Genomic DNA, 55548 nt, shown 5'->3' with positions numbered 1-55548 from the left:
ACCGCTCATGCTCGTTGTCGCCGTCATCGGTCTGATCGCAAACGCGATTGCGATGTGGCTGCTGAGCTCGGCGCAGAAGACCAACATCAATGTGCGTGGCGCCTACCTTGAGGTTCTGGGCGACCTGATCGGCTCTGCCGCAGTGATCGTCGCCGCCATCATTATCGTCACGACCGGATGGATGCCGGCGGATGCCATCGCCTCGTTGTTGATCGCGGTGATGATCATCCCGCGGGCGATCGTGTTGCTGCGCGAAGTGTTCTCGGTACTCGCCGAGTCCGCACCGAAGGACACGCACGTCAGCGAGATCCGCGATCACCTGCTCGCCTTCGACGGCGTCACCAGCGTGCATGATGTGCACGTGTGGCAGCTGACCAGGGGCGCACCCGTCTTCACCGCACACGTCGAGGTTGAACCCGACTTCCTGGAGTCAGGGCGCTCCGTTGAACTGCTGGAGCACCTGCAGGGCTGCCTCACGGAGCACTTCGATGTCGCGCACTCCACATTCCAGATCGAATCCGCCGGTGCGGCAGATTGCGAAGACGCTCACGCCTGAGCATCCATCATTCGATGGTGATCTCGCTCGCCGACTTGTCGGGTCTGAGCCCGCGCCAACTCGCATGTCGTAGCGAGCCATCCGGTGTCCAGTTCGCGAACTCCACCTCGCCGATGAGCAACGGCTGCACCCACAGGGCATCGCGCGCGTCGGCATCAGGGACGCCCTGAAGCGGATTCGTATCCGTGCGCAACGGTTCCAGGCGTGCGGTGAGATCACGGAGCGTGCGGTCATCGAAGCCCGTGCCCACGCGCCCGACATAACGCAGCTGGCCGGTCGCTGGGTCAGCCGACGCATCCGGAACCCCCAAAAACAGGGAGCCGATACTGCCCGCGCGATTTCCTTTGCCAGGGCGGATACCGGCGATCACGACCTCCTGCGTGCGGGTGTGTTTGATCTTCAGCCACGAGCCGGAGCGCACCCCTGGCCGATATTGCGAGCCAGATTCCTTGACAACGATGCCTTCCAGCCCGTGCTCGCGACTCATCGTCAGCGCGGCATCCAGATCATCGAATACCGGCGGTGCAGCGACGGGCTCATCGGCACTCTCCACGAGCGTCTCCAGCAGCGCGCGCCGCTCGCGCAGCGGAAGTCTGGTCAGATCGTGTCCGTCGAGGTGAAGCAGATCGAACAGATAGTAGGCAACCGGCGTGCGGACGACCTCGCGTTCGATCTCGCGTCCGCGGGTGAGGTGCATTCGGTGCTGCAGCAGGCTGAAGCTGGGCCGCCCCGACGCATCCAGCGCGACAATCTCGCCGTCGACGATTGCCTCCGCTGCGGCGAAGTGCGGTGCGCCATCGGCGGTGAGTTCTGGGTAGCGCGCAGTGATGTCTATTCCGCTGCGGGCATGCAGCTGCATCCGTCCGTCACGCCACGTACCGATCGCGCGGATGCCGTCCCATTTGATCTCGCTCCACGGCTCGCGCAGCGCCCGCGCAAGGCCAGGCGTGCCCGGCTCCGCGAGCATGGCGGTGACCCGTCCGGATGCCGCCGTCGCGCGCGCCGCTGGTGCTGCAGTGACAACCGGTCTCGCTTTCGCCGCTGAAGCACGTCGAAAGGAGCGGCCCTGCACCGACGCCGACGCCGACACCGACACCGAGAACGGGTCGACGCCCGCCTCGACGCGCGACGCAACCTCCTCGAACGTCAACTGGCGAAGCTGCGGGTCGTCAAGCTCATCCCAGGTTCGCGGTGCGGCCGCGGTCGGATGCGCACGCCCGCGCAGCGAGTACGGCGAGATCGTCGTCTTCGAACCGCTGTTCTGGCTCCAGTCGAGAAAGACCTTTCCACCGCGTGCGGCTTTTGCCATGGTGCTCGTCGCGATGTCCGCATGATCGGCTTCGATCGCCCTGGCGAGTTCCTTCGCGAGTGCCGAGGCCTGGTCGCTGGTGTACGTGCCGTCCAGTTGCGCATACAGGTGCAGGCCCTTGCTGCCGCTCGTCACGGGCACAGGAGCCAGACCGATGTCACTGAGGATCACTCTGGCGAGACCCGCGATGTGGGCACAGAGGGCCAGATCAGCGCCCGGCCCAGGGTCAAGATCCAGCACGAGCCGGTCCGGGTTGCTCTGAGATCCATCAGCCGCGAAGCGCCACTGCGGCACGTGCAGCTCAATGCTCGCCACCTGCGCGAGCCACACCAGCGTCGGCAGATCATGCACCAGGGGATAATCCTTCGCACCGCCGGAGTGTTCGATCGGCAGGCGTCGCACCCACTCCGGGGTACCGGGCTCCACCTGTTTCGTGAAGAACGGCTCTGCCGGAGCATCCGCTGTGCCGACCCCATGCACCCAGCGCTTGCGTGTGACCGGTCGGTCGGCAAGCAGCGGCAGCATCCGCGGTGCCACCCGTGTGTAATAGGCGATCACCTCGCCCTTGGTCGTGCCGGTAGCCGGAAACATCACCTTGTCGAGGTTCGTCAGGCGTAGGCGCCTGCCGTCGACTTCGACTACCTGCGCGTCGCCTGGCATGTCGAAAGAGTAACCGCAAGAGGTGGCATTCGGGGGAGTAGACGGTGTCTACTGGTGTCTATGAGGACGATCTGGAAAGGCGCCTTGACCTTCGGGCTGGTGAACGTGCCGGTGAAGGTGTACTCCGCCACCGAAGACCATGACGTGTCGCTGCATCAGGTGCACGATGAGGATGGCGGTCGCATCCGTTACAAGCGAACCTGCGAGGTCTGCGGCGAGGTGGTGGCGTACTCGAACATCGACCGTGCCTACGAGGACGACGGTCAGATGGTCGTGCTCACCAAAGAAGATCTCGATGCGCTCCCCGCCGAGCGCAGCCGTGAGATCGATGTTGTCGAGTTCGTGCCGAGTGATCAGGTTGATCTGCTGACCCTCGACAAGGCGTACTACCTGGAGCCGGACTCGACGTCCCCGAAAGCGTATGTGCTGCTGCGCAAGACCCTGCAGCAGACCGACCGCACCGCGATTGTGCGTTTCACACTGCGGCAGAAGACGCGGCTTGCCGCACTTCGTGTGCGTGGCGATGTGCTCGTGCTGCAGACGCTTTTGTGGGCGGATGAGGTGCGCGAAGCAGCGTTCGAGTCGCTCGGGGAAGAGGTCAAGATCTCCGAGAAGGAGATGGAACTGTCGGCGAGCCTGGTCGAGAGTTACTCCAGCGACTTCGATCCCGAATCGTTCGTTGACGAATACCAGAAAGAACTCAAGACGCTGATCGACGCGAAGATCGAGGCCGGCGAGAGTTTCGATGTCACCGAGACCTTCAAGGACGATCAGGTCGAGGGCAAGGGCGGCGAGGTCATTGATCTGATGGAGGCGCTGCGCGCCAGTGTGGAGCGCTCCAGGGGGAAGAAGCGCGATGCCGGGTGACCGGCAGGCTCAGTCTTGGGCCTCGACAGCGTCCGCATCGCCGGTACCAGCGGCGGCAATCGTTTTCGCGACTTTGCGACGCTCTGCAAGATAGTGCCAGACCGTGATGATCACGGTGCCTAGGACGACCGCCAGCAGAATCAGGTCGATGTACTCGGTAACGAGACGGGCGATCCAATCGATATAGGCGATGAGATAGCCGAGCATGGTGAGCCCGAAGCCCCACAGCACCGCGCCGATGAGGTTGTACAGCGAGTATCGCTTCCACGGCATGTGGCCGACGCCGGCCGCGACCGGAGTGAAGGTGCGCACGATCGGAACGAAGCGCGCCAGTACGACTGTCATGCCGCCGAAGCGCTCGAAGTAGGCGTTGGTGCGTTCGACGTTCGTTCGCGAGAAGATACCGGAGTCTTTGCGTTCAAAGATCGCCGGTCCCGCTTTATGGCCGATCAGATACCCCACCTCGCCACCGACGAAAGCGGCGAATGCGATGCAGAGCCCGACGATCCAGATGTTCACATGGAAGACGTCGTTGGTGTGAGTGAGCAGCCCCGCGATCACCAGGAGGGTGTCACCAGGCAACAGGAATCCCACCAGCAGGCCGGTCTCCGCGAACACGATCAGGCAAACGACGAGCAACGCCCAGCCGCCCGCCGAGTCGATAATGCTCTCGGGGCTCAGCCAATCCGGAAGGAAGGCGATCTGATGCATGATGTCCCGTCATAGGGGGATGGAATTCTGTTGTCGTGCGGAAGGTGGGACTTGAACCCACACGCCCTAAGGCACAGGAACCTAAATCCTGCGTGTATACCAATTTCACCACTCCCGCGTGGTGATTCCAGTCTAGGGGGACGGCGGAAGTGCTGTCAGCGGGCAGCCCGGTCAAATGGTTCGGGATAACCCGAAACATCGCCCTGTGGATAACTTCCGAGGCTGATCGCGAATTCTTGCGAGGATGCCGGAGTGAGTCAGCCTTCCCTCCTCGTCGCCGAACGTGTGCGCAGGCGCCTGCGCGCGGAGCGCACGGATCCCTCGCTCGCACCGGAGGAAGCCAGGCGCATCGCGCAGTCGGAAGTCCGGCGGCACAACGACCTCGCATTGTCGCGTGGGGACGCGACGATCGATGACGAATCCGCCTGCGTGCAGGACGTGCTGGCCTCGGTCAGCGGATTCGGAGCCCTGCAGCCTCTCCTCGACGATGACAGCATCGAGGAGATCTGGCTGAATGGTGCCGACCGCGTTTTCATCGCGCGTGGTGGGGTCTCGGAGAGGGTCCGGCTGCGTCTCACCGATGCGATGGTGCGCGATCTCGTCGAACGGATGCTGCAATCCACCGGTCGTCGCGTCGATATCAGCCAGCCTTTTGTTGATGCTTCGTTGCCGGACGGGTCACGCTTGCACGTTGCGATTGCGGATGTTGTTCGAGGTTCGTGGGCTGTTAACATTCGCAAGTTCCTCCCGCATTACCGCACTCTGGATGCTCTGGTTGAGCTCGGATCGATCCCGGAGGACATCGCAGCGATGCTCCGCCGGGCGATGAACGATGGGGCCAGCGTCATCGTCACTGGGGCGACGCACGCGGGAAAGACCACGCTGTTGGGGGCTTTGCTGTCTTCGTGCGCCGACACGCAGCGGATCATCACCGTGGAGGAGACGTTCGAACTCGCCGTCGACGGGCCAGACCTGGTTTCACTCCAGGGCCGGCAGGCGAGTCTGGAGGGCACCGGTGAGATCACGCTGCGCCGGCTCGTAAAAGAGGCGCTGCGCATGCGTCCTGACCGGCTCGTGGTGGGCGAAGTACGCGACGCCGAGGCACTGGATCTCGTTCTGGCATTGAATACCGGAGTTCCCGGTGCGGGAACCATCCACGCGAACTCGGCGGTCGAAGCCCTCGATAAGCTCACGATCCTGCCGTTGCTCGCAGGGCGCAACATCGATCGCTCGTTCATCGCTCCGGCGCTCGCCGCATCCGTCTCACTCATCGTGCACTGCGCGCGTGATGGCGCAGGCGCGCGTTTCGTGGCAGAGGTGATCGCGCCGACGGGCGAGGTCGTCGAGGGGCGCATCATCACTCGCTCGCTGTACCGTGCGGAGCCGCGTTCATGACGCTGCTCGTCGGTGCGATGCTCGCCGCGGGGATGCTGCTGTGCGTGTCGCCGTGGCTGTGGCCGCGCCGTGAGCGCGAGACACGTGCGACGGCGCAGTCCGGGTGGCTTGCCCGCCTCATCGACGAGGCCGGGTTCGCCTCGGTCGAGCAACGCACGGTGCTCGTCGTGATCGTCGCCCTGGCACTTCTCGCCGCCTCGGTAGTGTGGCTGATCACGGGCATCCCGGTGTTGGCGGTGCTTGGTGCTGCCGCCGCGGCGAGCGCACCCATCGCCTTCCTGCGCTCGCGCAAGCTACGCCTGCTGAAGGCCCGCAGACAGTTATGGCCCGATGTCTGCGACTTGCTCATCGCGTCGATCAGAGTGGGGCTCTCGCTGCCGGATGCCGTGGCGAGCCTGGCGGATTCCGCTCCGTCGATGGTGCGGCCCGCATTCGCTGTCTTCGCGAGAGACCTGCGCGGCACCGGACGATTCGAAAGCAGTATCGACCGGCTCAAGACCACGCTCGCCGATCCCATCGCCGACCGCATCATCGAGTCGCTGAAGATGGCTCGACAGGTAGGCGGCACGGAGCTCACCGGCGTACTGCGGGCCCTGTCCTCGTCCGTGCGCGCGGATGCCACCCTCCGCGGCGAAGTCGAGGCGAGACAATCGTGGATTCGCGGCGCAGCCGTGTTGGGTGTCGTTGCACCCTGGGTGATCCTCGTGCTGCTCGCGATACGTCCAGAGGGTGCGGAGGCTTTTGCCAGCCCTGAGGGAGTTCTCGTGATCTGCGGTGGTGCTGCGGTGTCGGTGATCGCGTTCCGCATCATGGTGCGCATCGGCCGCCTGCCCGAGCCCCGGCGGTGGTTTGCGTGAGCGGGGTCACGGATGCGGCGATGGCGGTTCTGCTGGGTGGCTTGATGGCCGCCGGCATCCTCTGCATCCTTGCGGCGGCACCGCGATGGCGCGCGGCGTCACTGAGTACACGAATTGCCCCCTACGTGCGCGACGCCGTCGACGACGCGGTGCTTCCGCTCGGAGCGCTGCCCAGGGTGGGCATCCTTCCCGCGCACGCAGCCGGTGGTGCAGCGAGGGTGAAGGCACTGCTGTTGCGGGGGTTCGGGGACAGCGAAGCATTGGCGCAGCGCCTCGGCCAAGCAGGCAGCAGCGAGGGCCCCGCGGCATTTCGCGGGCGGCAGCTGGGCTGGGCGCTGGCAGGATTCGGTGGCGGGAGCGTGCTGATCATTATCCTCGCGTTGACCGGGCGGATGACGCCACCGGCCGCCGCATTACCGGTGCTGCTCGGTGCCGGCTCGGCGATGGGGCTCGACATACTGCTCTCGACGCGAGTGAAGGCTCGGCTCAGCCGGCTCAACGATGAGCTGCCGACCACGCTGGAGTTTCTGGCGCTGTGCCTGTCCGCCGGTGAGGGTTTTTTGGATGCGCTGCGCAGAGTTGCGTCGATCGGTTCTGGGGAGCTCACCGCGGAGCTGCGCCAAGTCGTTCTGGCTGTGGGAACCGGATCGTCGTTGGCCGACGCGCTCGCTGAGATGGCGGCGCGCTTGCGCCTGCCAGGAGTCTCGCGTGCGACCGATCAGGTCATCGCCGCTTTGGAACACGGTGCGCCGCTGGCCGGAGTGCTGCACGCACAGGCATCTGATGCACGTGAAGACGCGAAGCGGATGCTGATCGAGCAGGCGGGGCGGCGTGAAATTTTGATGATGGTGCCCTTGGTGTTCCTGATTTTGCCGCTGTCTGTGCTGTTTGCCGTTTTCCCAGGAATGTTCATTCTGCGTCTCGGCATCGGCTGAGGCGCGCGACCTACTGATGAAAGGACCGATGATGAATCGAATTCGAAACTGGTGGACGGCGGTAACGGCCGAGGCACGAGCGCTCGGCGAAGATGAGACCGGCGACGTTCCTGGATGGGTGCTTGTCACGCTCATGACGGCTGGTCTTGTCGTCGTGATTTGGGCTGTTGCGGGGCCGGCGCTCATCGGATTGTTCGAGCAGGCGATCTCGAACGTGTCCGGAATCTGAGATGCACTGGCGAGCAGAGGCGGCAGATGATCGCGGGTCCAGTCCCGTCGATTTCGTGCTCGTCGGCTCGCTGCTCACAGTGTTGACGCTCGCCGTACTGCAACTGGGGCTCGCGGTCTACGTGCGCAACGTCGTGCATGATGCAGCCGTCGAGGGTGCGCACTATGCGGCGCTCGCTGACACCTCTCTCGAGGAGGGCGCCGAGCACACGCGGTTATCCATCACTCGTGCCGTGGGTGAATCCTTTGCCGCGGACATCAGTGTCGCCGAGAGCGACCGGCTGGGGCATCCCACAGCGGTCGTCACTGTCCGAACGACTCTTCCGCTTGTCGGGCTACTGGGCGTTCCCTTCGCGCTGGAGGTGGATGCCGATGCGCCGATGGAATCGCTGGGTCCGTGATGACGACGGCTCAGCCGCACTGGAGTTCCTCACCGCCGGCGTCATCTTTCTCGTGCCGCTGGCCTACCTGATCATCACGCTGGGGGTGATCCAGGAGAGCACGCTGGGCGCGGAGGCCGCGGCCCGTCACACCGCCCGTGTGATCGGTCAGTCACACGACCCCGAATCCGCGGCACGCAGCAGTGCGGCTGTGCTGGCCAATGTCATCGACGAGTACGGCTTGGATGTCGAGAACACCGGCGTCTCGATCTCCTGTATTCCGACAGGCGTGCCCTGTCCGTCTTCCGGAGTAACCGTGCTCGTCACCGTGGACACCTGGGTGTCGTTGCCGTTCGTCCCGCCGATCTTCGGACTCGACAGTGCGGCGCGCATCCCGCTGCAGGCAGAGGCAGCGCAAAAACTCTCGCGGCTGTGGAGCACAGGATGACGCGGCCCCGGCGCGCGAATGACGACGCTGGCAGCATCCTGCCGCTTCTGCTCGGCTATGTCGTGCTCGCGATCGCCGTGATCTCTGTGTGCGTCTGCGCCACCGACCTGCACATCACGCAGAAGCGTCTCGATTCCCTCGCGGATTCTGCCGCGCTCGCCGGAGCCGACGGGTTCACGCTCGTCATCGACGGCGACACGGTGCGTGCGGTGCTCACCGATGGCGGCGTGCGCGAGCAGGCAGAGAGCATCGTGGCGGCGATCTCGACGGAGGCGACTCTGGTGTCGGCATCCGCGCCTGACGGTGTGACAGCGCACGTCATCGTCGCCTCAGCCTGGCATCCGCCGCTGTTCTCGCCGTTCGTCCCCGACGGCATCCTGCTCGAATCGACCGCGACCAGCCGCACCGCACTTCAATGAGGAACGGAGAACGCTACTCGGGTCGTCGCGGACTGAACCGGGGAATCCAGCGGATGAATCCGGCTGCCCCGAGCAGTCCGACGACGCCCATCACGCCGCTCGCGGCCGACAGCGAGGCAACGGCCGTCACGCCAGCGACGATGAGCGGGGCGATTGCTCCACCCGCGTCTGTCAATGTCCGCCACGATCCGAGGAACGTGGCCGGTTCCTGCTGCGGTGCGATATCAGCACCGAGCGTCAGCAGGAGGCCGCTGGAGAGGCCATTTCCCACACCCAGCACGGCGGCGAGCATCCCGAACCACAGCACTGCAGCATCCCCTTCATGAGTGAAGGAGAGCGCGAGGAAGCCGGCACCCATCAAGACCATCGCGGGCATCGCGGCCCAGAGTCTGCCGAAACGGTCCATCACCTGCCCGCTCGCATAGAACAGTGCGAAATCGATCGCGCCGGAGACGCCGACGACGAGGGCGATCGTCTGTGTGTCGAGTCCGAGCGACAGGCCCCACAGCGGCAACACCACTTGGCGGGCGGAGCGCACCGCCGACAGCGATGCAGCGGCCAACCCGAGACGGCCGAGCACCCCACGGTGATGCCACATGGTGCGGAAGATCCCGGCCCGCGCCAATGTAGGGATAGAACCGGTCACGGCCTCTCCGGTGTCCTCCACGATGGTGGGGGACGATGCAGCGCGCACCGGGGCGATCAGCTTCTCCGGGTCGGGCCCGAAAGTCACGAGCACGACCATCACCAGCAGGCACGCGAGGAAGAACCAGATCGACGCGTCTTCGCCGTCGAAGATCTGCAGCAGCGCTGCGGTGACGAAGGGGCCGATGAAGATGCCAAGGCGGAAGCTGCCGCCGAGCAATGACAGTGCACGGGCGCGGAAGGGGATCGGCACGCGTGTCGTCATGAACGCATGCCGGGCGAGGCCGAACGCAGCGGCGCAGAATCCGAGCATGAACACGGAGGCCGCGAACACCCCGAGCGTCGGGGCGAGAAGCATCCCGAGTACGGCGACCATCGAAACCAGGCCGGCGATCACCATCGTGTAGCGCTCGCCGATGCGAGCAACAGCCCACCCCGCCGGCAGATTTCCGCACAGTTGACCGACGACGAGCGCCGAGGCGACAAGAGCGGCGAAGGCCACATCCGCGCCCATCTTCGCGGCGATGATCGGGATCAGCGGGAGCACAGCGCCCTCGCCGAGCGCGAACAGAATGGTGGGCAGGTACACCATCGGCCCGAACTGCTTCAGGACCGACGACGCGTTGCTCACGGTGCCACGCTACCCCGATCGCTGGTCAGCAACTCTCGCGCAGAATCGTCGTGTGCGGCGTTGCCGGATCGGCTCACAGGAATCTGCACATCTCAGGGTAACCACGCACGATAGGCTGAGGTGCCATGCTCGAACTCGATATCTCCGCCGAAATTCAGGCGCTCAAGAATACCTTCAGCGACATCAGCGAGGTCGTCGATGTCCAGCGGATCCGCGAGGATATCGTCCGACTCAGTGAAGAAGCGGGTGCACCCGATCTCTGGGAGGACACCGAGCACGCTCAGAAGGTCACCAGCGCACTCAGCCACCGGCAGTCCGAGCTCGCTCGCGTCACCGGTATCGGAAGCCGCATCGACGATCTCGAAGTCCTGGTGGAGCTTGCCAACGAGATGGAAGACGAAGATTCCGCGCAGGAGGCACAGCGCGAGCTCGAGGCACTGAGCGCGGTCATCAGCCAGCTCGAGGTGCAGACGCTCCTCGACGGTGAATACGACGAGCGCAACGCGATCATCACGATCCGCTCTGGCGCCGGCGGTGACGACGCCACAGACTTCGCCGAGATGCTCATGCGCATGTATCTGCGCTGGGCCGAGCACCACAAGTATCCCGCCAAGGTCATGGACACGTCCTACGCGGAGGGTGCCGGCATCAAATCCGCCACCTTCGAGATCACGGCTCCTTACGCCTTCGGCACGCTGTCGGTTGAGGCCGGCACACACCGACTCGCACGCATCAGCCCGTTCGGATCCGCAGACAAGCGCCAGACCAGCTTCGCGGCGGTCGAGGTGATCCCTCTTATGGAAGAGGCCACCGCGGTCGAGATCCCCGAGAACGACATCCGGGTGGATGTGTTCCGCTCCTCCGGCCCTGGTGGGCAGTCCGTCAACACGACCGACTCGGCTGTGCGCCTGACGCACCTTCCCACCGGCATCGTCGTGTCGATGCAGAACGAGAAGTCGCAGATCCAGAACCGTGCTGCTGCCATGCGCGTGCTGCAGACCCGACTTCTGCTGCTGCAGAAGGCACAGGAAGCAGCGAAGAAGAAGGAACTCGCCGGCAACATCACGGCGAGCTGGGGCGATCAGATGCGCTCGTACTTCCTCTACGGTCAGCAGCTCGTGAAAGATCTGCGCACCGGACACGAATCGGGTAACCCTGCAGCTGTGTTCGACGGCGATCTCGACGGGTTCATCTCGGCCGGTATCCGGTGGCGCAAGCGCAAGGATGACGACGACTGATCCGCACCGGGTGTCGCTCGCTGCCAGGCTGGAACGCGCGCTTAGGCTCATAACGCCATGATTCGGTTTGAGAACGTCACCAAGCGCTACCGCGGGACGAAGCGACCGGCCCTTTCCGGGGTCGACTTCGAAGTCCAGCGGGGCGAGTTCGTCTTCCTCGTCGGAGCGTCAGGGTCAGGGAAATCCTCCTGTCTCAGGCTCATCCTGCGCGAGGATGTCCCCACCTCCGGGCGCGTCGCCGTTCTGGGCCGCGACCTGCGTTCGCTCGCGAACCGCAAGGTGCCCTACTTTCGTCGTCACATCGGCTCGGTCTTCCAAGACTTCCGCCTGCTGTCGTCCAAGACGGTGTTCCAAAACGTTGCCTTCACTCTGCAGGTCACCGGCTCGTCGCGTGGATTCATCCACCAGGCGGTACCGGAGGCCCTCGCCCTGGTCGGACTCGACGGCAAAGAGAAGCGGATGCCGCATGAGCTCTCCGGCGGCGAGCAGCAGCGTGTCGCGATCGCGCGTGCGCTGGTCAACCGTCCGCAGGTTCTGCTCGCGGATGAGCCGACCGGAAACCTTGACCCCGCGACCTCGGTCGACATCATGCAGTTGCTTGCTCGGATCAACGCCGGCGGCACCACGGTCGTGATGGCCACGCACGAGGCGACGTTCGTCGACCAGATGCAGCGTCGCGTCATCGAACTCCGTGACGGCGAGATGATCCGCGATGAGGTGCAGGGTGGCTACGGTGATCGCTCGATGATCCCGCTGCTGGGCCCGCAGGTGCAGCGTGGCGCGGCGACGACTGCCGCACGCACCGCGATGCAGGAGGTGCAGCGCGAGACCGAGTCTCTGGAGCCGCTCACCGACGAGCTGATCGCGTCGATGAGGGCAGCCGGCGCCGCTGAGGCAGTCGAGGCTGCTGAGAGCCAGCCCCAGGTCGGCCCGCGAACGCATCCCATCCTGCTCCCGGAGGTCGATGTCGCTGAGCTGGGTGTCGCCGATCGGCTGGGCTTGTCGGATACCGACGATGACGAGGAAGTGGGGCCGACCTCGTGAGAGTTGGACTTATCCTCATGGAGGCCCTCGGGGGCCTGAGGCGCAACATCTCGATGGTGATCTCCGTCGTTCTCGTGACCTTCGTCTCGCTGACTTTCGTCGGCGCAGCGATCCTCATGCAGGGCCAGATCAGCACCATGCGCGGGTACTGGACGGAGCGTGCGCAGGTTTCGGTCTCGATGTGCTCGCCCGTCTCGAGTGATCAGACGACATGCCTGGATGGTGCCGCTTCCGAAGAGCAGGTCGACCAGGTACGCGCGGAGCTGGAAGGCGATGCGCTCGGGGCGCTCGTCAGCAATGTGCGCTTCGAGGACAAGGCCGAGGCGTACGCCAACCTCACCGAACTGCTCGGTGAAGAGCAGGCGAGTGTGCTGACCGAGGAGCAGATGTCGGAAAGCTTCTACATCACGCTCAAGGATCCCAGCCAGTCGCAGGTGATCGTCGAGGCGTTCGCAGGAGTGAACGGTGTGGAAGAGGTGCGCGATCAGCTGCAATACCTCGATCCGCTCTTCTCAGCACTCACGGTCGCGACCTATATCGCGGTGGGTATTGCGGTGCTCATGCTGATCGCCGCCATCCTGCTCATCGCGACCACGATCCGCCTTTCCGCCTACGCGCGCCGCAAGGAGATCGGGATCATGCGCCTCGTGGGCGCATCCAACAGATTCATCCAGACGCCGTTCGTGTTGGAGGGCGTGTTCGCTGCCTTCCTCGGCTCGGCTCTTGCCAGTGCCGCCGTGATCGCCGGAATGCATTTCGGTGTGAACGGCTATCTGAAGGGGCGCGTGCCGTTCATTACGACGTGGGTGTCGATGCAGGATGCCGTGCTCGTGGTGCCAGTGCTCATCGGCGTCGGCGTGCTCCTGGCCGCCCTTTCCGCTGGCTTCGCGATCCGTCGCTGGCTGCGCACCTGATATAGCTAGCCGCGCACCTGATATAGGCTGAGGGGCTGGCCGCCGAAGGAAGAGGAATCATCATGCCCAGGGAACGCGGGGAGAAGGTCATCGCGACCAATCGTCGCGCACGTCACGACTACAACATCGAAAAGTCGTACGAGGCGGGGATGGTGCTTACCGGCACCGAAGTGAAGTCACTTCGACAAGGTCGCGCGAACCTGTCCGACGGCTACGCTTTCATCAAGGGCCATGAGATTTTCCTCGACTCCGTGCACATCCCGGAGTACTCGCAGGGTCACTGGACGAACCACTCCGCCAAGCGCGTCCGCAAACTGCTGATGCACCGCGAGGAGATCCAGAAGCTGGATCACGCGGTCTCCGCGGGTGGCTACACGCTCGTCCCGATGAAGCTGTACTTTTTGGACGGCCGCGCGAAGATCGAGATCGCGCTGGCGAAGGGTAAGCGTGAGTTCGACAAGCGCCAGACCCTGCGCGAGCGCCAGGACACCCGCGAGGCCCAGCGCGCGATGCGCCTGCGCAACCGCGTGGGGGAGTAGCCCTACAGCTCCGGGGCGAACCCGAACACCCTGCCGAGGAACGTCAGTTCCCGCTCCAGGGCATCGATGATGGTCTCCGCGCGCCGGAAGCCGTGCCCTTCTCCTGGATACAGCACGTACTCGTGATCAACGCCGCGAGTGGCGAGCCCATCCCGGATCGCTTCCGATTGCGACGGCGGCACGACCCGATCATCCTCGCCCTGCAGCAGGAGTACCGGCACGTCGATCCGCTCGACGTGGGTGAGCGGGGAGCGGTCGATATACACCTGCTCCGCCTCGGGCAGTGGGCCCACCAGGCCGTCGAGGTAGTACTTCTCGAAGTCGTGGGTATCCTCTGCCAGCATCCGCAGGTCGGTGACGCCGTAGCGGCTGATGCCGGCGGCGAACACGCCTCCGCGCACGAGCGCTGACAGCACTGTCCAGCCGCCCGCCGAGCCGCCGCGGATCGCGATGCGCTCAGGGTCTGCCTTGCCGGCCGCGGCGAGCCCTCGCGCGGCTGCGAGCACATCGTCGACCTCGGCGATGCCCCACTGCCCATCGAGGCGCTCGCGGTAGGCCCGGCCGTATCCTGTGGAGCCGCCGTAGTTCACATCGAGAACGCCAATTCCGCGGCTCGTGTAGTACGCGATCGCCGCGGATGCTCCGCCGGACACATGCGCGGTGGGTCCGCCGTGCACGAACACGATGTACGGCGGCAGTTCCTCAGCGGGGGCGGTGGCATGGGGGTTCGCGGGTGCGTAATCGAAGGCGTGCACGGGGCCGTTCGGCCCGTCGAAGGTGACCCGCGTCGCCGGCGGCATCCATGCCTCATCGACCGCGGCACCTCCGCGCACGCGTTCGACTGCGCCGGAGTTGACGTCCACGCACCAGAGTCCGGCATTGACGCCTGCCCCTCCACCGGACAGCAGCACGCGGGTGCCTGAGACATCATCGACGCTCACATGCGCGCTGGCTGGCACCTCGAGGCGTTTGTTGGATCCATCGCGCTCGATCAGTCTGATCTCATCAGAGCCGTTGGTGCGCACGGCTACAATCCGCCCGTCAGACAGCGGCTGATACCAGCGATTGCCGAGCACCCACAGGCCGTAACCAGTGTCGGCGTCAGCCGGTGCGATCGGGTCTGGGCCGGAGGTGCGCTCCAGACCGTCGAGCGTGATGCTCTGCAGCTGCCAGCGTCCCGTCGGATCATCGGCATAAACGAGTTCGGTGTCACTGATCCATTCGGGTTGCAGTGCGGCGCGTGTGGGGGTGCTGGCAACCGTGTCGCCGCCGAGCTGGGCGACGTGCAGCAGTGCCAGCTGCCACGGCATGTGGCGATCGCTCCACTGGACCCACGCGATGCGCGTGCCGTCGGGGGAGAGAGCAGGATGCGCGACGAACCCGGAGGTCGCAATGGTCTCCTGAACGTCGTCGTCGTCGTCGCCGTCGGTCGGGATCTCCACGATCGCGCGGCGGTGCCGATCGCCGGTGAGGTCTTCGCGCACCGCGAAGAGTCGGCCGTGCTGCAACCGCAGCCCGCCGTGGTTCGGACCGGCTGGCGTCAGCGGCTCCGGTTCGGCGCCAGGGAGCATCCGATACACCCGCTGATCCTTCGCGTTCACGAAGAACAGCGTGCCTTCGGCATCCGCCGTCCACGCGCCGCCACCATACTCGTGCACTCGTGAGCGGGCGTTCCACGGTTCCGGTAAGAGCACGTTGCCGTTCGAACTGCGCACAGTGACGCGTCCGCCTTCGGCCGGGACGGACTCGCCCCACCAGATCTCATCGCCGACGAACTTCGCGCCGTCAATGCGGGGCGCAGATGAGGCGATATCCGCCGCGTGGAAGGGGGAAGTCCAGGTACCGTACGGCTGCATGCTTCGACCCTATGCGGTGGTGCTGTGACACACGGCGTCACACACTGTGCGCGAGGCGGCATCGGTGGCATAAGTTTCTGGAAACGGCCGGTTCATCCCGGACGTGGAGCGACAGCCGAGCCCGGCACCCGCCCGCGAACGAGCAAGTGTTTTTGAGATCGTTCGCGGCTGCCCTGCCCACTCTGTCACCCCAGGAGAATGATGTCTTCCGAGTCTTCGACGCTCGGGGCCCCACGTGTCCCGTTCTCCTTCGAGCTCTACCCGCCGCGTTCGGCGTCGAGCGATGAGGCGCTGCACGAGACTGTCCGCCAGCTTGCCGCAGCCGGCCCTGATTTTATCTCCGTCACTTACGGCGCAGGCGGCTCCACAGGTGGGCGCTCACTCGATGTGCTGCGCTTCATCCGTGAGAACACCGACGTCGAGCCGCTCGCGCACCTGACATGTGTCGGTAATACCTACGCGGGCGCCGCGGCCCTCATCCGAGAGTTCCTGGATGCCGGCATCCTCAGCTTCCTCGCCCTTCGCGGTGACCCGCCCATCGGTCAGACGGAGCCCTTCCTCGGCGATCTGGAGAGCTCAGCGCAACTTGTGCAATTGATCGGCCGCGCGCAGGCCGAGCGCGCCCCCTATGAGGAGACGCCGATTCCGGGCTTTCCCGGGGCCGCTCGCGTCACCCGCGGGCGCGATGTCAACATCGCCGTGGCCGCATTCCCCAAGGGGCACCCGCGCTCTGCTCACCGCACGCAGGATGTCGAGGCGTTGCTTGCCAAACAGGCGGCCGGAGCGACGTTCGCGATCACACAGCTGTTCTTCCACGCTGACGACTACCTCGCGTTCGTCGAGCGTGCGCGGGCCGCGGGTGTCACGATTCCGATTCTCCCCGGCATCATGCCGATCACCTCGCCCGCGCGTCTGAGGCGCGTGCTCGAACTCACCGGCGAGGACCTGCCCAGCGAGCTCTCGATCGCTCTCGAGGTCGAGCCGACGCCTGAGGGGCGTCGCGAGATCGGCACCGAGTGGGCAGCGCGCCTGACCCGCGAGGTCGTGGCCGGCGGAGCACCCGGAGTGCACCTGTACGCGTTCAACCAACACGAAACCGTTCTGACCGTTCTCGCAGAGGCAGGCGTCCTTCCTGCCCTGCATCACTAGATCCATCCCCGAAAGGAACACATCATGACCGCATTCCCCCAGGGGACCATCCTCGGCTACCCGCGCATCGGCCGCCGTCGCGAGCTCAAGAAGGCTGTCGAGGCCTTCTGGGCCGGCCGCTCCGACCTCGTAGCCCTCGAGCAGACCGCCGCTGACCTGCGCGCGGCGAGCCGTGAGCGCCTTGCATCCCTCGGCCTCGGCCGCACCGACTCGGCGATCCCGGAGTCGTTCTCGTACTACGACCAGGTGCACGATGCGGCAGTCACGGTAGGCGCCATCCCCACCCGCTTCGACAACCTCCGCGAGACGGACGGCTCGATCGGCTTGCCGGCGTACTTCACCATCGCGCGCGGCGAGGGTGAGCGTGCCGCGCTCGAGATGACCAAGTGGTTCGACTCGAACTACCACTACCTCGTTCCCGAGATCGGTCCGGAGACGACGTTCTCGCTCTCCAGCGACCGTGTCGTGCGCCAGGTCGAGGAGGCAGTCGCCGCGGGTTTCGTCACCCGCCCCGTCATTGTCGGCCCCGTCACGCTGTTGGCACTGGCGAAGGCATCGGATGCGGCACCGGAGGGCTTTGACCCGCTGTCGCGTCTGGATGATCTCGTGCCGGTCTACGTCGAGCTGCTCGCGCGCCTCCGCGCTGCCGGAGCCGAGTGGGTCCAGCTGGATGAGCCCGCGCTCGTCAGCGAATCGCTGCCCGCCTCCGCCGAGCAGTTGGCGGATGCCGCGGCTCGCGCGCTGGCCATCATCGGTGGCGCAGCTTCGCGCCCGTCGATTCTCGTTGCGGCTCCTTACGCTGCTCTGGATGCGAGCCTTGCCGTGCTTGCTGCGGCTCCCATCGAGGCAATCGCAATCGACCTGGTGCGCGGTAGCGTCCCGGCAGCGGTCGAGGGACTGGCCGACAAGGTGCTCGTCGGCGGAGTGATCGACGGTCACAACATCTGGCGCGGCGACCTCGCTGGCGCGTTCGACAAGCTCGAGGCGCTGGGCGCGCTCGGCGCGGCTCAGGTCGCGGCATCCACTTCCACCTCGCTGCTGCACGTTCCGCATGACGTGACCGACGAGTCGAAGCTCGACGAACGACTGGCCAGCTGGCTCGCATTCGCCGACCAGAAGGTCGAACAGGTCGTCGCCCTGGCTCGTGGCCTCGGCTCCGGCCGTGAGGCGATTCAGGCAGAGCTGGATGCGGCATCCGCAGCTCTTGCCGACCGCAGCAACGCACCGGGCGTGCGTGACGGTGCTGTGCGTTCGCGTGAACTTGCCGATGGCGACTTCTCGCGTGTTTCCTATGCTGAGCGCGAGGCCGCCCAGGCGGAAGCCCTCGGTCTGCCGGCACTGCCGCTCACCACGATCGGTTCGTTCCCGCAGACCGGTGACATCCGGCGTGCTCGTGCGCAGTACATCCGCGGTGAGCTGTCGCAGGACGACTACGACACATTCCTTCGCCGCGAGGTGGACACCGTCGTCGAACTGCAGGAAGACCTCGGGCTGGACGTGCTCGTGCACGGTGAACCAGAGCGCAACGACATGGTGCAGTACTTCGCGGAGAACCTCTCCGGATTCTCTGTGACTGAGAACGGTTGGGTGCAGTCCTATGGTTCGCGGGCCACACGCCCATCGATTCTGTGGGGCGACGTCTCGCGTCCGGCTCCCATCACGGTCGGATGGTCGGTATACGCACAGTCGAAGACTGCCAAGCACATGAAGGGCATGCTCACCGGTCCCGTGACGATCCTCGCGTGGTCGTTCGTGCGCGATGACCAGCCGCTGGGAGAGACCGCGAACCAGGTCGCCCTCGCACTGCGTGACGAGATCACCGATCTCGAGACCGCCGGAATCGCCATCATCCAGGTCGACGAGCCGGCACTGCGTGAGCTGCTGCCGCTGAAGAAGTCCGATCAGGCCGCGTACCTGAACTGGTCAGTGAACTCGTTCCGTCTGGCCACTGGGGGAGCGGCTGCGGCCACACAGGTGCACACACACCTGTGTTACTCGGAGTTCGGTGTCGTCATCGACGCGATCCGTGCGCTGGATGCTGACGTGACCTCGATCGAGGCCGCTCGCAGCCGCATGGGTGTTGTCACGGATATCGCCGAGGTCGGCTTCGATCACGGCATAGGACCCGGGGTCTACGACATCCACTCTCCGCGCGTTCCCACGGTCGACGAGATCGAGTCGCTGCTGCGTCGCGCAGTGGATGAGCTCCCGACGCGTCAGCTCTGGATCAACCCGGACTGTGGCCTGAAGACTCGCGGCTACGACGAGACGACCGAGTCGCTGCGCAACATCGTCGAGGCGACCCGTCGCGTGCGAGAAGACATCTCAGTCACGGCGTAATAGTTCGAGAAAAAAGGAGGCGCTCCCCGACGGGGAGCGCCTCCTTTGTGCTGTCTCAGATTATTTGTGCTGTCTCAGATCAGATCGCGCGGAGCACAGCGACGACTTTGCCGAGCACCGTGGCGTCATCGCCGAGGATGGGCTCGAAGGAGGAGTTGCGGGGCAGCAGCCACGTGTGACCGTCGCGCTGGCGGAACGTCTTCACTGTGGCTTCGCCGTCCAGCATTGCCGCAACGATCTCACCGTTCTCTGCCGTGTTCTGCGTGCGGATGACCACCCAGTCACCGTCGCAGATCGCGGCGTCGATCATCGATTCGCCGGTGACCTTGAGCATGAACAGATCGCCCTTGCCAACGAGCTGACGGGGGAGAGGGAAAATCTCTTCGACCTGCTGATCCGCTGTGATCGGCACGCCAGCGGCGATCTGTCCGACCAACGGCACCATTGCCGCGTCGCCCACCGGAGTGCTGGAATCAGCAGGGTTCTCACCACTGGAGCCCGGCAGATCGATCAGCACTTCCATCGCCCGAGTCTTGCCTGGGTCACGGCGCAGATAGCCGCTGAGCTCAAGCTGGCCCAGCTGATGGGTCACGCTCGACAGCGACTTGAGGTTCACCGCATCGCCGATCTCGCGCATGCTCGGCGGGTATCCGTGCGTGGCGATGGAGGTCTGAATGACCTCGAGGATCGCCATCTGCTTCGGGCTGAGGCTCTTGCGCCGGCGAGTGCGCGGAGCCTCGGGTTCGGAGGCGGAGTTATCGCTGATGTCGCTCATGTCGGTCATGGGTGCTCCTTTGTACGCGATCCCGGGGCTGCTCTTCGAATGTCTGAGGTCCGTGATGTGGTGTGTCTATCGAAATCGTATCCGAGAAACACGCCGATTAGGAAGATCTGTTCGAGCGTGTCGGAGAAAATAGCGGTTCGCTTTCGAATAAGTCTTGACAGATGTTCGAATTCGAAGATACATTCGGTACGTAGCTTCGCATCCACTGCTCCCGGCCGAGTGGTGAATGCGAACGCTACGCCAAAGAGGCAGAGGAGAATCCCATGAGCACCATCAGCATCACAGCAGGTACGACCGTTTCAACAGGCACCACCGTTTCAACTGGCACCACCCGGCTTCGAATGACTACCCGCGGGCGTCGCGTGTTGGTCGCTCTTGCGGCACTCCCACTCGCTGCGGGCATCGGGATCGCGGCGATCGGCGGCGGCTCAGCCATCGCATCAGGCGATTCGGCGGAGACCGCGACATTCGAGACGATCACGATCCTGCCCGGTGACACGCTGTGGTCGATCGCAGAGTCCCTTGCGCCGTCGACCGATCCGCGCGCTGTGATTGGTGAGATCGAGCGGCTCAATCTCCTCCGTACCGGATCCCTGCAGGTCGGCCAGCAGCTGGCCATCCCCGCGCAGTACAGCAACTGAGCAATACAGCAACTGAGCAATACAGCAACGGAGAAGTAGAACAACTGATCTCACCGTTAACATGGGGAGGGTGACTGCTTCGCTTGCTGACCTCCCCCTCCGTGACGATCTTCGTGGGCTTACCCCCTATGGTGCACCGCAGGTTCCGCTTCCTGTCGCGCTGAACGTGAATGAGAACTCTCATCCTCTTCCCGACGAGGTGGCGAGCGACATCCTCGATGACATCGCCGTCGCACTGCGTGACGTGAATCGCTACCCAGACCGTGAGTTCACGGCCCTCCGTGAGGGCTTTGCCGGTTATCTCGGGCACGGCCTCGACGCCTCGCAGATCTGGGCGGGCAACGGCTCGAACGAGGTGCTGCAGCACGTCCTACAGGCCTTCGCAGGTCCAGGGCGCACCGCCTTCGGATTCGCGCCCACCTACTCGATGTATCCGCTGCTTGCGCAGGGCACCGGCGCACGCTGGGCGGCGGGTACTCGGCAGTCCGACTACACACTCACCGCTGTCGACGCCGCAGCACAGATCAGGGATGCCGACCCGGACGTCGTCATGCTGTGCAGGCCGAACAATCCGACGGGTACACCACTCGGCATCGATGTTATCGAGGCGGTCTACGAAGCGACCCGCGGCGTCGTGGTCGTCGATGAGGCCTATTGGGAGTTCGCCCCACGCGGGGCAGTCTCCGCCCTGACTCTTCTCGAGGGACGCCCACGTCTCGCGGTATCGCGCACGATGAGCAAAGCGTTCGCGTTCGCGGGCGCTCGGGTCGGCTACCTCGCAGCAGACCCCGCATTCATCGATGCCCTTCGGCTTGTGCGCCTTCCGTACCACCTGAGCGCGCTCACCCAGGCCGCGGCTGTCGCGGCTCTGCGCAATTCGTCCACAATGCTGGCGATGGTCGACGACATCGTTGAGCAACGCGATCGCATCACCGCGACGCTCGAAGCGCTCGGATATCAGCCGCACGAATCGTGGTCGAACTTCGTGCTGTTCGGGGGAGTGGCTGATCCGAAGGCCACCTTCCAGGCCCTCTACGATCGCGGCGTTCTGGTGCGCGATGTCGGCATCCCGAACCACCTGCGCGTCACGGCCGGTACCGAGTCCGAGACCACGGCGTTCCTCGATGCGCTGGCCTCGATAGAATCAGCCTCATGAGCGCTTCTCGTACCGCGACCCGCACCCGCAGCACATCTGAGTCGACTGTTGAACTCGAGGTGAATCTCGACGGCACTGGTCAGAGCCACATCGACACCTCCGTGCCGTTCTTCGACCACATGCTCACGGCGTTCGCGAAGCACTCGCTCACCGATCTGACCGTGCGTGCCTCTGGCGACACCAACATCGATGCCCACCACACTGTCGAAGACATCTCGATCGTTCTCGGTCAGGCCATCGGCGAGGCGCTCGGCGACAAGGCCGGCATATCGCGCTACGGCGACGCACTGGTCCCTCTCGACGAAGCGCTCGCGCAGGCCGTCGTCGACATCAGCGGTCGGCCGTACCTCGTACACACCGGCGAACCTGCCGGGTTCGAGCACCACCTCATCGGTGGGCATTTCACCGGTTCGCTCGTTCGCCACGTATTCGAGGCGATCACGTTCAACGCCGCGCTCACGGTGCACGTGCGCGTGTTGGGCGGCCGCGACCCGCACCACATCGCCGAGGCGGAGTTCAAGGCGTTCGCACGAGCGTTCCGTCAGGCCAAAGCGCTCGACCCGCTGGTCGTCGGCATACCGTCCACCAAGGGAGCGCTGTGACGCGCACCCCCACCGTCGCGGTTTACGACTACGAGTCGGGCAACGTCCACTCGGCGGTCAAGGCGCTGATCGCAGCGGGGGCCGACGCGAAGCTCACCGGCGATCGAAAAGAAGCACTCGAAGCGGATGGGCTGTTCGTGCCCGGCGTTGGTGCGTTCGCCGCAGTGCGCGAGGCACTGATCGCCAAGGGCGGCGATGAGATCATCGACCGGCGGTTGTCGGGCGGACGCCCGGTGCTCGGCGTGTGCGTTGGCATGCAGGTGCTGTTCTCACACGGAGTCGAGCGCGGACACAACGTCGAGGGCCTCGGAGAATGGCCGGGAACAGTGACCGAGCTTGATGCGCCGGTTCTGCCGCACATGGGCTGGAACACGGTCACACCTGACGAGGGCAGCGTGCTCTTCGACGGCATCGAAGATGAGCGTTTCTACTTCGTGCACTCGTTCGCGGCGCAGCGCTGGGAGCTCGACGTTATTCCGCCGTTCCCGCAGCCCAAGCTGACCTGGACGACATACGGGAATCCGTTCCTTGCAGCGGTCGAGAACGGTCCGTTGTCTGCCACGCAGTTCCATCCGGAGAAGTCCGGCGATGCCGGCATCCGCCTGCTGAGGAACTGGGTCGAGAGTCTCTAACCCGCCCGCCACCGGTGGGGCTCAAAACCGCTGGGGGCTCAAAACCCTCGGGCGACCGACGCAGCAGCCGAAAGCCAGGCCCGCTGAGTGTTGTTGGCCAGCGCGCCATAGTGAAGGTGGCCATCGACCATTTCGTGGTCGAAGGGAATCGTGACGACCTCGCGCGCGAGCGATTGGTACCCGCCGACGATATGACTCACGTCGGCCGCTGTCGCCTTCGGGTCGGCCTGTGAGACCACGACTACCGACTGCTCGGCGAGCTTTGCCGAGCGCTCATCGCGGTCTTCGAGCGCCTCAAGCAGCAACGCTCCCGCTTCGGCGTGATCGTCGCGCGTCGTCGTTGCAACGACGATCTGATCTGCGCGATCGATCATTCTGAGCCACATGGGATCGGACTCGTCGTTGCCCGAGTCGATGATGATCAACCGGTAGAACTTCGCGGCCACCGCGTGGATGGCATCCACGTCTTCGGGGCTCAGACGGTTCTCGTGCGCAAGCCGGATCGGCTTGGAGCGCAGAACGTCATACTTCTCGCGGGGCTGGTGGTGCACGAAGTGCGCCAGATCTGCCGACTGCGCTCCGGTGCCGAGCAGTCGCTCCGCTTCGGGCAGCATCTCCAGCAGTGTGCGGTCATGCGCGCCGGCCTCGGTGCGCCAGCCGAGCGTTCCGCGCGTCTGGTTGTTGTCCCAGGCGAGAACGCCTGCGCCGCCGTAGCGTGCGAACACCGCGGAGAGGAGGATCGTCGTCGGAGTCTTTCCTGCTCCGCCCTTGCCGTTGACCACGGCGATCGTCCGCGGACCCGGCCAGTGCTGACTCACTGACAGTTCATCGTCTCGCGACGACTGCTCGGCCGCGCTGGGCGAGAACTTGAAGCCCAACTTGTTCAATGTGCCGCGGGCACCCTGACGAGCAGGTTCTTCCGGTCGATCGGTCTGCAGGAACGATTGCCGTTCGCGTGCCTCGCGCTGCTGCTTCCGCGAGGGCTGCTGCTCTGCATCCGCTGCGGGCGCATCGACATTGCCGTTCCGGTGATACTGCGGCGCTGCGTCCGCGTCCTTGTCGACGTCTGAACGGCGCCGCGAGGGGGCAGAGGGAAGGGCTGATTCCAACAGCGGAACCGAGCGGATGACTGGATGCTCGCCGGCGTCCGGTTGCGCAGTCTCTGCGCGTGTGGGCGTGGCGAATTCAGGTGAATCAGACATTTCCTGTGAGCCTAGCGTCCCGACCTGATGTTCATCTGCGTCGGCTGCGCGGGCACGCGACGTCGCAGTATGAGTCGACTCGCATTTGAGGAGCGCCCGACAGCGGGGTACCCTCAGTTCTCGTGCCCGTCTACGGCGCCCTTCACCCCACCCGAGGATGACATGAACGACTTCGCGTCCACACCCAAGCTCACCCTTCTTCCGGCAGTCGACGTTGCCGGCGGCAAGGCCGTCCGTCTGACTCAGGGCGAGGCTGGCACCGAGACCAATTACGGCGACCCGCTGGATGCCGCGGGTGAGTTCGTCGATCAGGGCGCCGAGTGGATTCACCTCGTCGACCTGGACGCGGCTTTCGGGCGTGGAAACAACACCGCGATCCTGCGCAAGGTCATCAAGCAGTTCCGTTCCGTGAACATCGAGCTCTCCGGCGGCATTCGTGATGACGCCAGCATCGAGGCGGCGCTGGAGAGCGGCGCGGCGCGCATCAACCTGGGCACGGCCGCGCTCGAGAACCCGGAATGGGCAGCCGACGTGATCGGTCGTTACGGTGAGGCAGTCGCTGTCGGACTGGACGTGCGCGGCACGACGCTCGCTGCGCGCGGCTGGACGAAGGAAGGCGGAGACCTCTGGGAGGTGCTCGAGCGCCTCGAGGACGCCGGTTGCAGCCGCTACGTCGTCACAGACGTCACGAAGGACGGAACGCTGCGCGGCCCGAACCTCGAACTCCTGCGCGAAGTCACCGCGCGCACGCCCAAGCCGGTCGTCGCATCCGGCGGCGTGTCCAGCCTCGATGACATCGCCGCGCTGCGTGAACTCGTGCACCTCGGTGTCGAGGGTGCGATCGTCGGCAAGGCACTCTATGCCGGCGCATTCACGCTGGCAGAGGCACTGGATGTCGCAGGGGACTGACTCGGCCGGCGTCCCCTGGGAGGGACGCAGCTTCGAAGCAAACACGCGCGCCGAGGACGATGGCTCCGCTGACCCGGCACTGCTCGCGGCGCTGCTTCGCTTTCGGGCGGGGGAGGGCAGTCAGACCGAGGTTGTCGATGCGTTCCGCTCGGCCAGGGTTTTGATTCCCCTCATCGTCGAGAGAGGCGAGGAGGGCGTCGCGCCCAGCGGGCTCGTCGTCGATAAGACCCAAGAGCTGTCGATCGTGACGGTCGCCGCTCCCGACGGGCGGGCGGTGCAGCCGGTGTTCTCGTCGGTCACCGCGATGCAGAAATGGGATGCCACGGCACGGCCGATCCCGGTCGAGGCAGTGCGTGCCGCACTTGCTGCGTCGTCTGAGCAGACGGATCTCATCGTCTTGGATCCGACGTCGGAGACCGAGTTTGTCATCCGCCGCCCGGCAGTATGGGCGGTCGCGCAGGATCAGCCGTGGGAGCCGAGCTTCCTGTCACCCGAAGTGTTCACGGCGCTGCAGGCGAGCGTCGCTCACGAGCTCGCCGTGATCGACGTCGCGGTGGCGCCAGGGGATCCTGAGGCGCGGCTGCAGGGTGCAGAGCTGATTGTGATCCTCGAGCTCATCGACGGTCTCGAGCGCGACGTTCTGGATGCCGTGCTGGCCCGCCTCGCGCAGCGCTGGGCCGCCGATGACCGCATCGCCGTCCTCGCGGACTCCTTGACCGTCAAGCTCCGCCGCTCCGCTTGAAGGCGGGCTCCCTACGCGCGCAGGCGCGAGCCCGCACCCGAACGACTAGTTGACCGGCCCGGTCCACTTCTCGCCAGGCCCCTTGCCGATCGGGTCGGGGATGACGGATGCTTCGCGGAACGCGAGCTGCAACGAACGCAGTCCGTCGCGAAGTGAACGGGCGTGCATGTCGCTGATCTCCGGCGCGCCGGCAGTGATGAGCCCGGCGAGTGCGTTGATGAGCTTGCGGGCCTCGTCGAGGTCGAGCTCGTTGTCCGGGTCGTCGGCAAGGCCGGTTTTGACGGCTGCAGCGCTCATAAGATGCACAGCCGCGGTGGTGATCACCTCGACAGCGGGCACGTCCGCAATATCTCGAGTCGCCGCTGCGGCGGCTTCTTCCCGCTGCTGCCAATACTCATGGCGCTCGTCGTGGCCGTCACTGGGAACCGGAATCGTCACTATGCCTTGCCTTCTGTTAGACTTTGGCGGGCTTCAGAGCAGTACGCTCTGAACCGAAAGAGGATTCACTTCCCACCCGCGCTTGCCGTTCCAGGCTACCGGGTCTTGCACTCCGTCGGTTCACGCCGGCAGATCGGACTCTGTCCGAAGTTCAGGGTGCGAAACCGGTGTCTGAATGCCGGTGGGTGGGAGACGATTCCGATTTCGCCCGTGACGCAGACCGCGTCACGGTGGCTTGATCCCATCGTCTAAAGGAGTTCCGCATCAGCGATCCCCGTACCAATGAGCGCATCCGCGTCCCCGAGGTCCGCCTCGTCGGCCCCGCGGGTGAGCAGATCGGCGTCGTCCGCATCGAAGCTGCACTGCGCCTCGCGCAGGAAGCCGATCTTGACCTCGTCGAGGTTGCCCCCAACTCGAAGCCACCCGTGGTCAAGATCATGGATTTTGGCAAGTTCAAGTACGAGGCCGCCCAGAAGGCGAAGGAAGCTCGTCGCAACCAGGCGAACACGATCCTCAAGGAAGTCCGCTTCCGTCTGAAGATCGAGGCGCACGACTACACGACCAAGCTCAAGCGTGCGGAAAGCTTCCTCAAGGCTGGCGACAAGGTCAAGGCCATGATCCTGTTCCGTGGCCGCGAGCAGTCGCGCCCCGAGCAGGGCGTTCGCCTGCTGCGCAAGTTCGCTGAAGACGTTGCTGAGCTCGGCACTGTCGAATCGAACCCGATGATCGATGGCCGCAACATGGTCATGGTCGTGGCGCCGCTGAAGAACAAGTCTGATGCGAAGGCCGAGCAGAACGCGCAGCGCGATGCGCAGCGTGCGGCCAACAAGCACGCGTCTCACGAGACGGATGCATCAGCCGAAGAAGCACCCGCGGAGTAACTCCCGCCCCCAAACTCCCGTACCGCGGGTTGACACCGTCGCCTAATAAGGCGCAATACGAAGGAAGAGAAGATGCCGAAGCAGAAGACCCATTCGGGTGCTAAGAAGCGCTTCAAGATCACCGGAAGCGGAAAGCTGAAGAAGCAGCAGGCCGGAATGCGCCACAACCTCGAGCACAAGTCGAGCCGTCGCACCCGCCGCCTCAACCAGGACCAGCTGCTGTCGAAGGCTGACACCAAGACCGCGAAGAAGCTTCTCGGCCGCTGACGCGCCCGATCGTAGGAATAGGAACATAGGAAAATGGCAAGAGTCAAACGGGCGGTAAACGCTCACAAGAAGCGTCGCGTCATTCTTGAGCGCGCCAAGGGTTACCGCGGTCAGCGTTCGCGCCTTTACCGTAAGGCTAAAGAGCAGGTCATCCACTCGCTGGTCTACTCGTACCGCGACCGTCGCAAGCGCAAGGGCGACTTCCGCCGCCTCTGGATCCAGCGCATCAACGCCGCTGCTCGCCAGAACGGCATCACGTACAACCGTTTCATCCAGGGCCTCGGTCTTGCTGGCGTCCAGGTGGACCGTCGCATGCTCGCTGAGCTCGCGGTGAACGAGCCGGCCACGTTCGTCTCGCTCGTCGAGACGGCCAAGAAGGCTCTGCCTTCGGATGTCAACGCTCCGAAGTCGGCTGCATAAGCATCTTTCAAAAACGGGCGCTTCCCTTGGGGGAGGCGCCCGTTTCTGTGCTCTCAGCGCGCCGGGTGGCGGGTGCTGCGGCGCGCGGCGTAGGTGACAGCGACATCCAGCAGCATCACGGCGACGACGGCGAACGCGTAAACGAGAATGTCGCGCTGATCAAAGGATGCGCCGAACACGAGCGCGGCCGGGGGGAACTCCGCGGCGATGGTTGACGGCACATCGGTGAGTTGCAGCAGTTCGATGCAGGTGCAGAAGATGATCGCGAGTGCTGCTGGCACGGTTCTCGGCGTGCGTGGCATCAGGAAGACGAGAACGAGGTAGATCAAAACGGCGTACAGCGCGTCGCCCACGATGTCCCCTTGGACACCGGTGCCGAATCGATGCACGAGTAACCCGGCGCAGACGGTCAGCACAGCGGCAGACGCGACAACGAGACGGCGCCGCGTCGACGAGCGTTGAGCGGCTGGGGACACGCGGAAACTCTATTCGCGGCGCCTGCGTGGATGCCGAATGAAGACTGGCCGTTGGATGTGTACGCGGGAGCGGTCCTGGTATCCCTAGACTGAGATCGTGCTCGAGAATCCCCGATCCCCGCGTGTACGAGCCGTCGCGAAGCTGACCAAGCGGAGTGCACGGACGGAGACCGGACTGTTCCTGTTGGAGGGTCCACAGGCTGTTCGCGAGGCTCTCGCATACCGCCCTGATGCGATCGTCGAACTTTTCGCGACGCCCACAGGTTGGGACAAGCATCCGGATCTGCGCGCCGCGGCCGGCGAGCACGAACTCGAGGTCGAGTTCGTGACCGACGATGTGCTCAACGCCATGGCGGACACCGTCACGCCGCAGGGGGTCATCGCTGTCGTTCAGCAGACTCCGACGTCGGTCCGCGACATTTTCGCGGCATCCCCTCGCCTCGTCGCTATCTGCGAGGAAGTGCGTGATCCAGGAAACCTTGGCACCATCATCCGTGCCGCGGATGCTGCAGGAGCGGACGCTGTGGTGCTGACCGGCCGCACGGTCGATCCGTACAACCCCAAGGTCGTGCGTTCAACGACCGGTTCGCTGTTCCACCTCCCGGTATCGGTCGGTGGTGATCTTGCGGACGTCATTCAGCGCGCTCACGTGGCGGGGCTTACTGTGCTTGCCGCAGATGTGAAGGGCGACGACCTGCTGCAGGCGCGCGCCGACGGCGTGCTCGCACAGCCGACTGCCTGGCTGTTCGGCAATGAGGCTCACGGTCTTGAGGAATCCGCACTGGAGCTGGCGGATCACGTCCTCAAACTTCCGATCTTTGGCAAGGCCGAATCACTCAACTTGGCGACCGCTGCGAGTGTCTGCCTGTATGAAAGCGCCTTCGCGCAACGGGCTGCGGACGGCCGCTGACACCTCCTGTGCACGCTGCGAGTTGTTTCGTGTCGGTTACAACTCGATAACCCGCTGAGACTGATGCTGGTACCTGCGCCCCCGTACTCCTAGGGTGGGGACATGACCGAGACTGGTACACCCCTTGTCGTGGTGGAGAACGTTCAGAAGCATTACGGCGAGTTCCAGGCGCTGACCGATATCAACCTCACTGTGAACAAGGGCGAGGTCGTCGTCGTGATCGGGCCGTCAGGCTCGGGTAAGTCGACGCTGTGCCGGACGATCAACCGTCTTGAGACGATCACCAGCGGTGTGATCAGCATCGACGGCAAAGTGCTTCCCTCCGAGGGCAAAGGGTTGGCGAATCTTCGCGCCGACGTCGGCATGGTTTTCCAGTCGTTCAACCTGTTCGCGCACCTCACGATCCTCGAGAACGTGACGCTGGGGCCGATCAAGGTACGAGGCCTCAAGAAGGCGGATGCTGAAAAGGAAGCGATGCAGCTCCTCGAACGTGTCGGCGTCGCCCAGCAGGCCTCGAAACTGCCCGCTCAGCTCTCCGGCGGTCAGCAGCAGCGCGTGGCGATCGCGCGGGCTCTCGCGATGCGCCCGAAGGTGATGCTCTTCGACGAGCCGACCAGCGCGTTGGACCCGGAGATGATCAACGAGGTGCTCGACGTCATGGTCGGCCTCGCCAAAGACGGAATGACGATGATCGTCGTCACGCACGAGATGGGTTTCGCTCGTAAGGCGGCGAACCGAGTTGTCTTCATGGCCGACGGGAAGATCGTCGAAGAGGCGACTCCGGAGGACTTCTTCCTGCATCCGAAGAGCGACCGGGCCAAGGACTTCCTCTCCAAGCTTCTGACTCACTGACTTTCTCTCTACACACAGCACAAGAAGGAGACTCTCATGCGACGCACACGGACATTGGCAGGAATCGGAATCGCGGCCACCGCGCTGTTGGCACTGACCGCCTGCAATAGCGGTAGCCCGACGAGCCCGGGTGGAGGCGAAGGCGACGTCGAGGAATCGATGTTCGAGGTGGCCACAGACGTCACGGTCGAGGGCAGCCCGACGTACGACGCGATGGTCGAGCGCGGCGGACCGATCATCGGTGTGAAAGAGGACCAGCCCAACCTCGGTTATCTCGATGTCACGACCGGAGAACGCAGCGGTTTCGACATCGAGATCGCGCGCTGGATCGCGGCATCGCTCGGCTTCGAAGAAGGCGATATCACGTATGAGCCGATCGCGTCGGCGAACCGTGAACAGGCGCTTGTGAACGGCGACATCGACTACTACGTTGGCACCTACTCGATCACCGACTCCCGCATGGAGCAGATCGAGTTCGCCGGACCATACTTCATCACCGGACAAGGCTTCCTCGTTTCCGCAGACAGCGAGATGACCGAGGTGAACGATGTCTCGGACTTCAACGGCATGACGGTCTGCTCGGCAACGGGCTCCACGCCGATCTCGAACATCAAGGAGAACTTCCCCGAGATCAACACCGAGGAGTACGACGTGTACTCCGCGTGCGTGGACGATCTGCTCAACGGCAAGGTCGACGCCGTCACCACCGACGCGGCGATCCTTATCGGCTACGCGGCTCAGAGCCCAGACGAGCTGAAGGTGCTTGATGGACTGTTCACCGAGGAACGCTACGGCGTCGGCATTCCGAAGGGCGATACCGCACTCGTTGAGCATGTCAACACATTGTTCACGGATGGCGGCGACACCTGGCAGGCGATCTTCGACGCCACGCTCGGCCAGTCGGGCATCGAGGTTGACCAGCCGGCCGTCGACTGACGATCCATGCTGCGGGGCGGTCGTAATGGCCGCCCCGCACCCTGATATTTGAGAAGGAGGGCGCGTGGACGCCATCTTCGGCAACCTCGACCTGTGGGGCGAGGGGATCTCGTACACCCTGCTTGTGTTCTTCTTCGGGGGGATCATCGCGCTGGTGCTGGGCATCGTCGTCGGTGCGATGCGGGTCTCGCCGGTGCCGATCGCACGCGCAGTGGGCACGGCATACGTCACGCTCGTTCGCAACACCCCTCTCACTCTGGTGTTCTTCTTTTTCGTGTTCGGATACAGTGCATTGGCGCTACCGACGCTGTCGAACACAGTGCTCGGCATTCTCGCGATCGGCGTGTACTCCGCGACGTACGTCGCCGAGACGTTGCGTGCCGGCATCAACACCGTGCCGGTGGGTCAGGCCGAAGCGGCTCGCGCGATCGGATTGCCGTTCGGACAGGTAATGACACAGGTCGTGTTGCCGCAGGCGTTCCGATCGGTCGTGCCCCCGATGATGAGCGTGTTCATCGCTTTACTGAAGAACACGACAGTCGCCGCCGGGTTCTCGATCGCGGTGCTTCCGCAGTTGCAGTCGACGATCTCTAACTCGCACACGCGCCCGGGCACTCCGATGGAGATCCTGCTTTGGGTCGCCGCCATCTTCGTCGCCCTGGTCATGCTGCTCACCTGGCTGCAGCGAACTCTCGAGAACCGATGGAGGATCATACGATGAGCTCCGTCCTCTTTGACGTCCCAGGGCCCCGCGCCCGTCGTCGCAACCTGATCCTGGCGGTCGCGACGATCGCCTTGGTCGTCGCGGTCATCGCGTTCCTCATCTGGCGCCTGTCGCTGACAAATCAGTTCAGTGCAGCGAAGTGGAACGTTTTCACCTACTCGACCGTTTGGGCGTCGATCGGAGAAATGACGCTGAATACGCTGCGCGCCTTCGCACTGGCCGCCGTGCTGAGCCTTGCGCTCGGTTTCGTGCTCGCGATCGGACGTCTGTCCGATCACGCGTGGGTGCGTGTTCCGGTAACTGTGGTCACCGAGGCGTTCCGAGCTGTGCCGGTGCTCGTGATGATGATGATCCTCTACTACGGCCTGCCAACTCTGGGCGTGAAGGTGGACCCGTACTGGGCCGTAGTGGTCGCACTGATGGTCTACAACGGCTCGGTGCTCGCGGAAGCCCTGCGGGCGGGGATCGAATCGCTGCCACGTGGGCAGCGGGAGGCCGGTTTCGCGATCGGGCTGCGAAAGAGCAGCGTGATGACGCTGATCCTGCTGCCGCAGGCTGTCCGTGCGATGTTGCCGGTTATCGTCGCCCAGCTCGTCGTCGCGATGAAGGACACTGCGCTCGGGTTCATCATCACGTACCAGGAGTTGCTGTACTACGCCAAGCTACTCAGCTCGCAGCCTGGGCGCCCGATCCTGCAGGCGGCACTCGTAATCGGTGGCATCTACATCATCATGTGTCTGATCCTTTCCGGTGTCGCGAAGTACCTCGAGATCCGCACGCGTCACTCCCCGAAGCTGCAGGCTCTTGCTGCAGACAACGCAGCGGTCATGCACGACGGGACTAACACTGAGCTCATCACCCTGCAGAAAGACACGGGGAAATCCGACTCCGGTCTGGGGCAGTGACCAAGCCGCGTCCCGTCTCGATTTACCCGCCGGCAACGAGCCGGAGCCTGGATGGCTGGTTGACGACTTACTGTGGATGCCCGTAGGGGAGGACCAGCGACCGCCGGTAGACTCATGTCTCGTGTCTGATGCTCCTGAAATCACGCCCGAGGCGGTGGAATCCGCCGTCGCCGCAGCTCTTGCCGCGATCGGCGCCGCCGCCAGTACCGCAGAGCTGAAAGCGGCTCGCACCGCGCACGTCGCTGAGGGGTCGCCGCTGGCGGTCCTGAACGCCTCGATGCGTCAGGTCGCGCCCGAGCATAAGGCCACTTTTGGCAAGCTCGTCGGCCAGGGCCGAGGGCAGGTGACCAAGGCGCTCGCCGCGAAAGAAGGCGAGCTCGCCGAGGCCGAGACCGCCGAACGGCTGGAGGCGGAGCGGGTCGATATCACCGCCGTCTCATCGCGTACGCGCGTCGGCGCGCGGCATCCGCTCATGCAGTTGCAGGATGACATCTCCGACATCTTCGTCAGCATGGGCTGGGAAGTCGCAGAAGGCCCAGAGCTCGAGCACGAGTGGTTCAACTTCGACGCGCTGAACTTCGATGTCGATCACCCGGCACGTCAGATGCAGGACACGTTCTTCGTCGATCCGGTCGATCGTCACCTCGTCATGCGCACGCACACGAGCCCTGTGCAGGTGCGCTCGATGCTTGACCGCGAGGTGCCGATCTATGTGCTGTGCCCTGGCCGGGTCTATCGCACGGATGAGTTCGACGCCACGCACCTGCCGGTGTTCACACAGGTCGAAGGCCTGGTCGTCGACAAGGGCATCACGATGGCCCATCTCAAAGGCACGCTCGATCACCTCGCCAAGCAGCTGTTCGGCGAAGATGCGAAGACCCGTCTGCGCACGAACTTCTTCCCGTTCACCGAACCCTCTGCCGAGTTCGATCTGTGGCACCCGACCTTCAAGGGCGGCGCCCGCTGGATCGAGTGGGGCGGCTGCGGCATGGTCAACCCCAACGTGCTGCGTGCGGCGGGCATCGACCCAGAGGTCTACAGCGGTTTCGCATTCGGCATCGGCGTCGAACGCGCGCTGATGTTCCGCAGCGATGTACAGGACATGCGTGACATGGCCGAGGGCGATGTCCGTTTCAGCGAACAGTTCGGGATGGTGGTGTGATGCGCGTCCCGCTTTCGTGGTTGCGTGAGTACGTGGATGTGGCACCGGATGCCACTCCTGAAGATGTCCTCGAGGCACTGGTGTCGGTCGGCTTCGAAGAGGAGGAGATCCACGGTTTCGAGATCTCCGGTCCTGTCGTCGTCGGACAGGTGCTCTCATTCGAGGATGAGCCGCAGTCCAACGGCAAGACGATCCGCTGGTGCCAGCTCGATGTCGGCGAGGCAGAACCTCGCGGAATCGTCTGCGGTGCAAGCAACTTCGTCGTCGGCGACAAGGTCGTGGTGACTCTGCCCGGCTCTGTGCTGCCCGGCCCGTTCCCCATCGCCGCGCGCAAGACCTACGGTCATGTCTCCGACGGCATGATCGCTTCGGCACGCGAGCTGGGGCTGGGGGATGAGCACAACGGCATCCTGATCCTGTCGTCGCTGGGCGTCGACGCACCTGTCGGCACTGATGCGATCGAGCTTCTCGGTCTTGACGACGTTGCCGTCGAGATCAACGTCACGCCCGACCGCGGCTACGCCTTCTCCATCCGCGGTGTCGCGCGCGAGTACTCGCACGCCACGGGCGCGGACTTCCGTGATCCGGCAGAGCACGAGTGGGACGAAGTCTCACCTGGCACCGGCTTCCCGCTTGCGGTCGACGCCGAGCCGCTGCGCGAGAACCCCGCGGTGCAGGAGTTCGTCGTGCGTGTCGTCCGCGATGTCGATCCCTCGCGCCCGACGCCACCGTGGATGATCGCGCGGCTGTCGCTCGCCGGCATCCGCTCGCTCGGCGTGCTCATCGACATCACCAACTACGTGATGCTCGAGCTGGGAAACCCGATTCACGGCTACGACCTCGACAAGCTCTCCGGTGGAATCACCGTGCGTCGCGCGCAGCATGGCGAGACGATGAAGACGCTGGACGGCCAGGAGCGCACGCTTCACGTTGAGGACCTGCTCATCACTGACGACTCGGGCCCGATCGGCCTCGCTGGTGTCATGGGCGGCGGTACGACGGAGATGGGTGACGAAACGCGCAACGTTCTCGTCGAGGCCGCGATCTTCGACCCGATCTCGATCGCGCGCAGCGCCCGTCGTCACAAGCTTCCCAGCGAAGCATCCAAGCGATTCGAACGTGGTGTCGACCCGCTGGTTCCCTTTGTGGCGGCCCGTCGCGTGGCCGACCTCATGGTCTCGCTCGCTGGTGGCCAGATCGATGAGGTCGGCGGGGCACTGTTCTCCGACGTCTCCATCGACGGCATTGAGCTTCCCGCAGAGTTCGTCCCCGACCTTATCGGCGTCGACTACACCGATGAAGAAATCGTCGGCGCGCTGGAGACGATCGGCGCAGAGGTCACCGAGACCGCCTACGGCTGGCAGGTCATCCCGCCGAGCTGGCGTCCAGACCTCACCGACAAGTGGACGCTGGCCGAAGAGGTCGCGCGCATTCATGGCCTCGACCGCATTCCGTCCGTGCTGCCGACACCGCCGTCCGGACGTGGCCTCACCGTGCTTCAGCAGGGTCGACGTCGTGTCGCGAACGCGCTGGCCGCGGCAGGACTCGTCGAGACGCCGTCGTTCCCGTTCACGACCGAGCAGCAAAATCACCTGCACGGGTCGGCGTCGGGGGAGCACCTGCCCAGCATCCGAATGGCGAACCCCCTCGATGGACAGTCGCCGTTCCTGCGCCGCTCGCTGATTCCTGGGTTGCTTCAGATTGCGCACCGCAACATCGCGCGTGGTCTGACAGATCTTGCGATCTACGAGACCGGTCTGGTGTTCCTGCCAGAGCCGGGAGTCGTATACGGCACCGATGAGGTGCCGCCGTTGGGCGCACTGCCAACGGATGAGACGCTCGCAGCACTGAACGCATCTATTCCGCCGCAGCACCGTCACGTCGCCGCGCTCTTCACTGGCAATGTGTCGGCACGTCAGCCGGGTCGCGATGCTGAGCCGGCCGGGCTGTCGGATGCGCTGGATGCTGTGCGCGTGATCGCTGTTGCTGCTGGCGTTGAGATTGACGTCGTTCAGGGACAGCGTGCGGCGCTGCATCCGGGGCGCACCGGTGTGTTGAGTGTGGGTGGAACCGAAGTTGGCTACGTCGGCGAACTGCACCCGGACGTCGCGGCTGACGCTGATCTTCCCGGTCGCGCTGTTGTGCTCGGACTCGATCTCGATGGCGTTCTCGAACTCGCGGGCTCCCGCGTTGTTGCCGAGTCGCTGTCGACGTATCCCGCCGCCACGCAGGATGTATCGCTCGTCATTTCGGCGACGGTGACTGCCGGCGAACTGCGTGCTGCCCTCGTGGAGGGTGCGGGTGCACTGCTCGAATCGCTGCGTCTGGTTGACGACTACCGCGGGCAAGGTGTCGATGACGGGCAGAAGAGCCTGACGTTCGCGCTGCGCTTCCGTGCCGATCGCACGTTGACTGCCGCCGAGGCCACCGAGGCGAAGCTCGCCGGTGTGGCTGTGGCGACCGAGCGATTCGGTGCGATTCTTCGCGAGTGACGCTCGTTTTGAGGTGGTGGGCGCCGGTGTTCCGTAAGGGATGCCGGCGCTCTTCGTTACGAGGCTGGTTCAGAAGTCGCCGAATCGAGCGACGCCAGGTATTCGGCGTTGCCGCGCATGGCGGGCTTGTATCGGTCTAGTTCCTCGGCATCCACATGATCGGCAAGCAGCGTGAGGAGGCTACCGAGCGCGGTATTGACCTTGCCGGCGGCATGCAGCGTGAGGGATTCGAATGCGCCGAGGGCTACGGAATCCGGGAACTCTTTGCGTGCTTGGGCGAATACCGTCACGGACTCGTCCAGGCGGCCGAGGTTGCGAAGTGTGCTGCCGTACTGCAGATAGCATCGGCGGCGCAGGTCACCTTCAAGGCCAACGGACATGGCACGTTCGTAGAATCCCGCGGCTGTGGTTTCTTCCCCGGCGGTGTCGTATGCGCCACCCACTTCATAGAGCACGCGCGGGTTGTGCGGGTGCTGCTCATAAAGTGGGAGCAGAGCCGCAATCGTCGGACCCATGTTGTTTCGATCTCGGGCCGCAAGGATGCGATCAAGCTCGTCGTACAGTTCGGATCCCATGCTGCGCGACTCCTAGATTCGGGCGGGGTAGCGGGGCTACCCGAGCTATTCACCCTACAGAATCAGTGATGAACTGATGCACGATGACAATCGACGAAGGGCGCAAGCATGAGTAATTACGAAGTGACCGAGATCGGCGCACCAGACCAGTGGCGTGAGCACTTCGGCGGTTTTGTTCCGGCGCGCTCACGCGACGGCAGACGCGTCGTCGATCACGAACTCGCGATGCAGTACATCGGCATGACCTCCAATGCCCTCATCCCTGGCGAAGAGGCCGGTTACTGGCACACGCACAGCAAAGCTGAGGAGCTCTACGTGTTCCTCGAGGGGTTCGGTCAGATGGGGCTCGATGACGATGTCGTCGATGTCGGTCCCGGGTCGGTCATTCGCGTCGGTCAGGGAGTGTGGCGCACCTGGCGTGCACGGCCGGACAGCCCCGGTGAACTGCGATGGCTCTGCATTCGCGCGGCGGGTGAGGAACTCCCGCACCTCCCGGATGACGCCACGCGTGACCTTGAGCGCCCGATGCCCTGGCAGGATTGAAGTCGGTAACCGTATTAGCATAAATCTTCGAAAGTAACCCTGGCGGTATGGGTATGTATGTTCTATACTGGGTATATGGAACCCTGGTTCGACGATGTGGATGACCGGCCTCGTGATGCCGCGTTTGTCGTCGAGTCCGTACTTGTTGACCTGCAGTGCGCGGATATCGATCTGAATCGTCATGCGGCCAGTAGGGCTGCGCGTATTGCGGATGCTGTCGCGCTCGCCCGCCGCAATCCTGAGTTGTACGCACTGTCCACGGACGTTGATGCCGTGGACCTTGCTGAGCGAGGAGCGATCTTCGATATCGCGTTGAGATTGAAGAGTTCAGAAGACTATGTCCGTGGGCAGTTGCACGTGGCCGAGCAGGCTCAAGCGCACCTGCCCATGCTCTGGCGTAACGCGCGCGATGGGTTTGCGTCGATGTATCTCGTCTCTCATGCCGTCGGGGCGCTCCTGAAGGTGCGTGCTCCCGCCGCAGCCAGCAAGGCCGAGCGCGAAGCTGAACGGGAAGCGTTCCGGCGCATCGATGAAGCGACCGCAGAGTGGTCGTTGACCTGCACGCCTCAGCTGTTTCTCCAGCGGCTGCGCCGACTGGTGGACAAGCTCATGCCTGAATCGCCGAGCGGTCGTCACGCCAAAGCGGTGCGTGATCGGCGGGTGGTGCTCGATCACAGGGGTGAGGGCATGACCTGGTTCGGACTGCTGATCTCGACTGAGGAGGCCGTCGCGGCCTATCAGCGTGCGGATGAGAGTGCGAAGAAACTTCAGCAGGATCCGAATGAGTGCCGCACTCGTGCGCAGATACGCGCCGACCTGTGCTCGGAATGGTTGCGCGGTATCGGCACGTCGACCGCGGTGCAGACGAAGGTGTTCATCACGATCCCGGTCCAGCTGCTCTCTGGTGATGCGGATGCGGATGCGAACGTTGCGCTTCCTGAGCCTCAGGCAGAGCTCGTCGGCCACGGACCGATCGACCCGCTGACGGCGAAGCAGATCCTCCTCGACATCGGGGCGTTCCGTCGGGTGATCGTCGATCCGATCGACAGCGTCATCCTCGATATGGAGCGCCGAAGTCGCCGGGCGACGCCGGCGCAGAAGAACTGGCTGATCCTGCAGCACGGAACGTGCGCCCGCGACGGATGTACCCGCCTCGCACAGCAGTCGGATATCGACCATGAGATCCCATGGTCTCAGGGCGGCAAGACCAACATCGATGAGCTGCGCCCACTGTGCCCGCGCGATCATGTGAATCGACATCTCACGCGGGCCGTCTATCGAAGTCGCCCCGATCGCACCGTCGAAGTCACCACGCCCACCGGTCATCGCACCAGACCGCCCACGTCGGCCGCTCCACCCTTCTGACATTCAGTCAGACAGTGAATTTTTCGTGCATACCAAATTGGGATGCACAAGGATAGAGTCATCGCATGAGCACGCAAATCGCAGTTCGGTTGCCAGACGACACCGTCTCCCAGATGGATGCTCTCGTGGCCGCGGGCGACGTCGCCAATCGCACCGAGTTGGTGTCTGTCGCGATTCAGCGCGAGTTGAGGCGCCGCGCGGCAGAGCGTGACGCCGCGGTTCTTCGTGCCAAGGGTGCGGACGATGATCTTGACGGCCTTGTCGACTGGGTGACTGGCCATTTCGAGATCGAGCGCGACTGATGCGAGAGATCTGCCTCGCGCGTCTCGACAAAACTCGACCGGTGGTTGTGCTCACCCGGGAAGCAGCGCGCGCAGCGATGACGAAGGTGACGGTCGCGCCGATCACATCGACCGTGAAAGGCCTCAGCAGCGAGGTGTCGCTCGGGCGTGAGAACGGTCTCGATCACGCATGCGCCATCGCGCTCGACAACACCGTGACCATTCCGGCATCCGCGCTCGGGCGAACGATCGGATTCCTCACCGAGTCGCAGGAATCACAGCTCGCCACCGCGGTATCACTCGCTTTCGATCTTGACCGGTAGCGCCAGGCCTGGCGTGATTCACGCTCCGCTAGACTCCGAGCAGTGACACGGGGTGCCGCCACAGGGCGGCTGAGACCATACCCGTCGAACCTGATCTAGTTCGTACTAGCGAAGGGATGTCGCATTGAGCGATCTTCTGCGTCCACCGTCCACCACCCTCGTCGAAGACGCGGCCCAGCTGCTGACGTCTCTGCGGGCTGAACCACCGCTCACGCACTGCATCACGAACGCCGTCGTGACCGGCTTCACCGCGAACGTGCTGCTGGCTATCGGTGCAGCGCCCGCGATGGTCGACATCGTGGGGGAGACCGAGATGTTCGCCGGCATCGCCTCTGGCGTTCTGCTGAACCTCGGCACCCCGACGCCAGAGCAGCGAGACGCCTGCCGCGAGGCGGCCACCGGAGCCGCGGCCTCAGGCACGCCCTGGGTGCTCGACCCCGTCGCGATCGGCGCACTGCCGGTGCGCACCGCGCTGGCCCATGAACTCGTAGCGAAACGTCCAACAGCTATTCGAGGAAACGCCTCCGAGGTCCTCGCACTGGCTGGTATGACCGCGGGCGGCAGGGGAGTGGATGCCACCGACACGACGGATGCCGCATCCGATGCCGCACGATCCCTCGCCCAGCGCTTCGGAAGCATCGTCGCCGTATCGGGCCCCGTTGATCTCATCACCGACGGTGAAGAGATCATTCGCATCTCGAACGGCCATGAGCTGCTCACCAAGGTAACGGGTGGCGGGTGTGCCCTCGGTGCCATCATGGCCGCGTTCCTCGGCGTCGCACGCGGCACCGACGTATCCACACTGAGGACGGTCGCCTCGGCAAGCCTCGTGTACACGGTTGCCGCTGAGCGTGCGGCCGCGCAGTCTCACGGACCGGGAAGCTTCGCGGTCGCGCTGCTCGATGCGCTCGCCGCGCTCGAACCCGAAGACATCGCGGCCGCAGCCCGAATCGGAAGGAGCGAGCGATGAACGTCGACCTCTCGATCTATCTCGTCACCGACCCCGAGCTGTGCGGCAGCCGCGGCGTCGTAGAGACTGTGCGGCGCGCGGTCGCCGGTGGTGTGCGTATCGTGCAGCTGCGCGACAAGATGGCGGCTGATGCCGACATCGTCGAGCAACTGGTGGAGCTGTCCCATGTGATCGACGGGCGCGCGTTACTCCTCGTCAACGACCGCCTGGACGCAGCCCTGGCCGCGCGGGAGCGGGGAGCGCGCGTCGACGGCGTTCACCTCGGACAGGGGGACGTCTCGGTGCTGCACGCCCGCGAAATGCTCGGGGTCGACGCCATCATCGGCCTCACCGCGAACACTCCTGAGCACCTCGAGGCCGTGCGCGCACTTCCCGCCGGAACCATCGATCACCTCGGGGTCGGAGTCATCCGCCCGACCAGTACGAAGCCCGATCATCCGCCGGCATTGGGCATCGACGGCTTCCGTGCCTTCGCTGCGGCGAGCCCGCTGCCGTGCGTCGCGATCGGGGGGGTCGGCCTTGATGATGTCGCGGCGTTGCGCGCCGCCGGCGCTGCCGGAGTCGCGCTGGTTTCGGCGCTGTGCGCAGCCGAAGACCCGCGTGCGGCTGCCCAGGTCTTCCGCCGTCGGTGGCGCGGAGAGACAGTGCCGCGGATTCTCAGCATCGCGGGTAGCGACCCCTCCGGCGGCGCCGGCATCCAGGCCGATCTCAAGTCGATCGCAGCCAACGGCGGCTACGGGATGGCCGTGATCACCGCACTCACCGCACAGAACACGCAGGGAGTGCGCGCAGTGCACGTGCCACCGACGGACTTCCTGCGTGCGCAGCTGGATGCGATCTCGGACGACATCGAGATCGATGCGGTGAAGATCGGGATGCTCGCGGGCGCAGACGTCATCCGTACGGTCATCTCCTGGCTTGCAGAGGTACGCCCGCCTGTCGTCGTCCTGGACCCGGTTATGGTCGCCACCAGCGGAGATCGTCTGCTGGACGCCGAAGCGGAAGCCGCGCTCCACGATCTGCTGCAATACGCGGATGTCATCACTCCGAACCTCCCCGAACTGGGCACGCTCACGGGCCGAGACGCCATCGATGACTGGGCGGAAGGCATCGCCGTCGCACGCGAACTGGCCGAGCGTACGGGAACGGCGGTGCTCGTGAAAGGCGGCCACCTGACAGGAGACGACGCACCAGACGCGCTCGTAGAGGCAGGCACTGATGCAAACACGGTGCACGAATTCCCCGGCACGCGTATCGAGACCACGAGCACACACGGCACCGGATGCTCGCTCTCGGCAGCGCTCGCCACCCGGCGCGCTCGTGGCGACGAATGGCCACAGGCCGTGGCATCCGCTCGTTCCTGGCTGCGCGAATCGCTCAGAGCTGGCGCCGATCTCGACGTCGGAAGGGGACACGGCCCCGTGCACCATTTCGCGGGCCTCTGGGAGCGCGGCGGTCTGCAGACTCGCCCCACAGTGCAAGAGCTCACCGCCGAATGGTGGGATGCGACCGCACAGATACGTGCCGACATCGACGCGTTGCCTTTCATCCGCGCACTCGCTGACGGCACCCTCCGGCAGGAACTGTTCCTGTTCTACCTCGCGCAGGATGCCCTGTACCTACGTGAATACGCCAGGGTGCTCGCCGATGCAGCGCGGCTCGCGCCCACGTCCGCGGAACAGGCATTCTGGGCACAGTCTGCACACGGCGCCATCACCGGTGAGCTCGAACTGCACGCGTCCTGGCTCACCCCGGCGCAGGGTGTCACACCTGACACATTCGCCGCGGAACCAGCGCCGGCGACCACCGCGTATCTCAATCATCTGCGGGCGGCCGCTCACTCCGGGAGCTATCCAGAACTCATTGCGGCAGCGCTTCCGTGCTTCTGGCTGTACACCGACCTCGGCCAGCGGCTGCACGCGGGAGATTTCGGCGCGTATGCGCAGAGCGCGGAGCATCCGTACGCATCCTGGCTGGCCACCTATGCCGACCCCGCGTTCGAGGATGCCACGGGTCGAGCGATCGCGTACGTGGCTGCTGCGGCAACGACGGCTGCGCCTGCCACCCGCGCCCGGATGCGGACGGCATTCGAGGCGTCGGCCCGGCATGAGCGGGCATTCTTCGCCGCTCCTACGGGATCATGAGGCGCACCTGACACACGCGCGATTTGCGGATGCTGCGGCCGCGGGTCTATTCTCACCACATGCCTTCGGCCGCATCCGCTTCACTGACGCTCGCTCCGAGCGTCGTCGTCGTGCGCCGACGCCGCAGCCGGCTGGGCGGCCGCCGACTATAGGCGACCCCGTGTTCCCCGAACGCCGATCTTCGGCTCAGCGGGTTGAGCACCGGTGTCGCCGCCTTCGGCCCACCACCCCCAGACCGTTAAGGTAGAACCATGACGTATACCGTCGCCGTCTCCGGCGCATCCGGCTATGCGGGCGGCGAGATTCTGCGCCTGCTTGCGAGTCACCCTGATATCGAGATCCGCACCGTTACCGCGCACTCCAACGCCGGGCAGCCGCTGATCCAGCATCAGCCGCACCTGCGTTCGCTCGCGCATCTCACGCTGCAGGACACCACCCCCGAGATTCTTGCGGGACACGACATTGTCTTCCTCGCCCTCCCACACGGCCAGTCCGGCCAGTACACGGATGCCCTGGACGATGTGCCCCTCATCATCGATGCGGGTGCCGATCACCGCCTGACATCACAGGAATCCTGGGATGCCTTCTACGGTGGGCACTTCCATGAGCCGTGGGCCTATGGTGTGCCGGAGCTGCTCATTAATGGCGTGAAGCAACGGGAGCACCTACGCGGCGCGAAGCGCATCGCAGCCCCCGGCTGCAACGCATCCACAGTGAGCTTGAGCCTCGCACCGGGCGTGGCCGCCGGAGTCATCGACCCCAGCGACATCGTCTCGGTGCTCGCGGTCGGGCCTTCGGGCGCGGGTAAGAGCATGAAGACCAACCTGCTGGCCAGTGAGATCCTCGGCTCGGCGAACCCCTACGCGGTCGGCGGCACTCATCGGCACATCCCGGAGATCCAGCAGGCGCTCGCCGCGGCAGGCGCCGAGACCGTGCGCATCTCCTTCACACCCGTGCTCGTGCCGATGGCGCGCGGCATCCTCGCCACGTCCACGGCGCCGATCGTTCCCGGCGTTTCTGACGCCGAGATCCGCGCCGCATGGGAGACCGCTTACGCCGGCGAGACCTTCGTACAGCTACTACCCGAGGGGCAGTTCCCACGCACCGCGGACGTCATAGGCGCCAACACCGCCCTCATCGGCCTCGCAATCGACCGCGCAGCGAATCGCGTCACCGTTGTCACTGCGGTCGACAACCTCGTCAAAGGCACGGCCGGCGCGGCCATCCAATCCATGAACCTCGCGCTGGGTCTTCCCGAAGACCGGGCCCTCTCACTGAACGGAGTCGCCCCGTGAGCGTCACTGCACCTCAAGGATTCGAAGCGGCCGGTATCGTCGCAGGTCTCAAGTCGACAGGAAAGCCCGACCTCGCTGTCGTCGTCAACCGCGGACCGCGCAAGATCGGCGCCGCTGTTTTCACCAGCAACCGTGCCAAGGCGAACCCGATCATCTGGTCACAGCAGGTGATCGCCGATCGTACGGTCGAAGCCATCGTGCTGAACTCCGGTGGCGCGAACTGCTTCACCGGCAGCTTCGGCTTCCAGACCACACATCAGACCGCCGAGAAGGCCGCCGAGTTGCTGAACGTGAGCGCCGGCGACATTCTGGTCTGCTCCACCGGCCTCATCGGCACCGGCGATCAGACATTCCGCGACAAGGTGCTCGCCGGTACCGAGCAGGCAATCGCCGAACTCAGCGCCGACGGCGGAGACCTCGCAGCCCAGGCCATCATGACGACCGACACGGTCGCCAAGACCGCCGTCATCACGCGCGACGGCTGGACGATCGGCGGCATGGCTAAGGGCGCCGGGATGCTGGCACCTGGCCTTGCGACGATGCTCGTCGTCATCACGACCGACGCTGACCTCGACGCACTCGAAGCCGATACCGCTCTTCGCCGCGCCACCGGTCAGACCTTCGATCGGCTCGACTCCGACGGGTGCATGTCGACCAATGACCAGGTGACGCTGCTCGCCAACGGCGCCAGTGGCATCCGTCCTGATCTGGATGACTTCGCGCTCGCGCTGACCGAGCTCAGCGACCAGCTCGCGATCAAACTGCAGGGCGATGCCGAAGGCGCGAGTCATGACATCACGATCCGCGTCACGAACGCTGTCAGCGAGCAGGACGCAGTGGAAGTCGGCCGCTCTGTCGCCCGTAACAACCTTTTCAAAGCGGCGATCTTCGGCAACGACCCGAACTGGGGCCGCGTGCTCGCCGCGATCGGCACGACCAATGCCAAGTTCGACCCATACAACGTCGATGTCTGGATGAACGGCGTGCGGGTGTGCAGCGAGGGCGGACCTGACCGGCCGCGTGAGGAAGTCGATCTCACCCCGCGCGCCACCGATCTGCTGATTGACCTCCAGGTGGGCGAGGCTGAGGCGACGATTCGCACCAACGACCTCACGCACGATTACGTGCACGAGAACAGTGCGTACGCCTCATGACTGATATTCAGGACACACCTCCCGACGTCGCTGCGGTGAAGGCCACGACGCTTATCGAGTCGCTGCCGTGGCTGAAGAAGTTCCGCGATCAGATCGTCGTCGTCAAGTACGGCGGCAATGCGATGGTCTCGGATGAGTTGCAGGAGGCCTTCGCGCAAGACATCGCCTACCTGCGCTACGTCGGCGTGCAGCCGGTCGTCGTGCACGGCGGCGGGCCGCAGATCTCGAACATGCTCGATCGCCTTGCGATCCCCAGCGAGTTCAAGGGCGGCTACCGAGTCACCAACACCGAGGCGATCAGCGTCGTGCGCATGGTGCTGACCGGTCAGGTGAACCCGCAGCTCGTCGCGAAGATCAACTCGCACGGTCCGATTGCGACCGGTCTCAGCGGAGAAGACGCAGGACTCTTCGGCGGACGCCGCCGTGGTGTCGTCATTGACGGTGAAACGATCGATCTCGGGCGCGTCGGCGATGTCGTGCAGGTTGACCCGACCGCGGTGCTCGATCACCTGGCGGCGGGCCGCATTCCGGTGATCTCCAGCATCGCGCCCGATCTTGATCACCCAGGGCAGTCGCTGAACGTGAATGCGGATGCCGCGGCATCCGCTCTGGCTGTCGCACTGAATGCACGCAAGCTGGTCGTCCTCACAGACGTTCCCGGGCTGTACGCAGACTGGCCGAACCGGGATTCGCTCGTATCGCACCTCACGTCGGCGCAGCTCACAGAGATGCTGCCGACGCTGGAATCGGGAATGATCCCGAAGATGCGTGCGTGCCTGGATGCGGTCGAAGGCGGAGTGGACGCCGCAGCCATCATTGACGGACGTGTGCCGCACTCGGTGCTCGTCGAACTCTTCACAAGCAAGGGAATCGGAACACAAGTGGTACTCGGAAATTCGGGGGTGACGGCATGACCGTCTGGCAGGAAGAAGCAGCACGGGATCTGGTGCTCAACGCAGGCGACCGGTTGGCATTGCTGACCCGCGGCGAAGGCTCCTATCTCTGGGACGGTGACGGCAAGCGCCACCTCGACTTCCTCGCAGGCATCGCGGTGACCTCGCTCGGCCATGCGCACCCGGTGTTCGTCGAGGCGATCTCCAAGCAGGCCGCGATCCTCTCGCACGTGTCGAACTACTTCGCCACGCCGCCGCAGCTTGAACTTGCTGCGCGATTGAAGCGTCTGGCAGGTGCCGGTATCGACGGGCGGGTGTTCTTCTCGAACTCGGGCGCCGAGGCCAACGAAGCCGCGTTCAAACTGGCACGTCTGCACGGCGGAGCAGAGCGCCCCCGCATCCTGGCTCTGGACAGTGCCTTCCATGGACGCACCATGGGATCGCTCGCCCTGACCGCGAAGAAGGCCTACCGGGCGCCCTTCGAGCCGATGCCTGGCGGCGTCGAGCACATTCCGGCCACCATTGAGGCTCTCGAGGCAGCGTTGGACGACCGCGTCGCCGCTGTCTTCGTCGAGCCCATCCAGGGTGAGGCTGGCGTCGTCGAACTGCCGGAGGGCTATCTCGCAGCGGCACGTGCGCTCACGCTGAAGCACGGCGCGCTGCTCATCGTCGACGAGATCCAGACCGGCGCCGGCCGCACCGGCGCATGGTTCGGCTTCAATCACGAGGGCATAACCCCTGACGCCATCACGCTCGCCAAGGGCATCGGCGGAGGCTTCCCGATCGGCGCACTCGTCACCTTCGGTGCGGCGAGCGCGCTGCTCACCCCTGGGTCCCACGGATCGACCTTCGGCGGGAACCCGTTGGGCACTGCCGTGGCCAACGCGGTGCTTGCCGAGATCGAGAACGCGGGGCTCGTGGAGAACGCCGCGACGCGTGGCGCGCAGCTGCGCACCCTCATCGAAGGGCTCGACTCTGAGCTGGTCGATGCGGTTCGCGGACGTGGCCTGCTTATCGGTGTGGCGTTGACCGCTCCGGTCGCCGGTGACGTCGTCGCCGCGGCACAGGAGCGCGGGCTCATCATCAACGCGGCGAATCCCTCTACGGTGCGCATTGCGCCGGCCCTGAACATCGGCGACGCCGAGATCGAAGAATTCCAGACGCTGTTCTCTGCAGCTCTCGCCGACGTGCAGACGAGCATCGCGGCATCCGAAACCGGAAAGGTACCCGCATGACCCGCCACCTGTTGCGTGACGATGACCTCACCCCCGCCGAGCAGGCGGAGATCCTCGACCTCGCGATCGAGCTGAAGAAGGACCGTTGGGCTGACAAGTCGCTCGCCGGTCCGCAGACCGTCGCGGTCATCTTCGACAAGTCGTCCACTCGTACTCGAGTCTCGTTCGCGGTCGGTATCGCCGATCTCGGCGGCACGCCACTGATCATCTCGACCGCGAGCAGTCAGCTCGGCGGCAAAGAGACCCCGTCCGACACGGCCCGCGTGCTCGAGCGCCAGGTCGCCGCCATCGTCTGGCGTACCTACGCGCAGGCGGGGCTCGAGGAAATGGCCGAGGGCACCCGTGTGCCGGTCGTCAACGCGCTCTCCGATGACTTCCACCCCTGCCAGCTGCTCGCCGACCTGCTCACGATCCGCGAGCACAAGGGTGAGCTCAAGGGGCTGACGCTGACGTTCTTCGGCGATGGTGAGAGCAACATGGCGCACTCCTATGCGCTTGCCTGCGTCACAGCCGGCATGCACGTGCGCATCGCGTCGCCCGAGTCTTACTCTCCGCGCGCCGATGTCGTCGCGGACGCTGACCGTCGCGCCGCCGAGACCGGTGGTTCGATCACGCTGTTCACCGACCCCGTCGAAGCAGCTGCAGGTGCAGACGTCATCGTCACCGACACCTGGGTGTCGATGGGCAAGGAAGAGGAGAAGCTCGCGCGCATCCGCGATCTCGGCGGGTACAAGGTCACCGCGGAGACCATGAGCCTCGCTGACCCGGAGGCGATCTTCATCCATTGCCTTCCCGCCGACCGTGGCTACGAGGTCGACTCCGAGATCATCGACGGACCGCAGAGTGTCGTCTGGGACGAGGCGGAGAACCGCCTGCACGCCCAGAAGGCACTCCTGGTCTGGCTGCTTCGCCAGAACTGAGTCTCCACTGATGCGAGCGGGATGGCCGACGACCCACTGGCGTCGTCTGAATGGTCCCGCTCGCATCGCGGGTGTTGATCTGGCGCGCGGTCTCGCCGTGCTCGGGATGTTCGCGGCGCACCTGCTGCTGATCGCCGACGGCTTCATCTGGACCGACCCCACCACGTGGATGGCGGTCGTCGACGGCCGCTCGTCGATCCTGTTCGCGACTCTTGCCGGTGTCTCCATCGGGCTGGTCACCGGTGGGCGCACGCCGCTTCCGGCCAAGCGGATGGCTGTCGCCCGGTTGAAGCTCGTGCTGCGCGCTCTCATCCTCTGGGTGCTCGGCGTGCTGCTGATCCTCACTGGTGTGCCGGTGTACGTGATCCTGCCCGCCTACGCGATCCTGTTCCTGCTGGTGTTGCCGTTCACCTCGCTGTCTGCGCGCACGCTGCTGTGGATCGCGGCAGGGCTGGGCATCGTCATGCCGTTTGTGCAGCCGGTGTTCGCGGGGCTGCCTATCGACGGCGAGGTCGACGCGATGCTGGGGTGGCACTATCCGTTCACCGTATGGATCGCATTCGTCCTCGCCGGTCTCGGCGTTGCGAGGGCGGGAGTGACTCGACTCGTGGTGCAGGTGCGGATGCTGTTCGGGGGAGCGGCGCTGGCCGCAGTCGGATACGCCCTGGCAACACTGCCACTGCCGCAGGACGACGAGTACTGGGCGTCTGTGTGGACGGCCGAGCCGCACTCCTCCGGTCTGTTCGAGGTCATCGGCTCGGGCGGGTTCGTCATCGCAGTCATCGGCACGTGTCTTCTGCTGTGCCGCCTGCGCGTGCTGAAGGCAGTCACCTTGCCATTGCGCGCAACCGGAGCCATGCCGCTGACCGCCTACACGGTTCAGCTGCTGGTCTGGGCAGCGGTCGCACTGACGACGCTGGGCAACACCAGCGACTTCTTCGGGTTTGTGGCGCTCGAGCCGTTCTGGCCTCTCGCGATCGGCACGATTCTCGGTTGCACGGCGTGGGCGCTGCTGATCGGTCGAGGTCCGCTGGAGTGGGTGCTCGAGCGAGCCACGAGAGCCGTCGGGCCCAGCCCGGTGCGCCGCTAGGCTGGAACCATGAGCGAGGCGAAGAACGACGGCACGAATGAGGGCGCACTCTGGGGTGCACGATTCGCGAGTGGACCGTCTCCCGAATTGGTGGAGCTCAGCCGGTCCACGCACTTCGACTGGATCCTCGCGCCCTACGACATCGCGGGCTCGCACGCGCACGCCAAGGCTCTTGCCGCAGCCGGGTACCTCGAGGCAGACGAAGAGCAGCGGATGCACGCGGGCTTGGATGCCGTCGCGCGAAAGGTCGCCGACGGCACGCTGCGTCCGGCACCCTCTGACGAGGATGTGCACGGAGCCCTCGAGCAGGCGCTGATCGTCGAACTCGGTGCCGAGCTCGGCGGACGCCTCCGGGCGGGCCGCAGCCGCAACGACCAGATCGCCACGCTCGTGCGGATGTACCTGATCGATCACGCCAAGGTCATCGCCCGCGACATCCTGCGCGTCATCGACGCTCTCGTTGCACAAGCCGAAGCGCACCCCGGAGCGATCCTCCCCGGACGCACCCACCTGCAGCACGCGCAGCCAGTGCTGCTTGCCCACCACCTGCAGGCGCACGCCTGGCCGCTCGTGCGCGAACTTGAACGCCTCGTCGACTGGCGCGTGCGTGCCGGCGTCTCGCCCTACGGCGGGGGAGCGCTCGCAGGCTCGACTCTGGGTCTCGACCCCGCGCTGGTCGCTCGTGAGCTCGGGCTCGACCGCCCAGCGGAGAATTCGCTCGACGGCACCTCCGCGCGCGACGTGGTTGCGGAGTTCGCGTTCATCACGGCGATGATCGGCGTCGACCTCTCGCGTTTGAGCGAGGAGATCATCCTCTGGAACACGCGCGAGTTCGGTTTCGTCACACTGCATGACAGCTACTCGACCGGGTCGAGCATCATGCCGCAGAAGAAGAATCCCGATATCGCTGAGCTCGCCCGTGGCAAGTCCGGCCGGCTGATCGGTAACCTGTCCGGCCTCATGGCCACGCTGAAGGGGCTGCCGATCGCGTACAACCGTGATCTGCAGGAGGACAAGGAGCCGGTCTTCGACTCGGTGAACACTCTCGAGGTCGTGTTGCCCGCATTCGCCGGCATGGTCGCGACGCTCACTTTCCACACCGAGCGGATGGCAGCACTTGCCCCGCAGGGCTTCTCGCTCGCGACAGATGTCGCCGAATGGCTGGTCAAGCGCCGCGTCCCGTTCCGCGATGCGCACGAAATCTCCGGCGCGCTGGTCAAGGCCTGTGAACTGCAGGAGATCGGTCTTGAGGATGCATCGGATGAGCTGCTCGCGCAGGTCTCACCGCATCTCACCCCCGAAGTGCGCGAAGTGCTGAGCATCGAAGGGTCGGTGGCGTCTCGCACCGGGGCGGGCGGCACTGCGCCCGTACGCGTCGCCGAGCAGCGGGCCGAGCTCATCGCCCGCGCGCAGTCAGCCGCGCACGCTCTCGGGCTCTGATGTAATCATTGCCGCCGCCTGGATACTTTGAGATACTTGGGCCCAAGTATCCCGATGTATCTGTTTGGAGCGTGCAATGCAGCCGAGCCCGTACACGCCAGGTGAAATCGCACGCGCTGTTCCCGGTCGCGGTGAGCTGATCGAGGAGTTCACCGAGCGGCTCTCGCTCATGGTCGACCTCCAAAGGCTGATCGGCCGCGTCCACGTGGCATTTGGCGAACGCGGCATCGGTAAGACCTCGCTGCTGCGTGCCTATCAACGCCTCGCCGAAGAACGTGAAGCGCTCTGCATCTGGGTCACGGCGGGCGAGTCAGCGGGACTGGTCGCTCAAATCATCGACGGCATCCGCGAAGCCACACGCTCGTGGCCACAGGCAGCGGCGGCTACGATCCGCGAGCATCTAGACGAGTTGACGGTCACGATCGGTGTGCCAGGGGTTGCCTCCGTCAGCGCTAAGACCAGCGTGAAGACCAAGGCCGCGACCATGGCCGAAACCGTCGGCGCACGCACGCTCGAGAAGCTGATTCGCGCGACTGCGGAGGATCGCAAGCGGGTGAAGGCCCTGGTGCTCTTCATCGACGAGGTGCAGTCGGCGGATGCGGACGGCATCCGGACGCTTGCCTATGCATGGCAGCACCTGCAGGCGGAGCATCCGGACATTCCTGCCGCGGTGTATGCCGCTGGTCTTCCGAACGCTCCGGAGCAGATCGCCGATGCCGTCACCTTCAGCGAGCGTTTCGCGTATCGCCCGCTGGAGATGCTGTCGGTCGGCGCGCAGGTGGCAGCACTGCGGGATCCCGCAGCGGAGCTGAACGTCGCATGGGATTCGGACGCGCTCGAGCGGGCCGCGGAACTCGCTGCCGGATACCCCTACGCAGTGCAGCTCTATGGTGACGCCGCGTGGGTTGCGGCAGGGCGACCGGATGCCGGCGGCACGATCACCAAGCGCAATGTGAAGACGGCACGTGCGAGTGTCGACCGCGACCTGCGAAACCTCTTCGCCGCACGCTGGGCAAACACCACGCCGAATCAGCGACGCTTCCTCGTTGCTGTCGCCTGGTTGCAGGAGCGTGACGTCACCGTCGACCGGGCCGACCTGGCTGAGGTGCTGGATGTTTCCTCGCGCAGCCTCTCCTCGGTGCGTGCGCGCCTGATCGCGAAAGGCCTGATCCGCTCCGAAGGGCATGGCACAGTGACCATTCCCGTGCCGGGGTTCGCCGGGTACATCCGTGAGTTGGAGGAGGATCCGCGCTGATAGCCTGGAGCGCGTGTCGAATTCTGCTCTGACAACTGCCGCCCCGGCGATCGATCCCACGTTCGAAAATGTGTGGGATGAGATCGTGTGGCGTGGCCTTGTCCACGTGTCCACTGACCAGGAGGCGCTGCGCGCCCTTCTCGCTGGGGACCCGATCACGTATTACTGCGGATTCGACCCGACGGCGCCGAGCCTGCACCTGGGAAACCTCGTGCAGTTGCTTCTGCTTCGTCGACTGCAGCTCGCTGGACACAAGCCGCTCGGACTCGTGGGCGGCTCGACTGGTCTTGTTGGTGACCCGCGGCCGACAGCTGAGCGCACGCTCAACACGCCCGAGACTGTCGCGGAATGGGTTGGTCGCCTGCGCTCGCAGGTCGAGCGCTACCTCAGCTTCGAAGGTGACAACGCTGCCAGGCTCGTGAACAACCTCGACTGGACGGCGCCGATGTCGGCGATCGACTTCCTGCGCGAGATCGGCAAGCACTACCGCGTCGGAACCATGCTGAAAAAGGACGCGGTCGCTGCGCGGCTGAACTCCGATGCCGGCATCAGCTACACGGAGTTCAGCTACCAGATTCTGCAGGGAATGGACTTTCTGGAGCTCTACCGCCAGTACGACTGTGTGCTGCAGACGGGGGGCTCCGATCAGTGGGGCAACCTCACCAGTGGCACCGACCTCATCCGTCGTGTCGAGGGGGAGTCTGCACATGCGATCGGCACGCCGCTGATCACGAACAGTGACGGCACCAAATTCGGCAAGAGCGAGGGTAACGCCATCTGGCTTGATGCCGAGATGTGCAGCCCCTACCGGATGTACCAGTTCTGGCTCAGTAGCGCCGATGCCGACGTCATCGAACGTCTGAAGATCTTCACCTTTCTCACGAGGGCTGAAATCGAGGATTACGCGGCGCTCGTCGAGTCCGAGCCGTTCCGTCGTGCCGCGCAGAAGCGACTCGCCCTTGAGGTCGTCGCCACGGTGCACGGTATCGATGCGACGGCCGCCGTCATCGCGGCATCCGAAGCGCTCTTCGGCCAGGGTGATCTGACTGCGCTGGATGCTGTGACGCTCCGTTCGGCACTCGAGGAACTGCCCAACGCGACAGTCTCGGTCGGAACAACGGTCGTCGACGCGCTCGTCGCGACTGGACTCGTCGCGAGCCTTTCCGAGGCGCGCCGCGCGATCACCCAGGGGGGTGTCTCACTCGACGGTGCCCGTATCGAGGACGGCGCTGCAGTCGTGCAGGGAACCCTACCCGGTGGTGTATCGGTGCTGCGCCGAGGCAAGAAGACCCTCGCAGGCATCTTCCTGGGCTGAAGCCATGCCGTTCACGCCGAGCCATGCGGTGGTGGCGCTGCCGTTCCTGCGCACGCCACTGATTCCTGCGGCGATCGCGATCGGTGCGATGACACCGGATCTGCCGCTGTTCCTGCGCGGTTTCGGTATCACCTACAACTTCACGCACACGATCGCGAACATCATATGGACCGGCGTGATCGCGCTCGGGCTGTTCCTGCTGTGGCGGATCGTACTTCGTCCTGCCACTCGGGAGCTGTCGCCGTCCTGGCTCGCGCGCAGGCTTCCTGACGAGTGGAGTCAGGAGCCATGGGATGCTGCCCGCCTCGCCATCGGCGTCGGCAAGAACCGGTTCTACCCGCTGCTGCTCGCGGTGTCGTTGCTGCTTGGGGTGATCTCGCACATCCTCTGGGACCTGTTCACGCATGAGGAACGATGGGGGAGCGAGCTGCTACCAGCGCTCGCGGATCAGTGGGGTCCTTTGCAGGGCTTCAAATGGCTGCAGCACGGTTCGAGCGTCGTCGGCCTGTTGATCATCGCAATCTGGGCGCTGCTCTGGCTACGTCGGACCGAACCGGGAGGCGTGGTGAGGCAGGTGCTTCCCCACTGGGTGCGCGTGGCCTGGTGGATTTCGCTCCCCGTCATCCTCATCGGATCATGGGTGATCGGCTACGTCGTGTTCGGGCCCTTCACTGAGGAATTCACGATCCGGCACCTCGCTTACCGTGTGCTGCCACCAGCATGTGGGTTCTGGGCGATGCTCACTCTCGCCCTGTGTGTGATCCTCACCACTGTGGCGCGTCGCGGCCCCACGGTCGGGGTGGCGCGAAGCTGAACCCGGGCAGCACCGGCGCAGCAGTGATGAGCGCATGGCCATCAACACTGAAATTCTGAGTGTGCATGGCCGGGTCGATCTCTCGTTCTGGTTCCGGGGCATCACGCCTCGGCATCCCGAGCAGCTCGGCGGCGACGCGACGCAATGACGTGGCGATGTGCCACGTTCCTCCTTCGCGAACGCGCCGATCTACCACTGCGCACACGGCGGCCGCCAGCAGATAGCCGGCGCTGTGATCAAGAGCCTGCGCGGGAAGTGCGCCGGGAACTTCACCGTCGACGGATTCGATGAGTGCGATTCCGGATTCCGCTTGCACGAGGCTGTCGAAGCCCGCACGGTCTGGCTGATCCAGCCCCCACGCGCTCAACTGCACGATGATCAGCCCGGGATATCGCTCGCCGAGTTGGCCGGGGGAGAGCCCGAGGCGTGTAAGGGCTGCCGGGCGGTAGCCGAGCACAACGACATCCGCTTCCTCGAGCAGTGCTGTCATCTGTTCGGATCGTGCGTCAAGAAGAGTTGTCCGCTTGCCGTGGCCGGTATCGAGGTGCTGCCATTCCGGCTCCGGAATGTGAGGAGGATCGATGCGCAGAACATCTGCGCCCAGCAGAGCGAGAGTGCGAGTGCAGACCGGGCCGGCAATGACGCGCGTGAGGTCGAGAACGCGGATGCCGCTGAGCGGCGCCTGCGGACGCGGCGGGTTCCGGCGTGCACGTGGTGCGGTATCGCCTATGCGTCGGATGTCGACGAGAGGTTGCGCACGTAACGCTGAATCGCGCGCCGAGTTCTCAGGCATCACGGCAACGGCAAGCCCGCCAGCGGTGGTGATGCGATTGACGGACTCCGCAACGGATGCCGAAGTCAACGATGAGCGCAAGTCGTCGATGCTGATGTCATGGGGGAGTCCGAGTCCGAGACCGAGACACAATGCACGTGCATGATGCGGATAGTTGCCGTGAGTGCGTAGCCAGCCGTCCTTCGTCTGCCAGAAACCGGAGAACGGCGACCACACGGGCGGCTGCTCGCCGTCAATGCGCAACAGCCGGTCGCTGCGGTACGCCATCGCGATGCGATCGGGGTCAAGCTGCGGAGCATGACTGATACCAGCGCCGAGCCAAACCGACGCGACACTGGCCCATGCCAGATCTCCGGTCGCAAGACGAGAAGGGAGAGGGACAATTCGCCGAGGGGATGCCCCGGTCTCCGCGCTGGTGGGGAGCGAATCCATGGCACGATCGTACGCCTCAGGGAATGATCCGCACTAAGAAACTGCGCGTGACCTGGGGAGAAGCGTTCCAACGTCCGCTCGGACACGCCCGGGGGGCTGCCGTGATTTGCCCGACTTCCAGATCCCGCGTAAGTTATTACTTGTTCGCCCCACAGGGTTGAGACAGGGCCCAGGCCCAGCTCCCCTCAAGTAGCGGACCACCTCCCAACACAGAAGATCACTTCGGTGAGAATCTGAGTCGGGATGCTCTGTGGTACCGCAGATCGCAACCGAGTTTCGCTCGGATCGCCGATTTGACAAACGGTTGCCACCGGGTAAGATAGAGAAGTTGCCTCGAAGCGCTTGATCGCTTCGAACAATTACTCGAATTTGGGTCTGACGGCGTGTCGGTTTGACATGCTGAATGGCTCAGATAAGATAGAGAAGTTGCCCTGCGGGCCTGGTTGTGATGACTGGGTC

At 64.7% G+C, this 55548-nt stretch carries 57 protein-coding genes, 1 tRNA gene and 1 riboswitch (1 of these 59 only partly in view); of the genes, 47 read left to right on the top strand and 11 right to left on the bottom strand.

Annotated elements, in window-relative coordinates; all coding sequences use genetic code 11:
- A protein-coding gene (locus ACSU1G_RS13695; RefSeq protein ID WP_439280511.1) for a cation diffusion facilitator family transporter crosses the window boundary here: on the top strand, positions 1-556 show its 3' portion. The gene continues 362 nt to the left of window position 1, outside the view; the window shows 556 of its 918 coding nt (coding positions 363-918); its start codon lies off the left edge, out of view; the stop codon is at positions 554-556.
- Positions 557-563: 7 nt separating this feature from the next.
- Here ACSU1G_RS13695 and ligD read toward each other — a convergent pair whose 3' ends face one another.
- A complete protein-coding gene (ligD, locus tag ACSU1G_RS13690) occupies positions 564-2525 on the bottom strand; it encodes a non-homologous end-joining DNA ligase (protein WP_439280510.1) in 1962 nt (653 codons plus the stop codon).
- A gap of 60 nt (positions 2526-2585) precedes the next feature.
- Here ligD and ACSU1G_RS13685 point away from each other — a divergent pair, with 60 nt between their 5' ends.
- On the top strand, positions 2586-3392 hold the full coding sequence (locus ACSU1G_RS13685; protein ID WP_439280509.1) for a Ku protein: 807 nt from the start codon (positions 2586-2588) through the stop codon (positions 3390-3392).
- Between the two features lie 9 nt (positions 3393-3401).
- Here the strand turns inward: ACSU1G_RS13685 and ACSU1G_RS13680 are convergent, their stop codons facing one another.
- Together ACSU1G_RS13680 and ACSU1G_RS13675 are read right to left on the bottom strand one after the other, a co-directional pair.
- A complete protein-coding gene (locus ACSU1G_RS13680) occupies positions 3402-4103 on the bottom strand; it encodes a DedA family protein (protein WP_439280508.1) in 702 nt (233 codons plus the stop codon).
- A gap of 36 nt (positions 4104-4139) precedes the next feature.
- Positions 4140-4221: transfer RNA gene (locus tag ACSU1G_RS13675), tRNA-Leu, on the bottom strand.
- 134 nt (positions 4222-4355) lie between these two features.
- On the opposite strand from ACSU1G_RS13675, the gene ACSU1G_RS13670 reads away from it, so the two are divergent.
- From ACSU1G_RS13670 to ACSU1G_RS13640, 7 genes are read left to right on the top strand one after another with little or no spacing between them, the layout of a single operon-like run.
- Positions 4356-5498: a CpaF family protein gene (locus ACSU1G_RS13670; protein ID WP_439280507.1), complete on the top strand. Its 1143-nt coding sequence runs from the start codon at positions 4356-4358 to the stop codon at positions 5496-5498.
- Positions 5495-6355: a type II secretion system F family protein gene (locus ACSU1G_RS13665; protein WP_439280506.1), complete on the top strand. Its 861-nt coding sequence runs from the start codon at positions 5495-5497 to the stop codon at positions 6353-6355. Before ACSU1G_RS13670 ends, ACSU1G_RS13665 begins: the two co-directional genes overlap by 4 nt.
- Positions 6356-6375: 20 nt before the next feature.
- Positions 6376-7290, top strand: coding sequence for a type II secretion system F family protein (locus ACSU1G_RS13660; RefSeq protein ID WP_439280505.1), 915 nt, complete (start codon positions 6376-6378; stop codon positions 7288-7290).
- 31 nt (positions 7291-7321) lie between these two features.
- Positions 7322-7519: a hypothetical protein gene (locus ACSU1G_RS13655; protein WP_439280504.1), complete on the top strand. Its 198-nt coding sequence runs from the start codon at positions 7322-7324 to the stop codon at positions 7517-7519.
- Position 7520: 1 nt separating this feature from the next.
- Positions 7521-7919, top strand: coding sequence for a TadE/TadG family type IV pilus assembly protein (locus ACSU1G_RS13650; protein WP_439280503.1), 399 nt, complete (start codon positions 7521-7523; stop codon positions 7917-7919).
- On the top strand, positions 7891-8346 hold the full coding sequence (locus tag ACSU1G_RS13645; protein ID WP_439280502.1) for a TadE/TadG family type IV pilus assembly protein: 456 nt from the start codon (positions 7891-7893) through the stop codon (positions 8344-8346). The genes ACSU1G_RS13650 and ACSU1G_RS13645 overlap by 29 nt, the downstream gene beginning before the upstream one ends.
- Positions 8343-8765, top strand: coding sequence for a pilus assembly protein TadG-related protein (locus ACSU1G_RS13640; RefSeq protein ID WP_439280501.1), 423 nt, complete (start codon positions 8343-8345; stop codon positions 8763-8765). Before ACSU1G_RS13645 ends, ACSU1G_RS13640 begins: the two co-directional genes overlap by 4 nt.
- A gap of 13 nt (positions 8766-8778) precedes the next feature.
- On the opposite strand, the gene ACSU1G_RS13635 is transcribed toward ACSU1G_RS13640, so the two are convergent.
- Positions 8779-10002, bottom strand: a complete 1224-nt coding sequence (locus tag ACSU1G_RS13635) for an MFS transporter (protein ID WP_439280881.1) — start codon at positions 10000-10002, stop codon at positions 8779-8781.
- Positions 10003-10166: 164 nt separating this feature from the next.
- On the opposite strand from ACSU1G_RS13635, the gene prfB reads away from it, so the two are divergent.
- The 4 genes from prfB (at position 10167) to smpB (ending at position 13776) form a co-directional block, all read left to right on the top strand.
- Positions 10167-11279, top strand: coding sequence for a peptide chain release factor 2 (gene prfB / locus ACSU1G_RS13630; RefSeq protein ID WP_439280500.1), 1113 nt, complete (start codon positions 10167-10169; stop codon positions 11277-11279).
- 57 nt (positions 11280-11336) lie between these two features.
- Complete coding sequence (ftsE, locus tag ACSU1G_RS13625; protein ID WP_439280499.1) at positions 11337-12323, top strand: cell division ATP-binding protein FtsE; 987 nt, start codon at positions 11337-11339, stop codon at positions 12321-12323.
- Complete coding sequence (ftsX, locus tag ACSU1G_RS13620; protein ID WP_439280498.1) at positions 12320-13237, top strand: permease-like cell division protein FtsX; 918 nt, start codon at positions 12320-12322, stop codon at positions 13235-13237. The genes ftsE and ftsX overlap by 4 nt, the downstream gene beginning before the upstream one ends.
- Positions 13238-13299: 62 nt before the next feature.
- Positions 13300-13776, top strand: coding sequence for an SsrA-binding protein SmpB (smpB, locus tag ACSU1G_RS13615; RefSeq protein ID WP_439280497.1), 477 nt, complete (start codon positions 13300-13302; stop codon positions 13774-13776).
- A 2-nt stretch (positions 13777-13778) separates the two neighbouring features.
- On the opposite strand, the gene ACSU1G_RS13610 is transcribed toward smpB, so the two are convergent.
- The gene (locus ACSU1G_RS13610; protein WP_439280496.1) at positions 13779-15632 is read right to left on the bottom strand and encodes a S9 family peptidase; all 1854 of its coding nucleotides are present in this window, start codon (positions 15630-15632) and stop codon (positions 13779-13781) included.
- A gap of 201 nt (positions 15633-15833) precedes the next feature.
- Between ACSU1G_RS13610 and ACSU1G_RS13605 the strand changes: the two genes are divergently transcribed.
- Positions 15834-16781: a methylenetetrahydrofolate reductase gene (locus tag ACSU1G_RS13605; RefSeq protein WP_439280495.1), complete on the top strand. Its 948-nt coding sequence runs from the start codon at positions 15834-15836 to the stop codon at positions 16779-16781.
- A gap of 24 nt (positions 16782-16805) precedes the next feature.
- Positions 16806-19121: a 5-methyltetrahydropteroyltriglutamate--homocysteine S-methyltransferase gene (gene metE / locus ACSU1G_RS13600; RefSeq protein ID WP_439280494.1), complete on the top strand. Its 2316-nt coding sequence runs from the start codon at positions 16806-16808 to the stop codon at positions 19119-19121.
- A 79-nt stretch (positions 19122-19200) separates the two neighbouring features.
- On the opposite strand, the gene lexA is transcribed toward metE, so the two are convergent.
- Entirely contained in the window at positions 19201-19896 is a 696-nt protein-coding gene (gene lexA, locus ACSU1G_RS13595; RefSeq protein WP_439280880.1) for a transcriptional repressor LexA, read from the bottom strand.
- A 272-nt stretch (positions 19897-20168) separates the two neighbouring features.
- Here lexA and ACSU1G_RS13590 point away from each other — a divergent pair, with 272 nt between their 5' ends.
- The 4 genes from ACSU1G_RS13590 (at position 20169) to hisH (ending at position 22936) form a co-directional block, all read left to right on the top strand.
- Positions 20169-20546 carry a LysM peptidoglycan-binding domain-containing protein gene (locus ACSU1G_RS13590; RefSeq protein ID WP_439280493.1) on the top strand — a complete coding sequence of 126 codons (378 nt, stop codon included), beginning with the start codon at positions 20169-20171 and terminating at the stop codon, positions 20544-20546.
- A gap of 61 nt (positions 20547-20607) precedes the next feature.
- Positions 20608-21702 carry a histidinol-phosphate transaminase gene (locus ACSU1G_RS13585; protein WP_439280492.1) on the top strand — a complete coding sequence of 365 codons (1095 nt, stop codon included), beginning with the start codon at positions 20608-20610 and terminating at the stop codon, positions 21700-21702.
- Positions 21699-22304 (top strand): imidazoleglycerol-phosphate dehydratase HisB, encoded by a 606-nt coding sequence (hisB, locus tag ACSU1G_RS13580; RefSeq protein WP_439280491.1) that lies wholly within the window; start codon positions 21699-21701, stop codon positions 22302-22304. Before ACSU1G_RS13585 ends, hisB begins: the two co-directional genes overlap by 4 nt.
- Positions 22301-22936 (top strand): imidazole glycerol phosphate synthase subunit HisH, encoded by a 636-nt coding sequence (gene hisH, locus ACSU1G_RS13575; RefSeq protein WP_439280490.1) that lies wholly within the window; start codon positions 22301-22303, stop codon positions 22934-22936. The genes hisB and hisH overlap by 4 nt, the downstream gene beginning before the upstream one ends.
- A gap of 38 nt (positions 22937-22974) precedes the next feature.
- On the opposite strand, the gene ACSU1G_RS13570 is transcribed toward hisH, so the two are convergent.
- On the bottom strand, positions 22975-24138 hold the full coding sequence (locus ACSU1G_RS13570) for an AAA family ATPase (protein WP_439280489.1): 1164 nt from the start codon (positions 24136-24138) through the stop codon (positions 22975-22977).
- A gap of 162 nt (positions 24139-24300) precedes the next feature.
- Between ACSU1G_RS13570 and priA the strand changes: the two genes are divergently transcribed.
- Together priA and ACSU1G_RS13560 are read left to right on the top strand one after the other, a co-directional pair.
- Complete coding sequence (priA, locus tag ACSU1G_RS13565; protein ID WP_439280488.1) at positions 24301-25047, top strand: bifunctional 1-(5-phosphoribosyl)-5-((5-phosphoribosylamino)methylideneamino)imidazole-4-carboxamide isomerase/phosphoribosylanthranilate isomerase PriA; 747 nt, start codon at positions 24301-24303, stop codon at positions 25045-25047.
- Complete coding sequence (locus tag ACSU1G_RS13560) at positions 25031-25789, top strand: SseB family protein (RefSeq protein WP_439280487.1); 759 nt, start codon at positions 25031-25033, stop codon at positions 25787-25789. Before priA ends, ACSU1G_RS13560 begins: the two co-directional genes overlap by 17 nt.
- 45 nt (positions 25790-25834) lie before the next feature.
- Here the strand turns inward: ACSU1G_RS13560 and ACSU1G_RS13555 are convergent, their stop codons facing one another.
- A complete protein-coding gene (locus ACSU1G_RS13555) occupies positions 25835-26221 on the bottom strand; it encodes a DUF1844 domain-containing protein (protein ID WP_439280879.1) in 387 nt (128 codons plus the stop codon).
- 269 nt (positions 26222-26490) lie between these two features.
- On the opposite strand from ACSU1G_RS13555, the gene infC reads away from it, so the two are divergent.
- The 3 genes from infC (at position 26491) to rplT (ending at position 27795) form a co-directional block, all read left to right on the top strand.
- Positions 26491-27108, top strand: coding sequence for a translation initiation factor IF-3 (gene infC / locus ACSU1G_RS13550; protein WP_439280878.1), 618 nt, complete (start codon positions 26491-26493; stop codon positions 27106-27108).
- Positions 27109-27180: 72 nt separating this feature from the next.
- Positions 27181-27375, top strand: coding sequence for a 50S ribosomal protein L35 (gene rpmI, locus ACSU1G_RS13545; RefSeq protein WP_439280486.1), 195 nt, complete (start codon positions 27181-27183; stop codon positions 27373-27375).
- Positions 27376-27408: 33 nt separating this feature from the next.
- On the top strand, positions 27409-27795 hold the full coding sequence (rplT, locus tag ACSU1G_RS13540) for a 50S ribosomal protein L20 (RefSeq protein WP_417510501.1): 387 nt from the start codon (positions 27409-27411) through the stop codon (positions 27793-27795).
- Positions 27796-27848: 53 nt separating this feature from the next.
- On the opposite strand, the gene ACSU1G_RS13535 is transcribed toward rplT, so the two are convergent.
- A complete protein-coding gene (locus ACSU1G_RS13535; protein ID WP_439280485.1) occupies positions 27849-28271 on the bottom strand; it encodes a DUF2809 domain-containing protein in 423 nt (140 codons plus the stop codon).
- A 97-nt stretch (positions 28272-28368) separates the two neighbouring features.
- On the opposite strand from ACSU1G_RS13535, the gene ACSU1G_RS13530 reads away from it, so the two are divergent.
- The 7 genes from ACSU1G_RS13530 to pheT all read left to right on the top strand — a co-directional run bounded on the left by ACSU1G_RS13530 (position 28369) and on the right by pheT (position 36252).
- Positions 28369-29181 (top strand): TrmH family RNA methyltransferase, encoded by an 813-nt coding sequence (locus ACSU1G_RS13530; RefSeq protein ID WP_439280484.1) that lies wholly within the window; start codon positions 28369-28371, stop codon positions 29179-29181.
- A gap of 102 nt (positions 29182-29283) precedes the next feature.
- On the top strand, positions 29284-30033 hold the full coding sequence (locus ACSU1G_RS13525) for an amino acid ABC transporter ATP-binding protein (protein WP_439280483.1): 750 nt from the start codon (positions 29284-29286) through the stop codon (positions 30031-30033).
- A gap of 36 nt (positions 30034-30069) precedes the next feature.
- Positions 30070-30969: a glutamate ABC transporter substrate-binding protein gene (locus ACSU1G_RS13520; protein ID WP_439280482.1), complete on the top strand. Its 900-nt coding sequence runs from the start codon at positions 30070-30072 to the stop codon at positions 30967-30969.
- A gap of 64 nt (positions 30970-31033) precedes the next feature.
- Positions 31034-31690 carry an amino acid ABC transporter permease gene (locus ACSU1G_RS13515; RefSeq protein WP_439280481.1) on the top strand — a complete coding sequence of 219 codons (657 nt, stop codon included), beginning with the start codon at positions 31034-31036 and terminating at the stop codon, positions 31688-31690.
- Positions 31687-32598: an amino acid ABC transporter permease gene (locus ACSU1G_RS13510; protein WP_439280480.1), complete on the top strand. Its 912-nt coding sequence runs from the start codon at positions 31687-31689 to the stop codon at positions 32596-32598. The genes ACSU1G_RS13515 and ACSU1G_RS13510 overlap by 4 nt, the downstream gene beginning before the upstream one ends.
- A gap of 121 nt (positions 32599-32719) precedes the next feature.
- Positions 32720-33760: a phenylalanine--tRNA ligase subunit alpha gene (gene pheS, locus ACSU1G_RS13505; RefSeq protein WP_439280479.1), complete on the top strand. Its 1041-nt coding sequence runs from the start codon at positions 32720-32722 to the stop codon at positions 33758-33760.
- Positions 33760-36252, top strand: coding sequence for a phenylalanine--tRNA ligase subunit beta (gene pheT, locus ACSU1G_RS13500; protein ID WP_439280478.1), 2493 nt, complete (start codon positions 33760-33762; stop codon positions 36250-36252). The genes pheS and pheT overlap by 1 nt, the downstream gene beginning before the upstream one ends.
- A 56-nt stretch (positions 36253-36308) precedes the next feature.
- On the opposite strand, the gene ACSU1G_RS13495 is transcribed toward pheT, so the two are convergent.
- Positions 36309-36827 (bottom strand): tetratricopeptide repeat protein, encoded by a 519-nt coding sequence (locus tag ACSU1G_RS13495; RefSeq protein ID WP_439280477.1) that lies wholly within the window; start codon positions 36825-36827, stop codon positions 36309-36311.
- A 108-nt stretch (positions 36828-36935) separates the two neighbouring features.
- Here ACSU1G_RS13495 and ACSU1G_RS13490 point away from each other — a divergent pair, with 108 nt between their 5' ends.
- From ACSU1G_RS13490 to ACSU1G_RS13415, 16 genes are all read left to right on the top strand, one after another.
- Positions 36936-37370 (top strand): cupin domain-containing protein, encoded by a 435-nt coding sequence (locus tag ACSU1G_RS13490; protein WP_439280476.1) that lies wholly within the window; start codon positions 36936-36938, stop codon positions 37368-37370.
- Positions 37371-37445: 75 nt separating this feature from the next.
- Complete coding sequence (locus tag ACSU1G_RS13485; protein WP_439280475.1) at positions 37446-38735, top strand: HNH endonuclease signature motif containing protein; 1290 nt, start codon at positions 37446-37448, stop codon at positions 38733-38735.
- A 65-nt stretch (positions 38736-38800) separates the two neighbouring features.
- Complete coding sequence (locus ACSU1G_RS13480) at positions 38801-39037, top strand: ribbon-helix-helix domain-containing protein (RefSeq protein WP_439280474.1); 237 nt, start codon at positions 38801-38803, stop codon at positions 39035-39037.
- Positions 39037-39339, top strand: coding sequence for a type II toxin-antitoxin system PemK/MazF family toxin (locus ACSU1G_RS13475; protein WP_439280473.1), 303 nt, complete (start codon positions 39037-39039; stop codon positions 39337-39339). The genes ACSU1G_RS13480 and ACSU1G_RS13475 overlap by 1 nt, the downstream gene beginning before the upstream one ends.
- A gap of 38 nt (positions 39340-39377) precedes the next feature.
- A riboswitch (TPP riboswitch) is annotated at positions 39378-39473 on the top strand.
- Positions 39464-40309: a hydroxyethylthiazole kinase gene (thiM, locus tag ACSU1G_RS13470; protein ID WP_439280472.1), complete on the top strand. Its 846-nt coding sequence runs from the start codon at positions 39464-39466 to the stop codon at positions 40307-40309. (Overlaps the previous riboswitch by 10 nt.)
- A complete protein-coding gene (gene thiD / locus ACSU1G_RS13465) occupies positions 40306-42453 on the top strand; it encodes a bifunctional hydroxymethylpyrimidine kinase/phosphomethylpyrimidine kinase (protein WP_439280471.1) in 2148 nt (715 codons plus the stop codon). The genes thiM and thiD overlap by 4 nt, the downstream gene beginning before the upstream one ends.
- Positions 42454-42704: 251 nt before the next feature.
- On the top strand, positions 42705-43748 hold the full coding sequence (argC, locus tag ACSU1G_RS13460; protein ID WP_439280470.1) for an N-acetyl-gamma-glutamyl-phosphate reductase: 1044 nt from the start codon (positions 42705-42707) through the stop codon (positions 43746-43748).
- Positions 43745-44902 carry a bifunctional glutamate N-acetyltransferase/amino-acid acetyltransferase ArgJ gene (gene argJ, locus ACSU1G_RS13455; RefSeq protein ID WP_439280469.1) on the top strand — a complete coding sequence of 386 codons (1158 nt, stop codon included), beginning with the start codon at positions 43745-43747 and terminating at the stop codon, positions 44900-44902. The genes argC and argJ overlap by 4 nt, the downstream gene beginning before the upstream one ends.
- Entirely contained in the window at positions 44899-45816 is a 918-nt protein-coding gene (gene argB / locus ACSU1G_RS13450; protein ID WP_439280468.1) for an acetylglutamate kinase, read from the top strand. Before argJ ends, argB begins: the two co-directional genes overlap by 4 nt.
- The gene (locus ACSU1G_RS13445) at positions 45813-47030 is read left to right on the top strand and encodes an acetylornithine transaminase (RefSeq protein ID WP_439280467.1); all 1218 of its coding nucleotides are present in this window, start codon (positions 45813-45815) and stop codon (positions 47028-47030) included. The genes argB and ACSU1G_RS13445 overlap by 4 nt, the downstream gene beginning before the upstream one ends.
- Complete coding sequence (argF, locus tag ACSU1G_RS13440; RefSeq protein ID WP_439280466.1) at positions 47027-47950, top strand: ornithine carbamoyltransferase; 924 nt, start codon at positions 47027-47029, stop codon at positions 47948-47950. Before ACSU1G_RS13445 ends, argF begins: the two co-directional genes overlap by 4 nt.
- 10 nt (positions 47951-47960) lie before the next feature.
- A complete protein-coding gene (locus tag ACSU1G_RS13435; protein ID WP_439280465.1) occupies positions 47961-49040 on the top strand; it encodes a heparan-alpha-glucosaminide N-acetyltransferase domain-containing protein in 1080 nt (359 codons plus the stop codon).
- Between the two features lie 9 nt (positions 49041-49049).
- Positions 49050-50480 (top strand): argininosuccinate lyase, encoded by a 1431-nt coding sequence (gene argH / locus ACSU1G_RS13430; RefSeq protein ID WP_439280464.1) that lies wholly within the window; start codon positions 49050-49052, stop codon positions 50478-50480.
- 76 nt (positions 50481-50556) lie between these two features.
- The gene (locus ACSU1G_RS13425; protein WP_439280463.1) at positions 50557-51735 is read left to right on the top strand and encodes an ATP-binding protein; all 1179 of its coding nucleotides are present in this window, start codon (positions 50557-50559) and stop codon (positions 51733-51735) included.
- 13 nt (positions 51736-51748) lie between these two features.
- Positions 51749-53050, top strand: a complete 1302-nt coding sequence (tyrS, locus tag ACSU1G_RS13420; RefSeq protein ID WP_439280462.1) for a tyrosine--tRNA ligase — start codon at positions 51749-51751, stop codon at positions 53048-53050.
- Positions 53051-53054: 4 nt separating this feature from the next.
- Positions 53055-53864, top strand: a complete 810-nt coding sequence (locus tag ACSU1G_RS13415) for a DUF4184 family protein (protein WP_439280461.1) — start codon at positions 53055-53057, stop codon at positions 53862-53864.
- On the opposite strand, the gene ACSU1G_RS13410 is transcribed toward ACSU1G_RS13415, so the two are convergent.
- Positions 53815-55089 carry a CoA transferase gene (locus tag ACSU1G_RS13410; RefSeq protein WP_439280460.1) on the bottom strand — a complete coding sequence of 425 codons (1275 nt, stop codon included), beginning with the start codon at positions 55087-55089 and terminating at the stop codon, positions 53815-53817. The genes ACSU1G_RS13415 and ACSU1G_RS13410 overlap by 50 nt on opposite strands.
- Between the last annotated feature and the right edge of the window lie 459 nt (positions 55090-55548).

Source organism: Microbacterium sp. A93 (assembly GCF_051842835.1).
This window is presented reverse-complemented; position numbering and strand designations above follow the sequence as displayed.

Bases quoted from the DNA above. Each gene is read 5' to 3' on its own strand.
- ligD (WP_439280510.1), bottom strand. From the start codon at position 2,525: ATGCCAGGCGACGCGCAGGTAGTCGAAGTCGACGGCAGGCGCCTACGC.
- ACSU1G_RS13685 (WP_439280509.1), top strand. From the start codon at position 2,586: ATGAGGACGATCTGGAAAGGCGCCTTGACCTTCGGGCTGGTGAACGTG.
- ACSU1G_RS13680 (WP_439280508.1), bottom strand. From the start codon at position 4,103: ATGCATCAGATCGCCTTCCTTCCGGATTGGCTGAGCCCCGAGAGCATT.
- ACSU1G_RS13665 (WP_439280506.1), top strand. From the start codon at position 5,495: ATGACGCTGCTCGTCGGTGCGATGCTCGCCGCGGGGATGCTGCTGTGC.
- ACSU1G_RS13660 (WP_439280505.1), top strand. From the start codon at position 6,376: ATGGCGGTTCTGCTGGGTGGCTTGATGGCCGCCGGCATCCTCTGCATC.
- ACSU1G_RS13655 (WP_439280504.1), top strand. From the start codon at position 7,322: ATGAATCGAATTCGAAACTGGTGGACGGCGGTAACGGCCGAGGCACGA.
- ACSU1G_RS13650 (WP_439280503.1), top strand. From the start codon at position 7,521: ATGCACTGGCGAGCAGAGGCGGCAGATGATCGCGGGTCCAGTCCCGTC.
- ACSU1G_RS13645 (WP_439280502.1), top strand. From the start codon at position 7,891: ATGCGCCGATGGAATCGCTGGGTCCGTGATGACGACGGCTCAGCCGCA.
- ACSU1G_RS13640 (WP_439280501.1), top strand. From the start codon at position 8,343: ATGACGCGGCCCCGGCGCGCGAATGACGACGCTGGCAGCATCCTGCCG.
- ACSU1G_RS13635 (WP_439280881.1), bottom strand. From the start codon at position 10,002: ATGGTGTACCTGCCCACCATTCTGTTCGCGCTCGGCGAGGGCGCTGTG.
- prfB (WP_439280500.1), top strand. From the start codon at position 10,167: ATGCTCGAACTCGATATCTCCGCCGAAATTCAGGCGCTCAAGAATACC.
- ftsE (WP_439280499.1), top strand. From the start codon at position 11,337: ATGATTCGGTTTGAGAACGTCACCAAGCGCTACCGCGGGACGAAGCGA.
- smpB (WP_439280497.1), top strand. From the start codon at position 13,300: ATGCCCAGGGAACGCGGGGAGAAGGTCATCGCGACCAATCGTCGCGCA.
- ACSU1G_RS13610 (WP_439280496.1), bottom strand. From the start codon at position 15,632: ATGCAGCCGTACGGTACCTGGACTTCCCCCTTCCACGCGGCGGATATC.
- ACSU1G_RS13605 (WP_439280495.1), top strand. From the start codon at position 15,834: ATGTCTTCCGAGTCTTCGACGCTCGGGGCCCCACGTGTCCCGTTCTCC.
- metE (WP_439280494.1), top strand. From the start codon at position 16,806: ATGACCGCATTCCCCCAGGGGACCATCCTCGGCTACCCGCGCATCGGC.
- lexA (WP_439280880.1), bottom strand. From the start codon at position 19,896: ATGAGCGACATCAGCGATAACTCCGCCTCCGAACCCGAGGCTCCGCGC.
- ACSU1G_RS13590 (WP_439280493.1), top strand. From the start codon at position 20,169: ATGAGCACCATCAGCATCACAGCAGGTACGACCGTTTCAACAGGCACC.
- ACSU1G_RS13585 (WP_439280492.1), top strand. From the start codon at position 20,608: ATGGGGAGGGTGACTGCTTCGCTTGCTGACCTCCCCCTCCGTGACGAT.
- hisB (WP_439280491.1), top strand. From the start codon at position 21,699: ATGAGCGCTTCTCGTACCGCGACCCGCACCCGCAGCACATCTGAGTCG.
- ACSU1G_RS13570 (WP_439280489.1), bottom strand. From the start codon at position 24,138: ATGTCTGATTCACCTGAATTCGCCACGCCCACACGCGCAGAGACTGCG.
- priA (WP_439280488.1), top strand. From the start codon at position 24,301: ATGAACGACTTCGCGTCCACACCCAAGCTCACCCTTCTTCCGGCAGTC.
- ACSU1G_RS13560 (WP_439280487.1), top strand. From the start codon at position 25,031: ATGTCGCAGGGGACTGACTCGGCCGGCGTCCCCTGGGAGGGACGCAGC.
- rpmI (WP_439280486.1), top strand. From the start codon at position 27,181: ATGCCGAAGCAGAAGACCCATTCGGGTGCTAAGAAGCGCTTCAAGATC.
- rplT (WP_417510501.1), top strand. From the start codon at position 27,409: ATGGCAAGAGTCAAACGGGCGGTAAACGCTCACAAGAAGCGTCGCGTC.
- ACSU1G_RS13525 (WP_439280483.1), top strand. From the start codon at position 29,284: ATGACCGAGACTGGTACACCCCTTGTCGTGGTGGAGAACGTTCAGAAG.
- ACSU1G_RS13520 (WP_439280482.1), top strand. From the start codon at position 30,070: ATGCGACGCACACGGACATTGGCAGGAATCGGAATCGCGGCCACCGCG.
- ACSU1G_RS13510 (WP_439280480.1), top strand. From the start codon at position 31,687: ATGAGCTCCGTCCTCTTTGACGTCCCAGGGCCCCGCGCCCGTCGTCGC.
- pheT (WP_439280478.1), top strand. From the start codon at position 33,760: ATGCGCGTCCCGCTTTCGTGGTTGCGTGAGTACGTGGATGTGGCACCG.
- ACSU1G_RS13495 (WP_439280477.1), bottom strand. From the start codon at position 36,827: ATGGGATCCGAACTGTACGACGAGCTTGATCGCATCCTTGCGGCCCGA.
- ACSU1G_RS13490 (WP_439280476.1), top strand. From the start codon at position 36,936: ATGAGTAATTACGAAGTGACCGAGATCGGCGCACCAGACCAGTGGCGT.
- ACSU1G_RS13485 (WP_439280475.1), top strand. From the start codon at position 37,446: ATGGAACCCTGGTTCGACGATGTGGATGACCGGCCTCGTGATGCCGCG.
- ACSU1G_RS13480 (WP_439280474.1), top strand. From the start codon at position 38,801: ATGAGCACGCAAATCGCAGTTCGGTTGCCAGACGACACCGTCTCCCAG.
- ACSU1G_RS13475 (WP_439280473.1), top strand. From the start codon at position 39,037: ATGCGAGAGATCTGCCTCGCGCGTCTCGACAAAACTCGACCGGTGGTT.
- thiD (WP_439280471.1), top strand. From the start codon at position 40,306: ATGAACGTCGACCTCTCGATCTATCTCGTCACCGACCCCGAGCTGTGC.
- argC (WP_439280470.1), top strand. From the start codon at position 42,705: ATGACGTATACCGTCGCCGTCTCCGGCGCATCCGGCTATGCGGGCGGC.
- argB (WP_439280468.1), top strand. From the start codon at position 44,899: ATGACTGATATTCAGGACACACCTCCCGACGTCGCTGCGGTGAAGGCC.
- ACSU1G_RS13445 (WP_439280467.1), top strand. From the start codon at position 45,813: ATGACCGTCTGGCAGGAAGAAGCAGCACGGGATCTGGTGCTCAACGCA.
- argF (WP_439280466.1), top strand. From the start codon at position 47,027: ATGACCCGCCACCTGTTGCGTGACGATGACCTCACCCCCGCCGAGCAG.
- ACSU1G_RS13435 (WP_439280465.1), top strand. From the start codon at position 47,961: ATGCGAGCGGGATGGCCGACGACCCACTGGCGTCGTCTGAATGGTCCC.
- argH (WP_439280464.1), top strand. From the start codon at position 49,050: ATGAGCGAGGCGAAGAACGACGGCACGAATGAGGGCGCACTCTGGGGT.
- ACSU1G_RS13425 (WP_439280463.1), top strand. From the start codon at position 50,557: ATGCAGCCGAGCCCGTACACGCCAGGTGAAATCGCACGCGCTGTTCCC.
- ACSU1G_RS13415 (WP_439280461.1), top strand. From the start codon at position 53,055: ATGCCGTTCACGCCGAGCCATGCGGTGGTGGCGCTGCCGTTCCTGCGC.
- ACSU1G_RS13410 (WP_439280460.1), bottom strand. From the start codon at position 55,089: ATGGATTCGCTCCCCACCAGCGCGGAGACCGGGGCATCCCCTCGGCGA.